The 54,775-nt window shown below is 70.4% G+C and carries 59 protein-coding genes (2 of these 59 cut by a window edge); 23 read left to right on the top strand and 36 right to left on the bottom strand.

All coding sequences use genetic code 11. The annotated features are described in order from the left end of the window. The 3 genes in view from ACFWHU_RS27210 to ACFWHU_RS27200 are tightly spaced (at most 44 nt apart) and all read right to left on the bottom strand, a layout consistent with a single transcriptional unit that may run on beyond the window. Positions 1–106, bottom strand: the 5' end (the start) of a protein-coding gene (locus ACFWHU_RS27210; RefSeq protein ID WP_387227904.1) for a sensor histidine kinase. Its footprint begins 1,145 nt before the window's first position; 106 of the gene's 1,251 nt are visible here — the first part of the coding sequence; its start codon is at positions 104–106; its stop codon lies off the left edge, out of view. Between the two features lie 44 nt (positions 107–150). Continuing rightward, the gene (locus ACFWHU_RS27205; RefSeq protein ID WP_387227903.1) at positions 151–969 is read right to left on the bottom strand and encodes an ABC transporter permease; all 819 of its coding nucleotides are present in this window, start codon (positions 967–969) and stop codon (positions 151–153) included. Beyond that, positions 966–1,925: an ATP-binding cassette domain-containing protein gene (locus ACFWHU_RS27200; protein WP_387227900.1), complete on the bottom strand. Its 960-nt coding sequence runs from the start codon at positions 1,923–1,925 to the stop codon at positions 966–968. The genes ACFWHU_RS27205 and ACFWHU_RS27200 overlap by 4 nt, the downstream gene beginning before the upstream one ends. Positions 1,926–2,054: 129 nt before the next feature. Between ACFWHU_RS27200 and ACFWHU_RS27195 the strand changes: the two genes are divergently transcribed. Next, positions 2,055–2,657 (top strand): GNAT family N-acetyltransferase, encoded by a 603-nt coding sequence (locus ACFWHU_RS27195; protein WP_387227898.1) that lies wholly within the window; start codon positions 2,055–2,057, stop codon positions 2,655–2,657. A gap of 77 nt (positions 2,658–2,734) precedes the next feature. Here ACFWHU_RS27195 and ACFWHU_RS27190 read toward each other — a convergent pair whose 3' ends face one another. From ACFWHU_RS27190 to ACFWHU_RS27165, 6 genes are all read right to left on the bottom strand, one after another. Next, a complete protein-coding gene (locus tag ACFWHU_RS27190; RefSeq protein WP_387227923.1) occupies positions 2,735–4,291 on the bottom strand; it encodes a type VI secretion protein in 1,557 nt (518 codons plus the stop codon). A gap of 5 nt (positions 4,292–4,296) precedes the next feature. Next, entirely contained in the window at positions 4,297–5,745 is a 1,449-nt protein-coding gene (locus ACFWHU_RS27185; RefSeq protein WP_385796228.1) for an ATP-binding protein, read from the bottom strand. A gap of 40 nt (positions 5,746–5,785) precedes the next feature. After that, on the bottom strand, positions 5,786–7,354 hold the full coding sequence (locus tag ACFWHU_RS27180; protein WP_385796231.1) for an SCO6880 family protein: 1,569 nt from the start codon (positions 7,352–7,354) through the stop codon (positions 5,786–5,788). Further along, entirely contained in the window at positions 7,351–8,712 is a 1,362-nt protein-coding gene (locus ACFWHU_RS27175; RefSeq protein WP_387227895.1) for a hypothetical protein, read from the bottom strand. Before ACFWHU_RS27175 ends, ACFWHU_RS27180 begins: the two co-directional genes overlap by 4 nt. Further along, entirely contained in the window at positions 8,702–9,565 is an 864-nt protein-coding gene (locus ACFWHU_RS27170; RefSeq protein ID WP_387227892.1) for a hypothetical protein, read from the bottom strand. The genes ACFWHU_RS27175 and ACFWHU_RS27170 overlap by 11 nt, the downstream gene beginning before the upstream one ends. 217 nt (positions 9,566–9,782) lie before the next feature. Further along, positions 9,783–10,091, bottom strand: a complete 309-nt coding sequence (locus tag ACFWHU_RS27165; RefSeq protein ID WP_078076454.1) for a hypothetical protein — start codon at positions 10,089–10,091, stop codon at positions 9,783–9,785. A 512-nt stretch (positions 10,092–10,603) separates the two neighbouring features. Here ACFWHU_RS27165 and ACFWHU_RS27160 point away from each other — a divergent pair. The 5 genes from ACFWHU_RS27160 to ACFWHU_RS27140 all read left to right on the top strand — a co-directional run bounded on the left by ACFWHU_RS27160 (position 10,604) and on the right by ACFWHU_RS27140 (position 15,685). Further along, the gene (locus ACFWHU_RS27160) at positions 10,604–11,038 is read left to right on the top strand and encodes a hypothetical protein (RefSeq protein WP_387227890.1); all 435 of its coding nucleotides are present in this window, start codon (positions 10,604–10,606) and stop codon (positions 11,036–11,038) included. Then, positions 11,035–12,885, top strand: coding sequence for an alpha/beta hydrolase (locus tag ACFWHU_RS27155; protein WP_387227888.1), 1,851 nt, complete (start codon positions 11,035–11,037; stop codon positions 12,883–12,885). The genes ACFWHU_RS27160 and ACFWHU_RS27155 overlap by 4 nt, the downstream gene beginning before the upstream one ends. Before the next feature lie 254 nt (positions 12,886–13,139). Then, positions 13,140–13,469, top strand: a complete 330-nt coding sequence (locus tag ACFWHU_RS27150; RefSeq protein ID WP_387227886.1) for a hypothetical protein — start codon at positions 13,140–13,142, stop codon at positions 13,467–13,469. Between the two features lie 150 nt (positions 13,470–13,619). Beyond that, positions 13,620–14,633, top strand: a complete 1,014-nt coding sequence (locus ACFWHU_RS27145; RefSeq protein ID WP_385796628.1) for an NlpC/P60 family protein — start codon at positions 13,620–13,622, stop codon at positions 14,631–14,633. Positions 14,634–14,959: 326 nt separating this feature from the next. After that, positions 14,960–15,685 carry a phosphatase PAP2 family protein gene (locus tag ACFWHU_RS27140; protein ID WP_387227884.1) on the top strand — a complete coding sequence of 242 codons (726 nt, stop codon included), beginning with the start codon at positions 14,960–14,962 and terminating at the stop codon, positions 15,683–15,685. A 54-nt stretch (positions 15,686–15,739) separates the two neighbouring features. On the opposite strand, the gene ACFWHU_RS27135 is transcribed toward ACFWHU_RS27140, so the two are convergent. Next, complete coding sequence (locus ACFWHU_RS27135; RefSeq protein ID WP_387227881.1) at positions 15,740–17,341, bottom strand: FAD-binding oxidoreductase; 1,602 nt, start codon at positions 17,339–17,341, stop codon at positions 15,740–15,742. 51 nt (positions 17,342–17,392) lie between these two features. Continuing rightward, positions 17,393–17,614 carry a hypothetical protein gene (locus ACFWHU_RS27130; protein WP_387227879.1) on the bottom strand — a complete coding sequence of 74 codons (222 nt, stop codon included), beginning with the start codon at positions 17,612–17,614 and terminating at the stop codon, positions 17,393–17,395. A gap of 128 nt (positions 17,615–17,742) precedes the next feature. Here ACFWHU_RS27130 and ACFWHU_RS27125 point away from each other — a divergent pair, with 128 nt between their 5' ends. Next, positions 17,743–18,576, top strand: coding sequence for a hypothetical protein (locus tag ACFWHU_RS27125; protein WP_387227877.1), 834 nt, complete (start codon positions 17,743–17,745; stop codon positions 18,574–18,576). 105 nt (positions 18,577–18,681) lie between these two features. Then, the gene (locus ACFWHU_RS27120) at positions 18,682–18,858 is read left to right on the top strand and encodes a hypothetical protein (RefSeq protein WP_385796257.1); all 177 of its coding nucleotides are present in this window, start codon (positions 18,682–18,684) and stop codon (positions 18,856–18,858) included. A 120-nt stretch (positions 18,859–18,978) separates the two neighbouring features. On the opposite strand, the gene ACFWHU_RS27115 is transcribed toward ACFWHU_RS27120, so the two are convergent. Next, the gene (locus ACFWHU_RS27115; RefSeq protein ID WP_385796259.1) at positions 18,979–19,368 is read right to left on the bottom strand and encodes a metal-sensitive transcriptional regulator; all 390 of its coding nucleotides are present in this window, start codon (positions 19,366–19,368) and stop codon (positions 18,979–18,981) included. 211 nt (positions 19,369–19,579) lie between these two features. On the opposite strand from ACFWHU_RS27115, the gene ACFWHU_RS27110 reads away from it, so the two are divergent. Then, on the top strand, positions 19,580–20,200 hold the full coding sequence (locus ACFWHU_RS27110) for a DUF47 domain-containing protein (protein ID WP_052582416.1): 621 nt from the start codon (positions 19,580–19,582) through the stop codon (positions 20,198–20,200). Between the two features lie 5 nt (positions 20,201–20,205). Continuing rightward, entirely contained in the window at positions 20,206–21,204 is a 999-nt protein-coding gene (locus ACFWHU_RS27105) for an inorganic phosphate transporter (RefSeq protein ID WP_147876553.1), read from the top strand. A 202-nt stretch (positions 21,205–21,406) separates the two neighbouring features. Here ACFWHU_RS27105 and pstB read toward each other — a convergent pair whose 3' ends face one another. From pstB to pstS, 4 genes are all read right to left on the bottom strand, one after another. Next, positions 21,407–22,183 (bottom strand): phosphate ABC transporter ATP-binding protein PstB, encoded by a 777-nt coding sequence (gene pstB, locus ACFWHU_RS27100; protein WP_078076465.1) that lies wholly within the window; start codon positions 22,181–22,183, stop codon positions 21,407–21,409. A gap of 54 nt (positions 22,184–22,237) precedes the next feature. Next, positions 22,238–23,311 carry a phosphate ABC transporter permease PstA gene (gene pstA, locus ACFWHU_RS27095; protein ID WP_385796263.1) on the bottom strand — a complete coding sequence of 358 codons (1,074 nt, stop codon included), beginning with the start codon at positions 23,309–23,311 and terminating at the stop codon, positions 22,238–22,240. Continuing rightward, positions 23,308–24,306 (bottom strand): phosphate ABC transporter permease subunit PstC, encoded by a 999-nt coding sequence (gene pstC, locus ACFWHU_RS27090; protein WP_385796265.1) that lies wholly within the window; start codon positions 24,304–24,306, stop codon positions 23,308–23,310. Before pstC ends, pstA begins: the two co-directional genes overlap by 4 nt. Before the next feature lie 99 nt (positions 24,307–24,405). Beyond that, a complete protein-coding gene (gene pstS, locus ACFWHU_RS27085) occupies positions 24,406–25,542 on the bottom strand; it encodes a phosphate ABC transporter substrate-binding protein PstS (RefSeq protein ID WP_385796267.1) in 1,137 nt (378 codons plus the stop codon). A gap of 192 nt (positions 25,543–25,734) precedes the next feature. Here pstS and ACFWHU_RS27080 point away from each other — a divergent pair, with 192 nt between their 5' ends. The 3 genes from ACFWHU_RS27080 to ACFWHU_RS27070 all read left to right on the top strand — a co-directional run bounded on the left by ACFWHU_RS27080 (position 25,735) and on the right by ACFWHU_RS27070 (position 27,854). After that, a complete protein-coding gene (locus ACFWHU_RS27080; RefSeq protein WP_387227873.1) occupies positions 25,735–26,691 on the top strand; it encodes a phosphotransferase family protein in 957 nt (318 codons plus the stop codon). Positions 26,692–26,814: 123 nt separating this feature from the next. After that, positions 26,815–27,261 (top strand): hypothetical protein, encoded by a 447-nt coding sequence (locus ACFWHU_RS27075; RefSeq protein WP_387227871.1) that lies wholly within the window; start codon positions 26,815–26,817, stop codon positions 27,259–27,261. 32 nt (positions 27,262–27,293) lie between these two features. Further along, positions 27,294–27,854 carry a hypothetical protein gene (locus ACFWHU_RS27070; RefSeq protein ID WP_387227869.1) on the top strand — a complete coding sequence of 187 codons (561 nt, stop codon included), beginning with the start codon at positions 27,294–27,296 and terminating at the stop codon, positions 27,852–27,854. A gap of 16 nt (positions 27,855–27,870) precedes the next feature. On the opposite strand, the gene ACFWHU_RS27065 is transcribed toward ACFWHU_RS27070, so the two are convergent. The 7 genes from ACFWHU_RS27065 to mshD all read right to left on the bottom strand — a co-directional run bounded on the left by ACFWHU_RS27065 (position 27,871) and on the right by mshD (position 35,275). Further along, on the bottom strand, positions 27,871–28,335 hold the full coding sequence (locus tag ACFWHU_RS27065) for an NUDIX hydrolase (protein ID WP_387227867.1): 465 nt from the start codon (positions 28,333–28,335) through the stop codon (positions 27,871–27,873). After that, complete coding sequence (locus ACFWHU_RS27060) at positions 28,332–29,456, bottom strand: CHAD domain-containing protein (protein WP_387227864.1); 1,125 nt, start codon at positions 29,454–29,456, stop codon at positions 28,332–28,334. Before ACFWHU_RS27060 ends, ACFWHU_RS27065 begins: the two co-directional genes overlap by 4 nt. Further along, positions 29,422–31,647 carry an RNA degradosome polyphosphate kinase gene (locus tag ACFWHU_RS27055; protein WP_385796281.1) on the bottom strand — a complete coding sequence of 742 codons (2,226 nt, stop codon included), beginning with the start codon at positions 31,645–31,647 and terminating at the stop codon, positions 29,422–29,424. Before ACFWHU_RS27055 ends, ACFWHU_RS27060 begins: the two co-directional genes overlap by 35 nt. A gap of 318 nt (positions 31,648–31,965) precedes the next feature. Further along, positions 31,966–32,922, bottom strand: a complete 957-nt coding sequence (locus ACFWHU_RS27050; protein WP_387227862.1) for an ABC transporter permease — start codon at positions 32,920–32,922, stop codon at positions 31,966–31,968. Beyond that, positions 32,919–33,827: an ABC transporter ATP-binding protein gene (locus ACFWHU_RS27045; RefSeq protein WP_385796285.1), complete on the bottom strand. Its 909-nt coding sequence runs from the start codon at positions 33,825–33,827 to the stop codon at positions 32,919–32,921. The genes ACFWHU_RS27050 and ACFWHU_RS27045 overlap by 4 nt, the downstream gene beginning before the upstream one ends. Then, positions 33,824–34,252: a GntR family transcriptional regulator gene (locus ACFWHU_RS27040; protein WP_385796287.1), complete on the bottom strand. Its 429-nt coding sequence runs from the start codon at positions 34,250–34,252 to the stop codon at positions 33,824–33,826. The genes ACFWHU_RS27045 and ACFWHU_RS27040 overlap by 4 nt, the downstream gene beginning before the upstream one ends. A gap of 102 nt (positions 34,253–34,354) precedes the next feature. Further along, positions 34,355–35,275, bottom strand: a complete 921-nt coding sequence (gene mshD, locus ACFWHU_RS27035) for a mycothiol synthase (RefSeq protein ID WP_385796290.1) — start codon at positions 35,273–35,275, stop codon at positions 34,355–34,357. Between the two features lie 310 nt (positions 35,276–35,585). Here mshD and ACFWHU_RS27030 point away from each other — a divergent pair, with 310 nt between their 5' ends. Further along, positions 35,586–37,400 carry a bifunctional metallophosphatase/5'-nucleotidase gene (locus ACFWHU_RS27030; protein WP_385796293.1) on the top strand — a complete coding sequence of 605 codons (1,815 nt, stop codon included), beginning with the start codon at positions 35,586–35,588 and terminating at the stop codon, positions 37,398–37,400. Positions 37,401–37,627: 227 nt separating this feature from the next. After that, the gene (locus ACFWHU_RS27025) at positions 37,628–38,815 is read left to right on the top strand and encodes a DUF2993 domain-containing protein (protein ID WP_387227859.1); all 1,188 of its coding nucleotides are present in this window, start codon (positions 37,628–37,630) and stop codon (positions 38,813–38,815) included. 35 nt (positions 38,816–38,850) lie between these two features. On the opposite strand, the gene ACFWHU_RS27020 is transcribed toward ACFWHU_RS27025, so the two are convergent. From ACFWHU_RS27020 to ACFWHU_RS27000, 5 genes are all read right to left on the bottom strand, one after another. Continuing rightward, positions 38,851–39,261 (bottom strand): cytidine deaminase family protein, encoded by a 411-nt coding sequence (locus tag ACFWHU_RS27020; RefSeq protein ID WP_387227857.1) that lies wholly within the window; start codon positions 39,259–39,261, stop codon positions 38,851–38,853. Positions 39,262–39,349: 88 nt separating this feature from the next. Beyond that, positions 39,350–39,721, bottom strand: a complete 372-nt coding sequence (locus ACFWHU_RS27015; protein ID WP_387227855.1) for a DUF4180 domain-containing protein — start codon at positions 39,719–39,721, stop codon at positions 39,350–39,352. After that, positions 39,714–40,208, bottom strand: a complete 495-nt coding sequence (locus ACFWHU_RS27010) for a helix-turn-helix domain-containing protein (protein ID WP_387227853.1) — start codon at positions 40,206–40,208, stop codon at positions 39,714–39,716. The genes ACFWHU_RS27015 and ACFWHU_RS27010 overlap by 8 nt, the downstream gene beginning before the upstream one ends. An 82-nt stretch (positions 40,209–40,290) precedes the next feature. Beyond that, entirely contained in the window at positions 40,291–41,154 is an 864-nt protein-coding gene (locus tag ACFWHU_RS27005; protein WP_387227851.1) for a class I SAM-dependent methyltransferase, read from the bottom strand. Positions 41,155–41,249: 95 nt separating this feature from the next. Then, a complete protein-coding gene (locus ACFWHU_RS27000) occupies positions 41,250–41,855 on the bottom strand; it encodes a helix-turn-helix domain-containing protein (RefSeq protein WP_387227849.1) in 606 nt (201 codons plus the stop codon). Positions 41,856–41,948: 93 nt separating this feature from the next. Here ACFWHU_RS27000 and ACFWHU_RS26995 point away from each other — a divergent pair, with 93 nt between their 5' ends. Continuing rightward, entirely contained in the window at positions 41,949–42,992 is a 1,044-nt protein-coding gene (locus ACFWHU_RS26995; protein ID WP_387227846.1) for an NAD(P)/FAD-dependent oxidoreductase, read from the top strand. A gap of 134 nt (positions 42,993–43,126) precedes the next feature. Beyond that, positions 43,127–43,981 (top strand): alpha/beta hydrolase, encoded by an 855-nt coding sequence (locus ACFWHU_RS26990; protein WP_385796631.1) that lies wholly within the window; start codon positions 43,127–43,129, stop codon positions 43,979–43,981. Here ACFWHU_RS26990 and ACFWHU_RS26985 read toward each other — a convergent pair. Next, positions 43,974–44,411, bottom strand: a complete 438-nt coding sequence (locus ACFWHU_RS26985) for a nuclear transport factor 2 family protein (RefSeq protein ID WP_385796314.1) — start codon at positions 44,409–44,411, stop codon at positions 43,974–43,976. The two genes, ACFWHU_RS26990 and ACFWHU_RS26985, sit on opposite strands and share 8 nt — an antisense overlap. A gap of 117 nt (positions 44,412–44,528) precedes the next feature. Between ACFWHU_RS26985 and ACFWHU_RS26980 the strand changes: the two genes are divergently transcribed. The 3 genes from ACFWHU_RS26980 (at position 44,529) to ACFWHU_RS26970 (ending at position 45,649) form a co-directional block, all read left to right on the top strand. Further along, positions 44,529–44,714, top strand: a complete 186-nt coding sequence (locus ACFWHU_RS26980; RefSeq protein WP_387227844.1) for a hypothetical protein — start codon at positions 44,529–44,531, stop codon at positions 44,712–44,714. Between the two features lie 117 nt (positions 44,715–44,831). Next, complete coding sequence (locus tag ACFWHU_RS26975) at positions 44,832–45,416, top strand: DUF2975 domain-containing protein (protein WP_385796318.1); 585 nt, start codon at positions 44,832–44,834, stop codon at positions 45,414–45,416. Beyond that, entirely contained in the window at positions 45,416–45,649 is a 234-nt protein-coding gene (locus tag ACFWHU_RS26970; protein WP_385796320.1) for a helix-turn-helix domain-containing protein, read from the top strand. Before ACFWHU_RS26975 ends, ACFWHU_RS26970 begins: the two co-directional genes overlap by 1 nt. A 51-nt stretch (positions 45,650–45,700) precedes the next feature. Here the strand turns inward: ACFWHU_RS26970 and ACFWHU_RS26965 are convergent, their stop codons facing one another. Both ACFWHU_RS26965 and ACFWHU_RS26960 read right to left on the bottom strand, forming a co-directional pair. Further along, entirely contained in the window at positions 45,701–46,504 is an 804-nt protein-coding gene (locus ACFWHU_RS26965; protein ID WP_387227841.1) for a MerR family transcriptional regulator, read from the bottom strand. Next, the gene (locus tag ACFWHU_RS26960; RefSeq protein ID WP_385796325.1) at positions 46,497–47,033 is read right to left on the bottom strand and encodes a VOC family protein; all 537 of its coding nucleotides are present in this window, start codon (positions 47,031–47,033) and stop codon (positions 46,497–46,499) included. Before ACFWHU_RS26960 ends, ACFWHU_RS26965 begins: the two co-directional genes overlap by 8 nt. Before the next feature lie 119 nt (positions 47,034–47,152). Here ACFWHU_RS26960 and ACFWHU_RS26955 point away from each other — a divergent pair, with 119 nt between their 5' ends. From ACFWHU_RS26955 to ACFWHU_RS26945, 3 genes are all read left to right on the top strand, one after another. Next, positions 47,153–48,085, top strand: coding sequence for a phosphatidylinositol-specific phospholipase C (locus ACFWHU_RS26955; protein ID WP_387227839.1), 933 nt, complete (start codon positions 47,153–47,155; stop codon positions 48,083–48,085). A gap of 42 nt (positions 48,086–48,127) precedes the next feature. Continuing rightward, a complete protein-coding gene (locus tag ACFWHU_RS26950) occupies positions 48,128–48,511 on the top strand; it encodes a VOC family protein (protein ID WP_387227837.1) in 384 nt (127 codons plus the stop codon). Between the two features lie 146 nt (positions 48,512–48,657). After that, entirely contained in the window at positions 48,658–49,614 is a 957-nt protein-coding gene (locus ACFWHU_RS26945; protein WP_387227835.1) for an ankyrin repeat domain-containing protein, read from the top strand. 43 nt (positions 49,615–49,657) lie between these two features. Here the strand turns inward: ACFWHU_RS26945 and ACFWHU_RS26940 are convergent, their stop codons facing one another. The 5 genes from ACFWHU_RS26940 to ACFWHU_RS26920 all read right to left on the bottom strand — a co-directional run. After that, on the bottom strand, positions 49,658–51,091 hold the full coding sequence (locus ACFWHU_RS26940; RefSeq protein ID WP_385796336.1) for a sensor histidine kinase: 1,434 nt from the start codon (positions 51,089–51,091) through the stop codon (positions 49,658–49,660). Beyond that, positions 51,088–51,876 (bottom strand): response regulator transcription factor, encoded by a 789-nt coding sequence (locus ACFWHU_RS26935; RefSeq protein WP_385796338.1) that lies wholly within the window; start codon positions 51,874–51,876, stop codon positions 51,088–51,090. Before ACFWHU_RS26935 ends, ACFWHU_RS26940 begins: the two co-directional genes overlap by 4 nt. A gap of 169 nt (positions 51,877–52,045) precedes the next feature. Next, a complete protein-coding gene (locus ACFWHU_RS26930; RefSeq protein WP_387227833.1) occupies positions 52,046–53,173 on the bottom strand; it encodes a S1C family serine protease in 1,128 nt (375 codons plus the stop codon). 158 nt (positions 53,174–53,331) lie between these two features. Beyond that, positions 53,332–54,354, bottom strand: a complete 1,023-nt coding sequence (locus ACFWHU_RS26925; protein WP_147876589.1) for a LacI family DNA-binding transcriptional regulator — start codon at positions 54,352–54,354, stop codon at positions 53,332–53,334. Positions 54,355–54,378: 24 nt separating this feature from the next. Further along, positions 54,379–54,775, bottom strand: partial view of a response regulator transcription factor gene (locus ACFWHU_RS26920; RefSeq protein ID WP_385796342.1) — the end only. It continues 434 nt past the right edge of the window; the window shows 397 of its 831 coding nt (coding positions 435–831); its start codon lies off the right edge, out of view — the gene reads right to left on this strand; its stop codon occupies positions 54,379–54,381.

The following is a 54,775-nucleotide window of genomic DNA, read 5'->3' as shown; positions in this document are numbered from 1 at the left end:
GGTCCCAGGCGATCGGGTGCGACGCGTCGAAGCGGCTGATCCGCTCGGCGGCGCGGTTGATGAGCTGCGTGAGTGACCTGTTGCCACCGTCGTGCACCCCGCTCACCCTCGCCCCCTCACCCCGGCTCCGAGCCGTCCGTTCCCCCATCGTCATACATCGCGCCGTTTGAGCAACCACCCCGCCGCTCGCAGTGCGGCCGCCGCCCACAGACACAGGGTGAGCAGGGCCGTCCCGTCCGACAGCCCCCCGTCGACCTGCTGGACCGCTCCGAGGGATTCGGAGGCGCGGGCCGGGAAATACGCGACGGCACTCTTCACGGCGTCGGAAGGCATCGCCGACAGCACCTCCGGCAGGATGACCACTCCCGCGAAGAACGCGCCGATGGCTCCCGGCACGGAGCGGAGCAGCGCGCCGAGGCCGAGGCCCAGTACACCGAGAAGCGTGAGGGCGACCGCCGTGCCCACGACGGCGCGGGCGATGCCGGGATCGGTGAGCGAGGCGCCCATGTCCGTGTCCGAGAGGAAGAGTTGGGCGAGCAGGAAGGTCGTGAAGACGGTGACCGTGCCGATGACGAGCGACACGGCGGTGAAGACCGCGGCCTTGGCCCACAGCACGGGCAGCCGTTTCGGGACGGCGGTGAGCGAGGCGCGGATCATGCCGGTCGAGTACTCGCCCGCGCTGAACAGGACGCCGAGCACCGTGAGGATGATCTGGCCGAACTGGATGCCGATCAGGGTGAGGACGACCGGATCGCCGACCCCTCCCGAGCCCCCGCCGTCCGGTTCGTGGCTGACGGCCATGACCAGGCCGGTGGCGAGGATGAGCACCGATGTCGCGGAGAGCGTGACCCAGGTGGAGCGCAGGGTCCAGAACTTGTGCCACTCCGAGCGCAGGACGCGGGCCGGTGTGACACCCACGCGGGTGGGCCTGACGCCCGTGGGGGCCGTGGTGATTCGCGCGGTGCTCATGCCGCCGCTCCTGTCAGTGCGTCGTGGGTGGTGCCGCCGGCCTGGTATTCGACCTCGTCGCGTGTCAGGTCCATGAATGCCTGCTCCAGCGAGGCGGTGCGCGGCGTCAGCTCGTACACGGGGACGGCATGGGCGGCGGCGATACGGCCGATGTGTTCGCCGTCGACGCCCCGTACGTCCAGCTCGTCCGGGCCGGAGCCGGGTGTGATCTCGACGCCGGGGCCCGCGAGCAGCGCGGCGAGCGTGGCGGCGGCGGGGGAGACGACCTTCATGGCCGCGATGCCGGAGTCCCGTACGAAGTCGGCCACCGTCGTCTCGGCGAGGAGCCGGCCGCGGCCGATGATGATGAGCCGTTCGGCGGTCAGAGCCATCTCGCTCATCAGGTGGGAGGAGACGAAGACCGTACGGCCTTCGGCGGCGAGGGACTTGAGGAGGTTACGGATCCACAGGACGCCCTCCGGGTCGAGGCCGTTGACCGGCTCGTCGAGGATGACCGTGGCCGGGTCCCCGAGCAGGGCGGCGGCGATCCCGAGGCGCTGGCCCATGCCGAGGGAGAAGCCCTTCACGCGGTCTCCCGCGACATCTGTGAGGCCGGTCAGGTCCAGGACGTGCCCGACGCGGGAGCCGGGGATGCCGTGGGTGTGGGCGAGTGCCGTCAGATGGTGGTGGGCGGTGCGGCCCGGGTGGACGGCGCGGGCCTCCAGAAGGGCGCCGACCTCGTGGAGCGGGGCGGGGTGCGCGGCGTAGGCGCGGTCGCCGACGGTGACGCTTCCGGCGGTGGGGGCGTCGAGGCCCAGGATCATGCGCATGGTCGTGGATTTGCCGGCGCCGTTGGGGCCGAGGAAACCGGTGACGGCGCCCGGCTCGACGGTGAACGTGAGTTCGTCGACGACGGTCTTGCCGCTCTTGCCGGTCCTGCCGCCGTATCGCTTGGTGAGTCCGTTGGCCTTGATCATGACTTCGACGGTAGGCAGCGGGCGGCTCCGGAACGTCGGACCGGGGGCGGGCATCGCGTACGGGGCGTCGTACCCCGGTACGACGAAACCCGTTTGTGCGCGGCGGCGGTGGGCGCGGAGGATCGCGGGATGGACCAGACGAATCGCGCGGAGCGCGCCGTACCTCTTGTAAAGGCCGAACGCGCCGTTCGTGCCGTACGCACGGACGAATGGGCTCGCGCCAAGGACTTTCGGCTGGACGCCCTGCGGGATCCGGTGGCGCCGATCGCCTTCCTGGAAACGTACGAGGACGCCGTTCAGCGCCCCGATTCCTTTTGGCGCGAGCGGACGGAGCGAGCGGCGCGGAGTGCGTCCGTGCGGCAGTTCGTGGCCGAGCTCGCGGACGGTGAGTGGGCCGGTTCGGTGGTGGCTCTTGTCGAGCGAGCGGGCACGACCGATGCCCTCGGTGGCCTGAGCGCGTACGACCAGGCGCACCTCGTCGCCGTGTACGTACGGCCGGAGCACCGGGGCGCCGGGGTGCTGAAGGAGCTGTTCGACGCCGCCACCGCGTGGGCGTGGTCGCTGGAGGAGCCTCGTGCCGAGCGGGTGCGGCTGTACGTGGACGAGCGGAACGGGCGGGCGCGCGCCGCGTACCGCAAGCTCGGATTCGAGCCCACCGGCCGGACCGTCCAGGTCGAGAACGATCCCTCCGCGCGGGAGTTCGAGCTCGCGGTGTCGCGACCGGGGGTCTGAGGAGCCGGCTTGAGGAGCCGACCCGATGAGCCGGCCTGCGGAGCGCTTGAGCGGACCCGGTCGGTGAAACGGTCGGCTCAGGCGGGCAGTTCCTGATGCGGCCAGCGGTCCCGGCCCTGTTCACGCGAGCGCAGCAGGACGAGGGCGGGCATTCCCTGCTCGTCACCGTCGGCCAGCAGCTCGGGCAGCGCCGGCAGTGGCGCCACCGCCGCCACGTCGTCGAGCACCAGAGTCATTGGTGGGTCGAGCCGACCGGCGGATGACCGTGCGGCCATGCGGCGGCCGTGCTCGACCACGTTCGAGGCGAGAGCGGTGAGCAGCGGCATCGCTCCCGGGCGAGTTCGCGGATCTTCGATCGGCTCACCCACCACGTAGAGCGTTCCCCCCTCGGCACGAAAAGAATCCAGTGCGAGCGAGTCGGCGCGATTGGGTGTGCACGCCTCACGGATGTGGACGGACGACAGGGAGGCCAGCGCGCGGGTGGTCAACTGCTGGGCGATGTCCCGGCGTTCGGGGTGCGCGGTGAGCGCGGACTCCAGCAGGCCCGCGAGCCCGGATGCGGCCTTGGGGTGGGTACGCAGCAGCCGTACGGCCTCGTGGGCGCTGCCGCCCTGCGCCCAGCGGTGCACCTGCTTGAACGGCCGCGAGTCCACGGCCGCGGCATGCAGCCAGCAGCGCAGCAGGGTCTGTGCCGTGTCGGCCATGGCGGCGTCGAGGCGGGCGAGGGGCCGGACGGGCGCGAGCAGCGCGACGGAACGCGCGGCGGCGGTGTCGGCGTCCTCGCAGCCGCTGGTGGGGGACCAGTGGAGACGGGCCGGGGTGTCGCAGAGATGGCCGGGGTCGTAGACGAGGACGGGGCCGAGTTTGGCGCGGGCGTCCTTGGTCTCGGCCCAGACGGTGGGGTCGGACGTGACGACGAGCGCGGGGCCCTCGGCGTCCTGGATGGCCTGTACGGCGGCGGGGCGGCGGGCGCGGGGGTCGCCGTAGCGGACATGGGCGTAGGGGGCCGTACGGGGCGAGGGGACGGGTGCTGGCGCGGGTACGGGGGCGGGAGCTGCGACGGGTGCTTGTTCGACCGTCTGGTCGACCGCCTGCTCGACCGGGGCCACGGCCGGGGCCCGGGGCGCGACTTGGGCAGGCGCGGGGACCGGCTCCGGTGTGCGGGCCGGCGCCTCCCGTACGTGCTCCGCGTCGGCGTCCCCGTCGACGCGTCTCCGCGCCCGCTCCTGCGCCTGTTCCCGCGCACGCGCGAGTTCCCGGAGCCGTACCGTACGCAGCGCCCGCCAGCGGACCACCACGCCCAGCACGAACACCGTCAGCACGGCCGCCACCATCAGCTCCCCGATGAGCAGGCCCCAGAACAGGCCGTACCCGGAGAGCTCGCCCGGCGGGGTGTCCGGCCAGGCGGCGGGCAGGTCGTGCGGCGCCGAGACCAACTGCCGTATCGCCGACGGCGTACGCATGAAGGTCACCGAGCCCGGCCACGATCCGTGCGCGAAGAGCGCGGCGAGGCCGGTCGCCGTCCATACGAACAGGGTGATCCCGAGCAGGAAGCCCAGCACGCCGAGGATCAGACCGTCCGGGATCCCGCGCTGCGCGCCGGGTCCGGGCCCGGCGCCGCCTCCCGCCGCCATGCCGCTCACGCCACCGTGGACTCGGAGGACGCGTTCAGCCGCTGCTGTTCCATGAGGATCGCGCGCTGTTCGGCCTCCCACTCGGCGGCCCGTACGTCGTCGGGCAGCCCGCCGGTCATGGCGTCTGCGGCGTCCGAGGCGTCGGACGCCTGGCTGTTCTCCGTCATGGCGCGGTCGGTGAAGACCAGGGGGCGTTCCGCCTCGGTGACCAGGTGTTTGACCACCTGGACATTGCCGTTGACGTCCCACACCGCGATACCGGGCGTGAGGCTCGGGATGATCTCGACCGCCCAGCGCGGCAGCCCGAGCACCTGGCCGGTGGACCGTGCCTCGTCCGCCTTCTGTGCGTAGATCGTCCGGGTCGACGCCATCTTGAGGATGGCGGCGGCCTCCTTCGCGGCGGCGCCGTCGACCACGTCGGAGAGATGGTGGACGACTGCCACGAACGAGAGTCCCAGCCGGCGGCCGAACTTGAGGAGCCGCTGGAAGAGCTGTGCCACGAACGGGGAGTTGATGATGTGCCAGGCCTCCTCGACCAGGAAGATGCGCTTCTTCCGGTCGGGGCGGATCCAGGTGTGCTCCAGCCACACGCCGACGATCGCCATCAGGATCGGCATCGCGATCGAGTTGCGGTCGATGTGCGAGAGGTCGAAGACGATGAGCGGCGAGTCGAGGTCGATGCCGACCGTCGTCGGGCCGTCGAACATGCCGCGCAGGTCACCGTCGACGAGCCGGTCCAGGACGAGGGCGACGTCCAGGCCCCAGGCCCGTACGTCGTCTATGTCCACGTTCATCGCCTCGGCCGACTCCGGCTCCGGGTGGCGCAGTTGCTCCACGATGTCCATCAGGACGGGCTGGCGCTCGACGATCGTGCCGTGGACATAGGCGTGCGCGACCTTGAGTGCGAAGCCGGAGCGTTCGTCCAGGCCGTGCCCCATGGCGACCTCGATGATCGTGCGCAGCAGGGCGAGCTGTCCGGTCGTGGTGATCGCCGGGTCGAGCGGGTTGAGCTTGATGCCGCCGTCCAGGGCCGCCATCGGGTCGAGCCGGATGGGGGTTATACCCAGCTCCTGCGCGATGAGGTTCCACTCGCCCGCGCCGTCCTCGCCCTGGGCGTCGAGGACGACGACCTGGCGGTCGCGGAAGCGCAACTGCCGCAGGACGTAGGTCTTCTCCAGCGCCGACTTGCCGTTGCCGGACTCGCCGAGGACCAGCCAGTGGGGGGCGGGGAGCTGCTGCCCGTACAGCTGGAAGGGGTCGTAGATGTAGCCCTTGCCGCTGTAGACCTCGCGGCCGATGATGACGCCCGAGTCGCCGAGGCCGGGGGCCGCGGTCGGCAGATAGACGGCCTGTGCCTGGCCGGTGGACGTACGGACCGGCAGCCGGGTGGTCTCCACCTTCCCGAAGAGGAAGGTGGTGAAGGCGTCCGTGAAGGCGGACATGGGATCTCGCATCACAGGCCCCTATCAGCGGCGGTCGGCTTCTGGATGACGGTCATCGGCGGATGCCGGTCGCGAACGGCAGGGTGTTCACGAACGCCCGGTGGTGCTCGCGGTCGCACCACTCCAGCTTCAGATACGACTTGCCGGCCGACGCCCGGATCGTCCGCTTGTCCCTGGCCAGGGCTTCCGGCGAGCGGGACGACACCGTGATGTACCCGACGATGTTGACGCCCGCCGCACCGCTGGCGAGATCTTCACCCCGCTGGTCGAGCCTGCCGTGCGCCGCGATGTCGCGCGGGTCGACGGTGCGGTTCATCTTGGCGGCGCGGCTCGCGTCGGCCTCGTCGTTCGTCTTCTCCGTGAGCATTCGCTCGATGGCGACCTCGGTGGGCTCCAGGTCCATGCAGACCGCGACCGTACGGATCACGTCGGGCGTGTGGACGAGCAGCGGGGCGAGGAAGTTGACGCCGACCGGGGTCATCGGCCACTCCTTCACCCAGGCCGTGGAGTGGCACCAGGGGGCGCGGGTGGACGACTCGCGGGTCTTGGCCTGGAGGTAGGTGGGCTCCATGGCGTCCAGCTCGGCCGGCCAGGCGTTTCGTTTCGTCATGGCCTGGATGTGGTCTATGGGGTGGTCCGGGTCGTACATCGAGTGCACGAGGGAGGCCAGCCGCGCCTGCCCGAGCGGCTGCCGGACACGGATGTCGGCCTCGGCGAGCCGGGCACAGATGTCGGTGAGTTCACGGGCCATGACGACGGCGAGCCCGGCGTCCTTGTCGAGCCTGCGGCGCCGGGCGCCCTTGCCGCCTGCGGCCTGGCGGGCGGCGCGGGCCATCGCCTGGCCCTCGGAGGCCAGTTCGCGGGTGTAGTGCATACAGGCCACGAGGTAGGCGCGGTGCTGCTCGCTGGAGGTCGAGACCATGGACTGGAGCTGTTCGTACGACTCCTGGAGCCAGCCCGGTGAGGCGGAGTCGCCGCGCTGGGTGACGTCCTTGGCGTGCGCGTCGGGGTCGGCGGGGAGCGTACGGGCGAGCATCTGGAGGCGGGTGACGAAGCCGTCCCCGTTGGCGACGTGCTTGAGCAGAGTGCCGAAGCGGTCGACGAGGGCCTCCTGGTCCTCGCTGTCGCGCAGGCCGACGCCGGGGCCCTCGATCTCGATGGCGGCGGTGACGGTGCGGCGGTCGGCGTGGAGCAGTACGGCGATCTCGTCCGGACCGAAGGGCGCGGCCAGCCAGTTGATCCGCCCGATACCGGGCGGCGGGCCGATCTCCACCTCGCGGCCGTCGGCGGCGGTGCCGGACTCCATGGCGGCGGAGCGGTAGGTGGTGCCGTTGCGCAGGGTCCGCTTGTAACTGCGGTTGATCTCGAACCACTTGTAGAAGGTGCGGTGCTTGTACGGCACGTACACCACGGCCAGCGCGAGGAGCGGGAACCCGAGCAGCGTCACGATCCGCAGGGACAGGACGGGGACGATGAGCCCGCTCATCATGCCGAGGAACGCGCCGAAAATGATCAGCGCGATCTCGCCGGTCTCACGGTTCTTGCCGACGATCGCGTTCGGCCGCGCGCGGCCGATGAGATACGTACGGCGGGGCGCGATCGGATGGGACTGAGTCGTCAACGCCCTCCACCTCCTGTGCTGTTGTTACCGGTTCCGCGATTGCCGTGGCTGCTGCGGCTGCTGTGGGGGGTGCCGCTGGTGGGGCTGCTGGAGCGGGGGGCGGGCGAGGGGACGCTGCCGCCGCCTCCTCCGCCTCCGCCGCCGCCCCCCGAGGAGGGGCGGCTGCTGTGGGCGGCGACGCCGCCGGAGACGGGGTTGGACGGCCGGGCACCGCCGCCGCCGCTCTCGCCGCCACCGCCACGGCCGCTGTGGGTCTTGATGCCCTGCGAGACGACACCGGCGGGCGAACTGATCACGGCGGCGGCCCGGCCGCCGTCGGTGGACAGCTTGGCGTTGCTGCGGGCACTCGCGATCTCGTCGCCGAAGCCGGGGACGAAGCGGTAGATCATGGCCGACGCGAAGATGGCGAGGAGGATGATGGCGAGCCCGGAGACGACGGCCGAGAACGAGTCGGGCCCGTCGTCGGACGACGTGAGCGCGCCGGCGAGGCCGAGGACGATGACGATGACGGGCTTCACCATGATGACCGCGATCATGAGCCCGGCCCAGCGGCGTACGTGCCCCCACATGTTCTTGTCGACGAGCCCGGCGTAGACGACGACGCCGAGGAGGGCGCCGACGTAGAGCAGGATCGCCCGGATGAACAGCTCCAGATAGAGGATGCCGGCGGCGAGGATCGTCACGAGGGACACGACGATCAGCATGATCGGCCCGCCGCCGATCTCGGTGTCCTTCTTCAGCGCCTCGGAGAACGTCCCGAAGAACACATCGGTCTGCCCACTGGTCCCACCGGCGATGACCTCGGTGACGGCGTCGGTCGCGGAGACGAGTGTGTAGAGGATGAGCGGCGTGAACGCGGAGGCGAGGACGGTCAGCCAGAGGAACCCGATGGCCTCGCCGATGGCGGTGGTCAGCGGGACGCCGCGGATGGCGCGTTTGGCGACGGCGAGGAGCCAGAGGATGAGGGTGAGGATGGTGGCGGCGGCGAAGACAACGGCGTACTGGGAGAGGAAGGCGGTGTTGGTGAAGTCGACCGTGGCGGTCTCCTTCACGGCCTTGGAGAGGGTGTCCACGGTCCAAGCGGCGGCATCGGCACAACCACGCGCGAGGGAGGTGAGGGGGTCGAGGGCGCTGGTGGGGTCGTTGGGGGTGTTGCGGCTGCTGCTGCCGGGTTCGCCGTTGTCGCAGAAGTCGCGGGCGGGGCCGACGATGAGGTCGCAGTTGTCGTCGTTGGACGGTGAGGGCGATGGCGAGGGCGTCGGCGCTGCCACGGCCCGGGTCGCCAGAAGTACCGCCGAGGTCTGCACCACGGCGAGAACACCGGCGATCTTGAGCGAGAGACGACGGCTACCGGGCATAGGTGAAGCCTCCGTACTCCTCGACAGCCTTCGCGATCTCATCGGCGTTGGAGGCCGTACGGTCGGCATTGACCGGTGCCGGACCGTCCTTCTGGGCGAAGCTCTCGACTTTCCAGTCGTCGCCCAGCCACTGAAGCTTGAGGGTCATCGTGAACCAGTCGTTGGTCACCGGATTCGTGGAGCTGACGCCGGCGGTGCCGAACACGCCTGTGCACCAGACCTCCACGGTGGCCGAGTTGTCCGTGAACTGCGTGACCTTGGTCCCGACCGGAGCCGTGCGTGAGACGTAGGTCAGTCCCTCGGCGGCGTTGCCGTTCTCGTCGAGACCGATCTTGTCCAGGAACGCCTTGTCGTAGGCCGCGTCGAACTTGGCCTCAAGGTCCGCGGCCCTGTCGGGCACGAAGAGCTGACGCATGATCTGCTCGCGGGCCGCGGGCCTCAGGATGTCGGCGGACACCAGAGCCACCGCGTAATTCGCCGCCGCACTCTCCGCCCCCTGCTCATCCTTCGCGAACCCCGAAGGAATCCCCCCGTTCTTCCCCGTCACCGGTTTCACCCCCGACGCCGACGTCGGTTCCGAGCCCGCCGTTCTGTCGCCGCCGCCCGATCCCGACGCGTCGTTGTCGCCGCCGCCCCCGCGGTTCGCGAACGCGATGGCCGCGATCAGCAGCACCACCACACCCACCACCGCCACGAGCGAGCGCGAGCTTCGCTGGGGCCGGCGGCCGCCGCCGTACCCGTCGCCGCCCCCGCCGTCCGGCAGACGCGTTCGCGTCTGGCCCATCCCGCCGAAGCCGCCGTCCGTCGTGCGGCCCGGGTCGTTCCCGTGGCCGTGCTCATCGCCGAAGCTCATGCCGCGTCCGCCCCCTCGACCGGTTCAACCGTGTGCAGTTCCGCTTGCGGTACCGCTTGCAGTGCCGCGTAACACGACGGTAGCCGTGCTGGTTCCCGCGCGGGCGCGGTGTGGTGACTCGACATCAGGGAGACGCAACCTCGGCGGATGGGCGCGACGGACGGATGGTGTTGGGGGTGGGCCGGGCGTACCCGGTGCGGACCGGACCGGTGTGACGCTAAACAGCCATCCCGTACACAATCGTGAAGACCGTGCCGAGCGACCCGATGATGAAGACGCCGGTCAGTCCGGCGACGATCAGACCCTTGCCCTGCTCCGCGCTGAAGGTGTCCCGCAGCGCGGTCGCGCCGATACGCTGCTTGGCGGCACCCCAGATCGCGATGGCGAGACAGAGCAGGATGGCGACGGCCATCACCACCTGGACAATCACGCGAGCCTCGGTGCCGAGGTTCCCGAAGGGCCCCCAGCTCGGAGCGATACCACCGATGATGGTGTTGATGTCGCCCTTCTCGGCGTCCACGTCCATGCAACTCACCGCCCCTGTTGGGTCGTTAGGTGCCCGCGCCCGGCGGGCACGGATCGCCTTCTATCTTCGCTGATGGAACCGCCCTCGTATGCCGACTTGGCGGGTCTCTTTACCCGATCCCCGCACGTTTGACCGATCCGACTGCCCTGACCTGCGTCATGAACCGGAGTATGCGAGTACGCGTATGGTCACTCTGTGTATCACGGAGGGTGACTCCGGGCAATGATTGGCGTTGTGCACTCTTGAGCCCGCCGCGGTTCTGCGTCCGTGCGCCATCCGTGCGCCATCCGTGCGCCGCCCGCGGGCCGGAGGCGGGCCCACCGTACGGGTGAACCTGCGCGGGCCGCCGCGCTGTTGCCGATCGCGGCCGATGCCAACGGGGGACGGGCCTCCCGCCCTTCCGTGGCCCCGCGGCCGGTTCCTTCCCCTCCCCGCCGCGCGGCATCTCCCCCGTCCCGGATTGGGACAGTGCCACGCGACATCCCGGACAACAGAGGACAGGGGCGGGTGGCATGGCGGGCTATTTCGGCGGTTTGCGGGCGCTGGTCGACGAGGCGGGAGCCGGGCCGGGCACTTCGGGCGCCGCGTCGGGGGAGCGGCTGAGGCACAGCGACGGACCGTGGACCCGGGCGGCGGGCGGGGCCGAGGTGATGCGTACGCAGATGGCGTACGTGAAGGCGGAGTTCGCAACGGCGCACGAGGGCGTGGCCGGCTGCGGGGAGGGACTGAGCGTCCTCGCGGCCCTGGGCACCGTGCGTACGTCGTGGGAACGGCGCATCGAGGCAGCCCGCGACGAGTGCGGGAGCCTGGCGGGCCGGCTGCGCGCGGTGGCCCGGACGCAGGGTGAGCACGACACCGCGGTCAGGTCGACCCTGGCGGGGGTCGACGCGGGAGCGGTCGTGGGAACGGGAACGGGAACGAGTGCGGGCGCCGGGGCAAGGCGGTGAGGGCCGGCGGACTCACCTGGGCGCAGTTACGGGACGTCAGATGCGCCGAGCTGGAAGGCGCGGCGGACGGCTGGGGCAAGGCGAGCAACCGCGCGGACGTGGCCCGCGACCGGATCGACAAGCAGCTCCTCACGGGCCTGACCGAGGCTCAGGAGGGCGAGGCGGCGCGGGCGGCGGTAGGGAGGCTGCGGGCGCTGGGGCGGAACCTGTCGTACATCTACACGGAGTGCGGGCTGGTCCGTACGACGCTGAACAGCCTCGCCCAGGACCTGCGCGGCGCGCAGCGGCAGCTTCGGGACGCGCTGGAGGAGGCGGCGGGCCTGAGGCTCACAGTGGGGCCCGACGGGTCGGTCAGCTACCCCGACGCCGGTCAGGACCCGCACACGAAGGAGAAGCTGCGGGGCGGTACGGCCTCGGGCCACGCGTACCCGCTCACCGCCCCGTCCACGGGGTTCACGAGCCCGAACCCCCTCGCGGCGAAGGCGCAGGACATCGCGGACCGGATCGCCCGCGCGCTGAGCGACGCGGCGGAGATCGACGCGCGGTACACGGGGACCCTGCGGAAGCTGATCGCGCAGGACGGTCTCACGGTCACGGACGCGATGTGGACGGACGCGAACGCCGACGCGACGGCGGTACGCGCGCTCACGGCGGAGTACCTCAGGGCGGCGATCCCCCTCGACGCGACGGCCGCGGAACGCCTGGCGTGGTGGCGGGGCCTGACCGAGGAGCGGAGGGAGGAGTACCTGGCCGTCCACCCGGACACGATCGGCAACCTGGACGGCATCCCCGCCGCCGTACGCGACGCGGCGAACCGCGACAACTTGGCCCTGTTGATGGGCGAGTTGACGGGCGCTGAGGACGACGGGTCGCGGACGATGCTGGCGGGGCTGAGATCCATCGACGAGCAATTACGGGCCGGCGGGCATCCACCGATGTTCCTGCTGGGTATCGGGGACGAGGGGAACGGGCGGGCCATCGTGTCGTACGGGAATCCGGACACGGCGAGGAATGTGTCGGCGTATGTGCCGGGGCTGGGGACGGGACTTGACGAGGATTTCGCGGAGAACGATTTGAAGCGGGCGCGGGACACGTTGGTGGGTGCGGCCGAATACGACTCGTCGACGGCGTCGATCGTATGGCTGGGCTATGACGCGCCGCAGCTCTCGGTGGACGACATCACGGGGAATACGGACGTCATGTTCACGGACAACGCGGAGGCGGGTGCGTCCGCGTACGGCGAATTCATGTCGGGAATCGCGGCCACGAACCACCACGAGAACCCCCACCTGACGGCCGTCGGCCACTCCTACGGCTCCCTCACGGTGGGCCAGGCCGCGCAGCGGGACGGGGGAATTCCGGGAGTGGACGACATCGTCCTGGTGGGCAGCCCCGGGACGGGCGCGGATTCGGCGGCTGATCTGGGAGTGGGGAGAGGGCACGTGTACGTGGGCGCGGCGGAGAACGACCCGGTGACGCGAATGCCCGCGAAGGGCGAGGCCCAGGGCATGGGGATGGGCGCGCTGGGAGGGGCGTCGGCGGGAGCGGTACTGGGCGGCCCGGTGGGCGCGGCGGTCGTCGGGGCGGGCGGGGCGGCGGTGGCGTTCTTCGCGCAGGACGCTCAGACGGCGAAGAGCGAGATCTGGTTCGGGACGGATCCGGCGCACGAGGATTTCGGAGCGAGGAGGTTCCGGGTGGAGGACGGGCCGCGGCCGGTTTTTGATATGGGCGGGGTGAAGGCGCACACCAACTATTTCGATCCGGACAAGGACGAAGAGTCCGCCGACAACATCGCACTGATCGTTGCGGGAAGTGGCCGCCTGGTCACTGGTCAGGAGCACCGGTGAGGAATCTTCGATCTGCGGGCATCCTGCTTCTGATTTGGTTGGCGGCCGGATGTGCAATGCCTGTCGGCGGTGGAAGCGAAGAAAGGAAGGCATTGGGCGTGGATATGCAAGAGGCCGCCGTCCAGGCTGACTCCATCATGCTGAATACTCTCAATGGGGTCAGGCCGGAGTTGCGGTGGAACCACGGGCCTTCGATCGACAGTCGTTGCAGCGATGCGCCCGGTACCGGTTCCGTGAAGCGTCGGATCGCGGTCATGACCGTCGTCTCGAAGGAGCGACGCGGGAGCCTGCTCGGCGTTGTGGAGCGCAACTGGAAGGGCCGCGGCTACCAGGTCACCAGTGTGCGAGCCAGTGAAGAGTTGCCCGCCATGTACGCGTCGACGCCCGAGGGCTTTCGTATGAGGGTCGCGGTCGCCGGCGAAGGCCAGTTCTTCTTCTCCATCACCACCCCCTGCTTCGCCGAGTCGGACGTCGCCGACCCCAAGACCCCGCCGAACACTCCGCACCGCGAGGGTGGGTACCCCCAGCGCCCCGACATCCACGACGACTTCTGGTCCGCCCCCACACCCCCACCCCGCACCTGAGTCGCCGTCAGCTCCGCATGTCCCGTCGGTCGTCCCTGTGGCACAGTCGTTGAGTGGCTGTCGTGTCCGAATAGCACCGACACGACAGGCGGGAAAATGGCGGTGAACGTGTCCCGGATGAGGGAGGGTTGAGGGGTGCGTAAATTCTGGGTGGGCGGCGCGATCGGGCTCGGGCTGAGCCTGGGTTTCATCGCGCTGCTCGTCGTGGGTACGTACTCCGCCGCCGCCGGGCTCGCCGGCGGTGCGGGTGGTGGTGGGGCGGTCGCGCTGGCCAAGGGTGCGGTGCCGGCGAAGTACCAGCGGCTGGTGCAGGAGTGGGGCAATCTCTGCCCCGCGATCAATCCCGCGCTGCTCGCCGCGCAGTTGTACCAGGAGAGCGGCTGGGACCCCGGTGTCGTGAGCCCGGCGAAGGCGCAGGGCATCGCGCAGTTCATCCCGGGGACCTGGGCGGCGCACGGTGTCGACGGGGACAAGGACGGCGACCGCGACGTCTGGGACCCGGAGGACGCGATCCCTTCGGCCGCCTCGTACGACTGCAAACTCGCGGGCTACGTCGACGATGTGCCGGGCGATCAGACGAAGAACATGCTCGCGGCGTACAACGCGGGCGCCTACGCGGTCATCAAGTACGGAGGCGTCCCCCCGTACCCCGAGACGCAGAACTATGTGAAGGTCATCACGACCCTCCAGCAGAGCTTCGCCCGTCCCGTAGGCCGCGTCGAGCCTTCCCGGCAGGCCGCCAGTGCCATCTACTACGCGCAGCAGAAGCTCGGTACGAAGTACCTGTGGGGCGGCAACGGGACCCCCGAGCAGCAGGGGCGGTTCGACTGTTCCGGGCTGACGCAGGCCGCCTACCGGTCCGTGGGGATCGAGTTGCCGCGGGTCGCCAATGATCAGTACAACGCAGGCGAGCATCCGTCGCGTGACGAGTTGATGCCCGGCGACCTGGTGTTCTTCTCCGACGACCTCACCAATTCGCGGGCCATCCGGCACGTCGGGCTCTATGTCGGTGGCGGGTACATGATCAACGCTCCGTACACCGGGGCCGTGATCCGGTTCGACAAAATCGATACGCCCGACTACTTCGGGGCGACCCGGGTCACCGAAGACGGCGCGAAATCGCTGCCGACCGATCTGCCCACCGAGCGGAACTCCGGCGGGTAAAGAGGCTGACGGGGCGTCGGTCCGACGGAGTGTGAGGGTGGCGAAGGGTTGACGTCCGGAAGGGTGGACTCCGGTCCCCGCGAGGGCGCGCGTGGCCGGAATTCTCCGTTCGTTCACCCCTCTGAGCTGGGACGATGTGTCACTCTTCGATAACGTCCTGGAGATCGTCCGGTGAAGACTGGAACCTGGAGGGGTATCAGGCCGTTCCCTGGACTGGGGCTGTGGCGTTGATCGCGCAGCACTGACCGCATGCACCACGGGGGTTGGTGGAAGCGACACGCCCGGAGGCGTGTCGTGGTGGGCGACAAGGCAAGGGGCCGCAGCACATGGCTGGACTCGCGATCGATGGGTCGAACCCCGACGTCAGCCTGCTCTACGACATCAACGGTCTGACGAAGTCGTCACCCGGCTGGTTCGACCGCGGCATGGAGTTCGTCGGCGAGTACGGGATCATGCTCGCCCTCGTCCTCGTCGCGCTCTGCTGCTGGTGGAGCGTGCGGCGGCGCGGGTCCGCCGAGGATTCGGTGGCCGCCGTCGCCGGGCTGCTCTGGGCACCGCTCGCCGCCGGTGTCGCGCTGCTCATCAACATCCCCATCCGCGAGTTCGTCGGCCGCGAGCGTCCCTTCGTCGACCACCGGGGGCTCGACGTCCTGTTGGCCGGCAAGACCGACTTCTCCTTCGTCAGCGACCACGCGACGATGGCGATGGCCCTGGGCGCGGGCATCTTCGTCGCACACCGCGGGTTCGGCCTCGCCGCGATCGGGCTCGCGCTGGTCGAGGGCTTCTCCCGCGTCTATCTGGGCGTGCACTACCCGACCGATGTGATCGGCGGCTTCGCCCTCGGTACGGCGGTGGTGCTGCTCCTCGCGCCGCTCGCCATGGCGCTGCTCACCCCCCTGGTGTCGGCGGTCTGCCGTTCGGGGCGGGTGGGGCTGCTCGTACGGTCGCGGGCCGCGCGGGAGGCGGACCGGGCCGAGGCCGCCGAGGCGCCCGGGACCCGGCCGCTCGGCATCCCCGAACAGCGGCCCGACGACAACAACCTCGCGGCGTAGACGGGCAGACGGGCAGGCGGGCAGGCGGGCAGGCGGGCAGTTCCCCCCCCCGCACTACAGCGCCTGCGGGAAGTCGAACATCCGCTCCGGGTCGTACCGCGCCTTCAAGGCCTTCAGCCGTCCCGCCGCCGGGCCGTAGTACGCCGTGCGCCAGTCGGACAGCGCGGGGTCGGTGTAGTTCTGGTACGCAGCCCCGGAGGCGTGCCTTCGTAGCCCGCCCTGGCTGTTTTTCAGCCATGCCCGCTGCTCGCTGCCGGGCGTGCCGGGGCGCCAGGACGCCACGTACTGCGCGAGCATCCGGGAGCCGCGGTGCACGAAGGCCGTCGTGAGCGGGTCCACGCGGTTGATCGCGCCGCCGAGCGCGGTCAGCGCGATCGTGCCCGATCCCGCGCCGTCGGCCACCGTGATCCGGCTGAAGGCCTCCACGGCGGACAGCAGGGTGCCGATGCCCGCCGACGGCAGCGACCGGTCGAAGAAGTCCGAGGTCGCGGCGTACGTCTCGCGTTGCAGCGCGCCGTTCTTCCCGCGCCCCGGTGTCGTGCCGGGCAGCCTGCACCGGTCGTCGCTCAGTCCGGCGCAGCCGGCGTACGCGAGCATCGCCTCCTGGTAGCCGCCCGGCCGCAGCGAGACGAAGCTCGCCGAGGCGCCCACGCGGTCGGCGAGCCGGTCGACGGCGTTCCTGAGGTCGCCCTCGGTGCCGAGGGTGAACGCGGAGACCGAGACCGTCGGGTCGGCGCCGCCGCCCGCGCCGACCGCGGCGTGGAACGAGGACCAGATCTCGTCCGGCTGGCCGGGGCCCCACTCCTGCCAGGCCGCGAGCAGGGAGCGGGCCTTGGACCACGGCCAGTTGAGGTTCGCCGCGACGCCCGTGGAGGCGGGGTGGGTACGGAAGCGGAGTTCGGTGACGACTCCGAAGTTGCCGTTGCCCGCGCCCCGCAGGGCCCAGAAGAGGTCCTTGTTCCGCTCGGCGTCCGCCGTCAGCAGCTTGCCGTCGGCCGTGACGATCGTCGCCGAGGTGAGGCTGTCGCAGGTCAGACCGTACGCGCGGGAGACGACCCCGTGACCGCCGCCGAGGGTGAGTCCGGAGATACCGACGGTGGCACAGGAGCCGCCGGGGATCGTACGGCCCTTCGGGGAGAGAGCGCCGTAGACGTCGACGAGCTTGGCGCCCGCGCCGATCACACCGTCGGACGCGGCGTCGCGGACGTCGTCGAGCGAGGAGATGTCGATGACGAGCCGGCCGTTGCCGCTGGACCAGCCCGCGTAGGAATGGCCGCCGTTGCGGATCGAGACCGGTGTGCCGTGTCTCCTGGCGAAGGCCAGGCACTCCCTGATGTCGTCCTCGCCGGCGACGTACGCGACGGCCGCCGGTTTCAGACCGTCGAAGCGCGTGTTGTAGAGCTGGCGGGCGATCGCGTACTCGCTGTCCCCGGGCCGTATGAGCCGACCCTCCAGCCCCGAGGCGAGCGCGCCCCAGTTCGCCGGCCCGGACGCAGCGGCGGAGGGGGAGGCGGACGGGGTACGTGTGGGAGGGGGTTTGCTCGCGGGCGAGCCCGCGGACCCGTTCCCGCTGCCACCGCCGTCGCTCGTGCACGCGCTCACCGCGCCCGCCGTGGTCACGGCCAGCGCGCCGGCCAGCAGTGTGCGCCGTTCCATCGGACCCCCCGCCCTCTTCCGCGTCCGTGACGTCGGCGACATCGGTGAACGTCAGTCTGCCGCCTGATGGGACGCGGCGTCCGTCCTCGCCCGGTCGCGGGACCGTCTGGCGGGCCCCGACCAGCCGCAGGTGCAGCGTGCCAGCGAGAACGAGCCACGCTCGACGGTCGACGCGAGGTGGGAAACGGGAGAAACGGCAGGAACAGGGGGAGCGTGGGAGTCGCGGGTGTCGTGGGGGGCGGTGGGCGGGTCCGAGGTCTCTTGGTCGCGCACCTTCCCACCGTACTCGCGCGTTCGTTCCCCGGCTGGGGGTGGTGCGTGACGACGCGCGCGGGACGTCGTTATGGGGGCAGGGCGGGCTCTCGGACAAGCAACGGTAGGGCGTTGGGGGTTGGCAGGCGATGGTGGTGCGGCAACACAGACGCAGGGGCGTGGCGATGGTCGCCGCCGCCGTGACGGCGGCGGGAGTCGTGGCCACGAGCACCGGCTGCTCCGGGAGCGAGGGAGCCGTGGCCGACGACCGACCCCTCGGTGATCCGGCGGCGGTCCGTGGGGCCGCGGACGTACTGGCCGAGGCGGGCAGCTCCAAGACCCGGACCTCGCTGGTGATGGCGACCGGCGGGACGCGCGTGACCATCAGGGGTGAGGGCGGGTACGACTTCCGTAAGCGGATTGGGCGGCTCTCGGTCGTACTGCCGAAGGACCCGGCCGGCGCGGACGAGCACCGGCCGATCGCGGAGCTGCTGGCGCCCTCGACCCTTTACATGAAGAACCGGGGCGCCGGGGTGCCCGAGGGCAAGTGGGTCATGCTCGACTCGACCACTCTCGCGGACGGCAATCTGGTCACCGGCGGCGCGACCGATCCGCTGACCGCCGCCGAACTGCTGCGCGCGGCGAAGGACGTGGTCTTCGTCGGAGAGCAGGAGCTGGCCGGCGTCCGCGTCTCGCACTACCGGGGTGTCACCGACATCGGGAGGGCCGCGAAGCAGGCGGCGCCGTACGCGCGCGAGGCGCTGGCCGCGGCGGCGAGGGGGTTCGCCGAGGACGTCGTGCCGTTCGATGCCTATCTGGACGAGGCGGGGCGGCTGCGCAAGGTCAGGCACCAGTTCAGCTACCCGAACCAAGGGCGTACGGTCGCCGTCGCCTCGACCACGCTGCTGTACGAGTTCGGGGTCGCCGTCGGGGTGCGGCTCCCCCCGAAGGACCAGATCTTCACCGGGAAGATCAAGGTGTAAATGGTCCGGACGTGCCATGCGCGCCACGTCTCACCCTCCTTACCCTAGGAAGCCGGCAGTCGACACCGCCAGGAAGACGACACCGGCAGGAAGAGGTGAACGCACGTGGGTCTGTTGCGCACGCCGACCGTCCAGGACCACGTGGCCCTCGCCGAGATCGAACTCTGCGGAGAGCTGATGATCGCGGCGTCGGCCGCGGACGGTGAACGGCTCAGCCCGGACCGCATCGACGAAGTGCTGAAGGTGGGCGTGGAGCGCGGCGAGAGATCGTCGTGCCGTTGAGAGCCCGAGTCCGAGTCCCGTCCTGATCCCGAGTCCGAACTTGGGCGCGGTGTGGCGGTGGCGCGGTCACGGTCCGTGGGCCCGGCTGTCGGCCGGCGCCGTCCGCACCCCGTCCGTCCGTCAGGTACGCAGCAGGCGCGCGATCGCCTTCGTCGCTTCCTGCACCTTGTCGTCGATCTCGTCGCCGCCCTTGACCGCCGCGTCCGCGACGCAGTGCCGCAGATGCTCCTCCAGCAGTTGGAGCGCGAACGACTGGAGCGCCTTCGTGGAGGCCGAGACCTGCGTGAGTATGTCGATGCAGTAGACGTCCTCGTCGACGAGCCGCTGGAGTCCGCGGATCTGGCCCTCGATCCGGCGCAGCCGCTTGAGGTGCTCGTCCTTCTGCTTGTGGTAGCCGTGCACACCGCGGTCGTGATCGGTGACGATCTCGTCGCCGACGGTGGTGGCCGTCGTGGCCGGGCCGGAGGTCGCGTCGCCGGTCGCCGCGCCGGCCGCCTCGGTGGTCGTCATGGCGTCCTCCTGGTGGGGTGTTCGTGATGGATGTCCGAAAGGGGAGTAAATACCCCAGGTAGGTATATGATACTCAGTCGCTCGCGTAGGGGCAGGGGCACGTCATGATCGTCGTGTCTCATGCAGCACACTGATGGACGCCGGTTAGCCGTGGCCGGATGATGCGCTTAGCATCAGCCTGACCGAACCCGATGTAAACCGAGGATCCCCCGTGCGCTTTCGTCTGACCCCCAGGGAGACGAGCTTCTACGACATGTTCGCCGCGTCAGCGGACAACATCGTCACGGGCTCCAAGCTCCTCATGGAACTGCTCGGAGCGGATTCCTCCGCCAGAGCCGAGATCGCGGAACGGATGCGCGCGGCGGAGCACGCGGGGGACGATGCCACGCACGCGATCTTCCATCAGCTGAACTCCTCCTTCATCACGCCGTTCGACCGCGAGGACATCTACAACCTCGCCTCGTCCCTCGACGACATCATGGACTTCATGGAGGAGGCCGTCGACCTGGTCGTTCTCTACCAGGTCGAGGAGCTGCCCAAGGGTGTCGAGCAGCAGATCGAGGTGCTGGCGCGGGCGGCGGAGCTGACCGCCGAGGCGATGCCGCACCTGCGCACGATGGACAACCTCACCGAGTACTGGATCGAGGTCAACCGCCTGGAGAACCAGGCCGACCAGATCCACCGCAAGCTGCTCGCCCAGCTCTTCAACGGTAAGTACGACGCCATGGAAGTCCTGAAGCTCAAGCAGATCGTGGATGTGCTCGAGGAGGCCGCCGACGCGTTCGAGCACGTCGCGAACACGGTGGAGACGATCGCGGTCAAGGAGTCCTGAACCACGTGGACACCTTTGCCCTGATCGTGACCATCGGAGTCGCGCTCGGCTTCACGTACACCAACGGCTTCCACGACTCCGCGAACGCCATCGCGACATCGGTGTCAACGCGTGCGCTGACACCACGCGCCGCCCTGGCGATGGCCGCGGTGATGAACCTCGCGGGGGCGTTTCTCGGCCAAGGGGTCGCCAAGACCGTCAGCGAAGGGCTGATCGCCACGCCGCACGGGCAGCGAGGGATGGGGATCCTCTTCGCCGCGCTCGTCGGGGCGATCGTCTGGAACCTGGTCACCTGGTACTACGGCCTGCCGTCCTCCTCGTCGCACGCGCTCTTCGGCGGCATGGTGGGCGCGGCGCTCGCCGGCGGGACCGAGGTGATCTGGACCGGGGTGCTGGAGAAGATCGTCATCCCGATGTTCCTGTCGCCGATCGTCGGCCTGGTCATCGGCTATCTGGTGATGGTCGGCATCATGTGGATGTTCCGGCACTCCAACCCGCACAAGGCCAAGCGCGGATTCCGCATAGCCCAGACCGTCTCGGCGGCCGGAATGGCGCTCGGGCACGGACTCCAGGACGCGCAGAAGACGATGGGCATCGTGGTGATGGCGCTGGTCATCGCCGATGTCGAAGGTCAGGGCGACGAGATCCCGATCTGGGTGAAGATCGCCTGTGCGGTGATGCTCTCGCTCGGTACGTACGCGGGCGGCTGGCGCATCATGCGGACACTGGGCCGCAAGATCATCGAACTGGATCCGCCGCAGGGGTTCGCGGCGGAGACGACGGGCGCCTCGATCATGTTCGGCTCGGCGTTCATCTTCCACGCGCCGATCTCGACCACTCACGTCATCACCTCGGCGATCATGGGCGTCGGCGCGACGAAGCGGGTGAACGCGGTGCGGTGGGGTGTGGCGAAGAACATCATCCTGGGCTGGTTCATCACGATGCCGGCGGCGGCGCTGGTGGCGGCGGTCAGCTTCTGGATCGTGAACCTGGCGTTCGGCTGAGGCCGAGGCTGCCTTTCGGCCGGGGGTCCGGGGGTTGTCCCCCGGGAAAGCACAGTTGGATTGTGAACCTGGCCTTCGGCTGAGCCCGACCCCCGACCACCGGACACAAGAGTGGGCCCGCCCCCTGGGAGAGGGGGCGGGCCCTTCGCCTTGCGGTGGCACCGCCATGCAGCACCGCAGGACGGGCTTGGGGCGCCGGGGCCTATCCGAAGCGGCCCGAGATGTAGTCCTCGGTGGCCTGTACGGACGGGTTGGCGAAGATCCGCTCCGTCTCGTCTATCTCGATGAGCTTGCCGGGCTGGCCCACGGCCGACAGGTTGAAGAAGGCCGTACGGTCCGAGACCCGCGCCGCCTGCTGCATGTTGTGCGTCACGATGACGATCGTGAAGCGCTCCTTGAGCTGGCCGATCAGGTCCTCGATCGCGAGCGTGGAGATCGGGTCGAGCGCCGAGCACGGCTCGTCCATCAGCAGGACGTCCGGCTGGACCGCGATCGCGCGGGCGATGCACAGACGCTGCTGCTGGCCGCCGGAGAGGCCGGAACCGGGCTTGTTCAGGCGGTCCTTGACCTCGTTCCAGAGGTTGGCGCCCTTGAGGGACTTCTCGACGACGTCCGCCAGCTCGTTCTTGCGGTACTTGCCGTTGAGCCGCAGACCGGCCGCGACGTTGTCGAAGATCGACATGGTCGGGAACGGGTTGGGCCGCTGGAAGACCATGCCGACCGTGCGGCGCACCGCGACCGGGTCGACGTTGGCGCCGTACAGGTTCTCGTCGTCCAGCAGGACCTTGCCCTCGACGCGGCCACCGGGCGTGACCTCGTGCATACGGTTGAGGGTGCGGAGGAACGTGGACTTGCCGCAGCCGGACGGGCCGATGAAGGCCGTCACGGAGCGGGGCTCGACGGTCATGGAGATGTCGTCGATCGCCCGGTGGTTGCCGTAGTACGCGGTCAGGCCGCTGACGTCGATTCGCTTGGCCATCTTCAATCACTGCTTTCTGCGTGACCCCGCTCGGCGGAGCCGGATATCGGGGCCTCAGCGGCCGGTCTTGGGAGCCTTCCAGCGGGCGATGCCGCGGGCCACCAGGTTGAGGAGCATGACGAAGGCGATCAGGACGAGTGCCGCGCCCCAGGCGCGCTCGACCGAGGCGCTGGTGCCGACCGCGTACTGCTCGTACACGTACAGCGGCAGCGACGACTGGGCGCCTTCGAACGGGTTCGGGTTGATGAGCTTCGTACCGAAGACGAGCAGCAGCACGGGCGCGGTCTCACCGGTGATGCGCGCGATCGCGAGCATCACGCCGGTGGTGATGCCACCGATCGCGGTCGGCAGGACCACCTTGAGGATCGTGCGCCACTGGGGCACGCCCAGCGCCAGCGAGGCCTCGCGGAGCTCGTTCGGGACGAGCTTCAGCATCTCCTCGGTGGAGCGGACGATCACCGGCATCATCAGGATCGACAGCGCCAGGGCGCCGGCGAATCCGGAGGGGCCGAAGCCGAGCATCAGGTTCCACGTCGCCAGGATGAACAGACCGGCGACGATCGACGGGATGCCGGTCATCACGTCCACGAAGAACGTGACGGCGCGGGCGAGCTTGCCGCGTCCGTACTCCACGAGGTAGACGGCGGTCAGCAGACCGATCGGCGTGGCGATCACCGCGGCGATGGCGACCTGCTCGATGGTGCCGAGCAGCGCGTGGTAGATGCCGCCGCCCTCGTCCGTGTCGAGGAGTCCGCTCATCGAGTGGGTGAGGAAGTACCCGTCGACGACCGAGGCGCCCTTGCTGACGGTGGTCCAGGCCAGCGAGAGCAGCGGGATGACGGCCAGGATGAAGCAGACCCAGACGAGGCTGGTCGCGACCTGGTTCTTGCCCTGGCGGCTGCCTTCGACCTTGGCGGTGATCAGATACGTACCGCCGACGAAGAGCAGCGCGGCGAGCAGGACCCACTGGACCTCGCTCTCCAGCCCCGCCGTCTCACCGATCAGCCAGCCCAGCGCCAGGGACCCGGCGCCGATGGCCGCGGGGGCCCAGCGCGGCATGCGCGCGTGCGAGAGCGAGCCCTGGGGCTCGGCGACCGCGGGCCGCTTGTCCTGCAGCGTGTGGCTCATGCGTTGGCCCCCGAGTACTCCTTGCGGCGGGCGATGATCGCGCGGGCCGCGCCGTTGACCAGCAGTGTGATGACGAAGAGGACCAGACCGGAGGCGATCAGCGCGTCCCGGCCGAAGCCGTCGGCCTCGTTGAACTTCGCGGCGATGTTCTGCGCGAAGGTGCCGCCGCCCGCGTCGAGCAGATGGCCCGAGAAGAGGAAGCTCGGCGACAGGACGACGGCGACGGCCATCGTCTCGCCCAGCGCGCGCCCGAGGCCGAGCATCGAGGCGCTGATGATGCCGGAGCGGCCGAACGGCAGGACCGACATCCGGATGACTTCCCAGCGCGTGGCACCGAGGGCCAGTGCGGCTTCCTCGTGCATCTTCGGCGACTGGAGGAAGACCTCACGGATGACGTTGGTGATGATCGGAAGGATCATGATCGCCAGCAGGATGCCCACGGTGAACAGGTTGCGGGCGATTCCCTCGTTCGTCTTCTCGAAGATGTACGTCCAGGCGAAGTATTCGTTCAGCCACTTGTTGAGGCCGTCGAGATACGGGACGAGGAAGACGGCGCCCCACAGGCCGTAGATGATGCTCGGTACGGCTGCCAGCAGGTCGACCAGGTAGGCGATCGGGGCGGCGAGCCTGCGGGGCGCGAAGTGTGAGATGAAGAGCGCGATGCCTATGGCGATCGGGACGGCGATCACCATGGCGATGATCGAGCTGACCACGGTGCCGAAGGCGAGTACGGCGATACCGAAGACCGGCGGATCGGCCTGCGGATTCCACTCGAAGGTCGTGAGGAAGTTCGCCTCGTCCTTCGAGATCGCGAGGAGGGCGCGGTAGGTGAGGAACGCGGCGATCGCGGCCATGATGACCAGCAATGTGATGCCGGAACCCCGGGACAGGCCCAGGAAGATCCGGTCGCCGGGCTGCTTCTTCCCCTTGGGCGTGCCCTGGTCCTCGAGGGGTGGCGGTGGTGGGGGGCTGGTGGTTGCGGCTGCTGTATCCATCGGTCTTCTCCGGTCTGCGGAGCCGGGTCGCGGCTCCTGGCGGCGGTGCACCGGAAGACGTGGCCGGTCCCGCTCGGCGGGACCGGCCACGTCCGGAGGTCAGGACAGGGTGGGGACGATCTCGCGGACCTTGGCCGCGATCTCGGTCGGGAGCGGCGCGTAGTCGGCGTCGGCCAGAACCTTCTGGCCCTCTTCACTGACGGCGTAGTTGAGGAACGCCTTGACGGCGGGCAGGGTCTCGGCCTTGTTGCCCTTGTCGCAGGCGATCTCGTACGTCACCAGGATGATCGGGTAGGCACCCTCGGCCTTGGTGGCGTAGTCGAGCTCCAGCGCCATGTCGTTGCCGGTGCCCTTGACCTTGGCGGCGGCGATGGCCTTGGAGGCGTTCTCCGTGGTGGCCTCGACCGGGGCGCCGGCGCCCGTGTCCACCTTGACGGTGGTCATGTCGCTGGCGGTCGCGTAGGAGAGCTCGAAGTAGCCGATGGCGCCTTCGGTGTCCTTGACGCCGGACGCGACGCCGGAGGAGCCGCTGGCGGCCTGGCCGCCCTTGGCCTCCCACGACTTCGAGCTGTCGTCGTAGTTCCACTGGGCCGGGGCCGCGGCCTTGAGGTACTTGTTCAGGTTCTGCGTCGTGCCCGACTCGTCCGAGCGGTGGAACGCCTGGATCGCGGTGCTCGGGAGCTTGGCGTCGGGGTTGAGGTCCGCGATCGCCTTGTCGTCCCACTTCTTGATCTTCGAGTCGAAGATCTTGGCGAGGGTCGGGGCGTCCAGGACGAGGCTGTCGACGCCCGGCACGTTGAAGCCGATGGCGACGGGGCCGCCGACCATCGGGAGGTTGATGCCCTTGCCGCCCTTGCAGATCTCCTCGGAGGCGGTGACTTCCTCGGGCTTCAGGGCGGAGTCGGAGCCCGCGAAGGCGACCTGGCCCTGCGTGAACTTGGTGATGCCACCGCCGGAACCGATCGGCTGGTAGTTGATCTCCACGCCCGAACAGGCCTGCTGGAAGTTCTTGACCCAGAGGTCCATCGCGTTCTTCTGGGCGCTCGATCCGGCGGCAAGGACCTGGCCCTTGGCGTCGTCACACTTGATGTCCGAGGCGGCGGCGGCGGTCTTGTCGCCGGAGCCGGTGCTCTCCGTGTTGTCGTCCGAGCCGCACGCCGTGAGAACCAGGGCGCCGGAGACGGCGAGAGCACCGAGCGCGGTGGCGCGCAGCCGGTTCTTGCGCTGAAGCTTCACTTCGGGTGTTCCTTCCAGAAGCCGCCTGTGTGCGGGTATACGCACTTCTACGGCGGCGTGCGTCGAGGTGGTGGATCCGGCGGTGTGCCGGTCACCGTGTAAGGCCGAAATTAGGCAGATCAGGTGAAGCCGCTGACGGATGGGAGTGAACGGGAGGTGAACCGTGACGGACAGCCTGGTGCGGCTCCGGCCGTGATCGGCGCCCGACACGGCGTGCCCGCCGAGAAAGTGCGCCCGACGGCGTCAGGGGTGGCGAACCGGGCGTATCTCCTCGGTCCGGACCTGGTGCTGCGTATTCCGCGTACGGAGGCGTTCGTCGCCGACCTGGTGAAGGAGGCGGCGGTCATCCCGGTCGCGCGGGCCGCCGGGGTGCGTACGCCGGCGCTCGTCACTTTCGACGACAGCCGTACGGACGCGGACGTGCCGTACATGGTCCTGGAGCGGGTGCCGGGGGTGGACCTCGCGGCGCTGGACGGGGCTGCGGGCGCGGAGGACGTCTTCCGGGAGGTGGGGCGGGAGCTGGCGCGGCTGCACCGGGTGACGCCCGCGGGGGTGGGGGAGCTGACCGGTGTTCCGGTGGAGTACGACCCCGACGCCGCCGCCCCGCACCGGCTGGTCGACGTCCTGCTGAGGGACGGGATGCTCGACGCGGAGGCCGCGCGCTGGCTGCGTGGCTGGTTCGACCGCCTCGCGGAACGGATCCCCGCCTCCTCCCCCCGCGTCCTGGTGCACGGCGACATCGCGCCCCAGAACCTGCTCGTGCGGCCGGGAGCAGGGACGGGGCCGGGGGAGGGTGCGGGTGCGGCGCCGGGGAGGCTCGCCCTCACGGGGATCGTCGACTGGGGTGACGCGATGTGGGCGGACCCGGCGGTCGAATTCGCCAAGACGCCGCTGTGGGGCATCCCGGCGATGCTCGACGGCTACCGGGAGGGCGCGGGCGGGGGCGCGGGCGAGGGCGCGCACGACCGCTCGTACGCCTGGGAGGCCCGCGTCCTGCGCTACCACCTCACCTGGGCCCTCGCCCGCCTGCGCCACCCCACCCCGGTGCCGGGCGAACGCCACTGGACGGCGCCCCCGGCCTCGCGGCTGCTCGGCATCCTCCGGTTCTTCGCCTCCTCGCCGCCGGAGCCCTGGCCTGCGCTCGCGTAGCCGTGCCCGACGGCGTCCGGAATTACATCCAGCTTCCAACTCCTCACCATGGGCAACCGGTTGGGCGAAACCCACACTCGAAGGACTGACGACGGACGTCGGTCCACCGAGAGAGGGAATGCGATGGGGGTTACGGGAGAGGAAGTACGGCTCCGCACGCGGATCGTCGGCTGGATCATCGGTGTGGCGTTTCTGAGTGTGATCGCCACGTTCGTGTTCGGGGGCGCCGGCTGGATCACCGCGCCGTTCCGGGGCGCGGCCGAGGAGCGGGAGAACACGGTCGGGTCGGGCGCGTTCCGGCAGTCGACCTACCAGGAGTTCTTCGATCTGTGCGAGGCCGCGCAGAACGCCGAGGGGACGATCGAGGCGCTCAAGGAGGAGCGGGGATCAGCCTCGGCGGCCAGGAAGACCCAGATCGACCAGTCCGTCATGGCGCTGACGGCGTCGCGGACCGAGTCGATCAACGACTACAACTCGAAGGCCGCCCAGGAACACCGCGCCCCCTTCCGCGACCGGGATCTGCCGTACCGCCTGGACGCCGATGACGACGACACCGTCTGCGCCGAATAACCACCACCCTCCCGGAAAGGGGGCAGCACAGCATGAAGACGATCACTCGTACCGCCGTGGCGGCCATGGCGGCGCTCACCCTGGGGCTGGGTCTGACCGCCTGCGACGACGACTCCAGCCAGAGCAGGGAGACCAAGGCCAAGCAGAGGAACTACGACCAGCTCGTGGCGAACCAGCCCGCCGGGAAGATGGAGTACTCGCCGACCCGCGAGGCCATCAACCAGTGGGTGAAGACCTGGGGCAAGCGGGGCAAGCTGAGTTACGTCTACATCCAGAACGCCAGGGGCGAGTACGGGTACTTCGTCATGAAGGGCCTGCCCGTCGCGCGCTGCGAGATGCTCACACCGACGGAGAAGGTGGACTCCTCGTCCACCGGCAAGGTGGTCGTGGCGCTGCCGGGCATGGACGGCGTGTACTCGGCGGGCTCGATGTGCAACGCCTACTACGGCTTCGACGCCACGACCGGCGCGTACATCGAGTTCACGGTCGGGACGAACCAGTCGTTCTTCCTGTTCGACAAGCCCATGACGATGCCGGAGTACGCCAGCGCCGAGCAACTGGGTCCGACCTCCGTGGAGGAGGTCAAGAACTGACCGTGGGGAGTGTCCGTCATGCCTCCGGCGCGCTCCTCGCGGGCAGTGAGTCCAGCAGCGCGTCGATCAGGAGGCGGTCGCGGGGCTGGGTCAGGCGGGTGCGGGCCGTGGGCGGGGGAAGCCAGAGGACACGGTCCACCTCGTCGTTCGGCGCGAAGGTGCCGTCCGTCGCTTCCGCCGCCCAGTAGACGACCTCCTTGGGGCGGCCGTTGGCCAGGTAGCTGACCGTGCCGAGCCGCGCGCCGGGGGAGCAGTGGTGACCCGTCTCCTCAAGCACCTCGCGCAGCGCCCCCGTGAGGGCGTCCTCCGCGTGCTTCAACTTGCCTTTCGGGTGGGACCAGTCGTCGTACTTCGGCCGGTGGACCAGGCAGATCTCCGTGCCGTCGGCCGAGTAGGGCGACTTGCGCCAGAGCACGCAGCCCGCCGCGAGGACCGTGCCCGTCCTGGCCGTACGGGTACGGCCGGGGTCGCTCCCGGTCATGGTGCGGTCACCGCCGTCCGTTGCCAGATCCGCTGGAACTCGTAGCGCGCCGCCTCCACTTCGAGGCGCTGGTCCGCGTGCAGCACGCCGAGCGCGTACGCCGTTGCCGGGGCGATCCGTGGTGTGCGGGCCGCGTTCGCCGAGGCTGCCGCCGCCTCCGCCGCGTCGCGGTGGTGGTCCAGGGCGCGGCCGGCTTCGGCGAGCACCGGGTCGGGGGAGCCGCCGCCCTGCCGGACCTCCTGGGCGTACCGGTGCAGTCTGAGCAGCAGCCGCACCTGGTGCCACGGGGCGTCCTGGGCCTCGCCGTCGGAGGGGGTGGCCAGCCCGTGGATCAGGGCCTCCGCGTTGTACGGGTGCGCGGCGCGCGCCAGTGGCAGCGCGGACACCGCGTCGAGCAGCCTGCGTTCGGCCGCGCTCCGGGGCGCCGCCAGGATCTCGGCGGCGGGCGCGCCCGCGACCGGCGCCAGCGGTACCTCGGAGGCCAGGACGGCGACGGCGTCGGCCACCGCGTGGAAGCGGGACGAGCCGAGGGCCTGGAGCGCCGCGGAGTGCGAACGCGTGCGCGCGAGCGTCAACTGCCGCTCCAGCAGCGCCCCGGCGCGCGAGGCCCCGACGGTCAGCGCGCCCGCGGCGGCCGACGCCGCCGATGATCCCTCGCCGTTACGGGCGGTCGGCACCGGCCCGGACCCCGGCACCGGCCCCGCCCCCGACAGCCGCGCCAGCGCCGACACCAGCCGGTGCAGCCGCGCCGTGCACGCGTACTCCTGCGCGAGTGTGCCGGACAGCCAGCCCAGTTCCGCACGGAGCTGGTCCGCCCACACCGGGTCCAGCAGCACCCGGAACGTGTGCAGACCGGCCCCGATCCGCCGGGCCGAACAGCGCAGCGCCGACGCGGCCTCCTCCGCCGCCGCGGTGTCCGAGCCGCTCTCCCCGTACAGCCGCAGACTGCGCAGGAAGTCCGCGCAGCGGGCGTTCAGATACCCGGCGAGCACCTGCCCCGCGGTCGCCTCGAAGGCGTCGTCGGGGTGGGCGGGGCGGTCGGCACGGTCGGGATGTGCCGTACCGACCGAGCCGGCGGTGTCTGCTTCATGGTGCTGCACGCCGGCGCCTCCGGGCGTCAATGAGCATTTCCTGTACGTGCCTGAGCGGCTGCCCGTCCGCGTCGACGGAGTGCCGGGTCCAGTTGCCGTCGCCGCCCAGATGCCAGGACGCGGTGGTGTCCGCCATGCCGGTCTCCAGAAGCCTGCTGATGGAGGCGCGGTGTGCCGGGTCGGTGACCCGGACCAGGGCCTCGATACGACGGTCGAGGTTGCGGTGCATCATGTCGGCGCTGCCGAACCACACCTCGGGTTCGCCGCCGTTTCCGAAGGCGAAGATCCGCGAGTGTTCGAGGAAGCGCCCGAGGATGGAGCGCACCCGGATGTTCTCCGACAGGCCGTGCACGCCGGGGCGTACGGCGCAGATGCCCCGCACCCAGATGTCCACCGGCACGCCCGCCTGCGCCGCGCGGTAGCAGGCGTCGATGACCGCTTCGTCGACCATCGAGTTGACCTTGATGCGTACATAGGCCGGGCGGCCCGAACGGTGGTGCGCCGCTTCCTTGTTTATGCGGGTGATCAGCCCGTCGCGCAGTGACTTGGGCGCGACCAGCAGCCGGCGGTACGTCTCGCGCCGCGAGTATCCCGACAGCCGGTTGAAGAGGTCGGAGAGGTCCGCGCCGACGTGCGGGTCGGCCGTGAGCAGGCCCAGGTCCTCGTACAGCCGCGCCGTCTTCGGGTGGTAGTTGCCGGTGCCGACGTGGCTGTAGCGGCGCAGGGTCTCGCCCTCCTGCCGGACCACGAGCGAGAGCTTGCAGTGCGTCTTGAGCCCGACCAGCCCGTACACGACGTGGCAGCCGGCCTCTTCGAGCTTGCGCGCCCACTTGATGTTGGCCTGCTCGTCGAAGCGGGCCTTGATCTCGACGAGGACCAGGACCTGCTTGCCCGACTCGGCGGCGTCGATCAGCGCGTCGACTATCGGGGAGTCGCCGGAGGTCCGGTACAGCGTCTGCTTGATCGCCAGCACGTCCGGGTCGCCCGCCGCCTGCTCCAGGAAGGCCTGGACGGAGGTGGAGAACGAGTCGTACGGGTGGTGCAGCAGTACGTCGCGCTCCCGCAGCGCCGCGAAGATGTCCGGCGCGGACGCCGACTCCACCTCGGCGAGGTCGCGGTGCGTGCCCGCGATGAACTTGGGGAACTTCAGCTCCGGCCGGTCGAGCGCGGCTATCCCGAACAGACCGGTCAGATCCAGCGGCCCCGGCAGCGGGTAGACCTCGGCGTCGGACACCTTCAGCTCACGGACCAGCAGGTCAAGGACGTACGGGTCGATCGACTCCTCGACCTCCAGGCGCACCGGCGGGCCGAAGCGGCGCCGCATGAGCTCCTTCTCCAGCGCCTTGAGGAGGTTCTCCGCGTCGTCCTCCTCCACCTCCAGGTCCTCGTTGCGGGTGACCCGGAACATGTGGTGCGCCAGGACCTCCATCCCGGGGAACAGCTCCTCCAGGTGCGCCGCGATGACGTCCTCCAGGGGCACGTACCGCTGCGGGGACGCCTCCAGGAAGCGCGTCAGCAGCGGGGGCACCTTGACGCGGGCGAAGTGCCGGTGGCCGCTGACGGGGTTGCGGACGACGACCGCGAGGTTGAGGGAGAGCCCCGAGATGTACGGGAAGGGGTGCGCGGGGTCCACGGCCAGCGGCGTCAGGACGGGGAAGATCTGCTGCCTGAACAGGGTGAACAGGCGTGCCTGCTCCTTCTCCGTGAGGTCGCCCCAGCGGATCAGATGGATGCCCTCGTCGGCGAGCGCGGGGGAGACGTCCTGCTGGAAGCAGGCGGCGTGCCGGGCCATGATCTCCCGCGACCGGGTCCAGATCAGGTCGAGCACTTCGCGGGGCTGGAGCCCTGAGGCCGATCGGGTGGCGACGCCGGTCGCTATCCGGCGCTTCAGGCCCGCGACGCGGACCATGAAGAACTCGTCCAGGTTGGACGCGAAGATGGCGAGGAAATTCGCCCGTTCGAGTAGCGGGGTGGCCGGGTCCTCGGCCAGCTCCAGCACGCGTTCGTTGAAGGCGAGCCAGCTGCGCTCACGGTCGAGGAAGCGGCCCTGGGGCAGCTCCCCGCCCTCGTGGTCCTCGTCCTGCTCGTACGAGTCGAGATCGGCGTCGAGGTCGGGCTCCAGATCGGACACGGCGGCGCTGACCGTGTGCGGCCGGTGTGCGGCGATGGACCCGACGGACGGCTGCGGGTGGACCGGGCTCTCGGCAGGCTGCTGGCTCATACCTCCATTGTTCCGCGCTGAAGGCGTGACAGGCGCGTCGGAACCCGCGGGGGCGAGACGGAACCTGCCGTTCGGCGTGGGGGGCACAGCGGGCTGCATTCCGAGAGGGTCGCAACCCCGTCTGAATGCCCGGTAACGGCGACATGACGTGCAGGGAAGCGGGGCGGGGCTCCACGGGGTCGGACGAGGGGCACGGACCGCTGGTGGCGCACGGTTGTACGAGGTGAACGTACAGATGAACGGCCGGGGTCGGTCCGGAGTGGCCGGGGTCCCGTCCGCCCCCTGCGGCGGACGGGACCCCGCGCCTGTGCCCGTGGGTCAGCCGTGCCGGCGCCCCAATACCTTGAACGCGCCGAAGACGCACGCGGCGGCGAGCAGGAGCACGATGCCGGTCTCGACGAGCTGGAGGGGCCAGAAGTGGGAGTCGGGGTGGTACTCGTAGAAGCGTGTGCCGGCCGTGGAGGCGGTGTCCGGGGCGCACGGCGACTTCGAGAAACCCATGTCCAGGCACTGCTTGTAGGTCATCTGGCTGCCGTCGGCGAGGACGACGCCTTCTCGTACGATCCAGGGATCGGGCGACGCGGTGAAGGGGCTCGTCCCCGCGCCCCCCTCTGTCTTGACGACCGGCCACAGGTAGGGCCGCACCCAGGCGAGGGCCAGTGCGACTCCCCCCGTGGCGGCCAGGCCGACGGCCATCGCCAGGAGGGTGCGGCGCAGGAGTACGGCCGCGAGCGCGCCGACGGCGACCGCCAGCAGGACGTAGCCGACAACTGTCACTCCCAGGGCGGGGTAGACCTCGCGACCGCTCCAGGACCGGGCCATGGAGAGGAACGCGTCTTCCTGGCTGTAGGACCTGCTCCAGCGGAGAGTGGCGGCCAGGAGAACGGCGCCCGCCGTGGCGATCGCGGCGGCGCCGGCGAGGCGGACGGCGAGCCAGCGGGCGGGCGACACCGACTGGGTCCATGCCAGTCGGTACATGCCCGATTCCAGTTCACGGGCGATCAGCGGACCCGCGGTGAACGCCACGACGACGAGCGGCAGCAGGACGGCGGCGCCCCCGACGTAGTTCTCCGCCCAGCGGAACCAGCCGCTCGCCGTCGTGCTGATCTCACACCCCTCGCCGCAGCTCACCACGGCCCCGGCCGAGCCGACCCAGACTCGGGCCGCGATCACGCAGCCGATGGTGAGCACCGTGAGGAACAGCGCCGTCCACAGCGCGGGGCGGTGCTGCCGTATGGCGACCCAGGCCGGGCCGCGCGGCGTCAGCGCGTTCATGCCGTCACCGCCGCTTCCCGCTCGTCGCGCCGCGACTCGGCGCTCGGGGTCAGCAGCACGGGCGCGCCCGGGGAGCGCAGATGGGCGAGCAACAGTTCCTCCAGGGAAGGTTCCACGGTCTGCCAGTCGGGGCCGACCGGTCCGTCGGGGCGGATCAGCGCGGTGAGCCCGCGGCCGGTGGTGCGGGTGTCCACGACCGTGTGCGGGGCCAGTTCGCTTACGGGGCCGGTGATCAGCCGGTGCGCGGTCAGTAGGTCCTCGGTCTCGCCGCCGAGGCGGATCCGGCCCTCGTCGAGGAGCAGCAGGTAGTCGCAGGTGCCTTCCAGCTCGGCGAGGATGTGCGACGAGATCACGACGGTGGTGCCGTGCGTGGCGGCCTCGGCCATGAGCGTGCCCATGAGCTGATGGCGGGCGAGCGGGTCGAGGTCGGCCATCGGCTCGTCCAGAAGCATGAGTTCGGGTCGCTTGCCGAGTGCGAGCGCGAGGGCGACGCGGGTGCGCTGGCCGCCGGAGAGCGTACGGACGCGTACGCCGAGGTCGAGCCCTCCCTCGGTGACGATCCGCTCGGCGGCTTCGGCGTCCCAGCGGCCGGGGTTGAGTTCGTACCCCATGCGCAGGGTGTCGCGGATGGTCAACTGCCCGTAGAGGGGCTTGTCCTGCGCGACGTAAGCGATCCGCTCGCGGACGGTCGCCGGGTGCTCGCCGAGGACGCGGACGCCGCCCTCGGTGGCCGGGAGCAGTCCCGACGCCAGGGCGAGCAGGGTGGACTTGCCGGCGCCGTTGGGTCCGACGAGGGCGCAGATACGGCCCTGCGGGATCCGGAAGGAGCAGTCGCGCAGGGCCCAGCGGCCCTTCCTCCGGTAGCGCTTGCCGAGGCCGGTCGCCTCGATCGCCGCGGCTGTCATGAGTGTTCCCCCTGCTTCTGGTTCGTGTTCGGGACATGCGCGTCGAAGCGTTCGTCGACGACGGAGGTGAATAGCGCCGTCAGGTCGTCCTTCTCCAGTCCTCCGGTGCGGGCCCGTTCGGCCCACGCGGCGAGTTCGGCGCGGAGTTCGGCCCGCAGCGGGCTGTCGGCGGCGCCGCCGCCGAGGGTGCCGCGTACGAAGGTGCCGAGCCCGCGGCGTCCTTCTGCCAGGCCCTCGCGTTCCAGTTCGCGGTAGGCCTTGAGGACGGTGTTGGGATTGATGGCCGTGGCTTCCACGACCTCGCGGGCCGTGGGCAGTTTGTCGCCGGGCTCCAGCAGGCCGAGCCGGAGGGCCTGTTTGGTCTGCTGGACGATCTGGAGGTATGTGGCGACACCGCTGCGCCGGTCGATGCGGTATTCGATCACCCGCAAGCACCCTTTCACTAGGTAAGTAGTGAAAGCATGGGGTGAAGAAGGGGCGGTGTCAACTTCACCGCCCCTTGGGGTACTTGGCCGCCGCGAGGAGCGCTACGACTCCGTGCGGTACATGAGGTCCACCTCGTGCGTCGCGAAGCCGAGACGCTCGTAGACCGTCACCGCCGCCGTGTTGTCGGCGTCGACGTAGAGCATCGCGGTCGGCAGGCCCAGCGACGCCAGGTGGCGGAGCCCGATCGCGGTGAGCGCCTTGCCGAGTCCGCCGCCCTGCGCGTCGGGGCTGATGCCGACGACGTACACCTCGCCGAGCTGTTCGGCGGCGTGCACCTTGGTCCAGTGGAAGCCCACGAGCCGGCCGTCCCGCTCGGCCAGGAAGAAGCCCTTCGGGTCGAACCACGGCTCGGCCTCGCGGTCGGCGAGATCGCGCCGCGTGAGTCCGCCCTGCTCGGGGTGGTGGGCGAAGGCGGCGGCGTTGACGGCGAGCCAGGCGGCCTCGTCCTGGCCGGGTACGAAGGTACGGACGGTGACCCCGTCCGGCAGGACCGGCTCGGCGATGTCCAGCGGCTCCAACGGCCGCCGCAACTGCCGCAGTTCACGGAACATGCTCAGCCCCAGCACCTGCGCCAGATGCCGGGCGGCGGACTTGCCGCCGTGCGCCCACACCCGCAGCCGCTTCCCGGACGCGGCGAGCAACGCGGCCCCGAGCGCCCGCCCGTGCCCGCGCCCCCGTTGCGACGGATGCACCACCAGCTCGGCGGCCGGCGCCTCGACGGGATCGGTGTCCTCCAGCTGGGCGTACCCCAGCAACTCCCCGCCGACGGTCAGCAGAAAATGCCGCACCCCGACCCTCGGGCCCCCGCGCAACTGCAACCGCCCCTGCTCGGAAACGGCCTGTACGCCGTCGGAACGGGCCGCGTCGTCGAGCAGCGCGAGTACGGCCCGTGCCTGCTCAGGGGTGATCTCGTCGAGGGTGTCGATCTGCCGGCCCGGGTCGAGGGCTGCCGTATCAGTCATGCGTCGAGGGTACGGCGCGCCCGCGCGTTCGCCCGGATTCCGGATTCCTCATTTACGGGCGGCCGGTGTCCGCCCCGTGGTGGACCACGATGTGGCCCCAGGGGCAACTGTCCAACAGCTTGTTGGCCAATTGGCTCCGCACGGATATGTCCGCCGTAGAGGTGATGCGCCCAGTCCACCCCTTGACGGACATTGGCAACCAGGTCGTAACCAGAACACCCCTGTTGCTCTACGCGCGTGGACTCTAGGCTGCCGCTCGCAGCTGTTCCTCCTCACACGGAACTTACAAGCGGAAGCAACAAGGGGACCGATGTCAGCGACACCGCAGAAAAATCGCGCGGCCCGGCGGGTGCTCGCCGCCGTAGCCGGACTTGCCACACTGGGCGCACTCGCCGCCGCCGCGCCCGCAGCCGCCGGGGCGCAGGGGCATGGTCACGGGCACGGGCACCCCAAGCCCCGCACCGTCGATGTCCAGCTGCTGTCCTTCAACGACCTGCACGGGAACCTGGAGCCGCCGGCCGGGTCCGCGGGCAATGTGAACGAGATCCAGGCCGATGGCACCGTCAAGGCCGTCCCCGCCGGTGGTGTCGAGTACCTCGCCTCCTCGCTGCGCACCGCGCGCAAGGGCAACCCGTACTCCATCACCGCCGCGGCCGGTGACATGGTCGGCGCCAGCCCGCTGCTGTCCGGGCTGTTCCACGACGAGCCCACCATCGAGGCGCTCAACAAGATCGACCTCGACGTCTCGGCCGTGGGCAACCACGAGTTCGACGAGGGCTCCGCCGAGCTGACCCGTCTTCAGAAGGGCGGCTGTCACCCGACGGAGGGCTGCTTCGAGAAGGGCAAGAAGTTCAAGGGCGCCGACTTCCCCTACCTGGCGGCCAACGCCACGTACGAGAAGACCGGCAAGCCGGTCCTCAAGCCGTACACCGTCTGGAAGAAGAACGGCGTCAAGGTCGGCTTCATCGGCGTGACCCTGGAGGGCACCCCGAACATCGTCACCGCCGAGGGCGTCAAGGGCCTGAAGTTCCACGACGAGATCGAGACCGTCAACAAGTACGCCAAGGAGCTGGACCGCCAGGGCGTCAAGTCGATCGTCGCGCTCATCCACGAGGGCGGGGCCCCGGCCTCCGACTCGTACAACTACGACTGCGACAGCCCCGGCCCCGGTGACGGCATCTCGGGTCCGGTCGTCGACATCGCCAAGGGCATCACGCCCAAGGTCGACGCGCTGGTGACGGGCCACACGCACCAGGCGTACGCGTGCACCGTCCCCGACCCGGCGGGCAACGACCGCATGGTGACCTCGGCGTCGTCGTTCGGCAAGGTCTACACGGACACCACGCTCACCTACGACCTGCGGACCAAGGACATCGTCCGTACGAGCGTGAAGTCGGCCAACCACATCGTCAGCCGTAACCAGGCCAAGGCCCAGGACATGACCGACCTGATCGCGCGCTGGAACAAGACCGCCGCGCCGATCGCGGGCGCCCCGCAGGGCTTCATCTCCGCCGACATCAACGGCCGTGGCTCCACCGCGCCGGAGAAGCCGCTCGGCAACGTCATCGCCGACGCGCAGCTCGCGGGTCTGGCGCCGGCCGACAAGGGCGGCGCGCAGGTCGCGTTCATGAACCCGGGCGGTATCCGCTCCGACCTCGTGTACGCCGCGTCCGGCAGTGAGGGCGACGGTGTGGTGACGTACGGCGAGGCGTTCACCGTGCAGCCGTTCACCAACATGATGAACGTCGTCGACCTCACCGGCGCGCAGCTCCTCACCGCGCTCCAGCAGCAGGTCAGCGGCCCCAACGAGGCGTCCCCGAAGATCCTCCAGGTCTCGAAGGGCTTCACCTACACCCTGGACATGACCAAGACGGGCGCCGCCCGGATCGTCACGGACTCGGTGAAGCTGGACGGTGCGGCGCTGGACCCGGCGAAGACGTACCGCGTCGCGATGAACGAGTTCCTCGGCGGCGGCGGCGACGGCTTCCCGGTGCTCGGCCAGGGCGCGAACAAGCTGGTCGGCGCGTCCGACCTGGACCTGTTCAACGCCTACCTGGCGGCGAACTCCACGGCGACGGCGCCGCTGGCGCCGCCGGCGACCGACCGGATCACGGTCATCAAGTAGTCACCGGTTCTCCCTGACGGAGGGCGGTGGGACGGTTCATCCGTCCCGCCGCCCTCCGTTTGTCTGACGTCCGTCTGGCGTCCGTCCGGTGTCTGTCCGGCGTTTGTCTGTGGTCTTTCTCACCGGGTGCGGACCCTCCGCTTCCGGTCCGACAAACGCGCGTAAATAACGTGATGGTGGGGCGGCTGTCCAGGCCACGCCCCGGCCGCCCGTGTTCGTATTGACCGATGCTTCGCCCCAGCCCCTACGACGAACTCGCCCGCCTGGCAACGCCCGATCCGGACCTCGGGCCCCCCGCGTACGACCCCGCCACGTACGACCGCATCCCCCCGGACGACGACGATCCCGGCCGCCCCTCCTGGTCGCCGCCCGACCACCGGCGCCGCCGCCCCCGCCGCTTCGGATTTCTGGTGAGGCTGACCCTCACCGCCGCCGTCTGCGCCGCGTTCTTGCTGCCGGCAGACCGGCTCGCCGCGATGTACGCGCAGGACAGGGCGGCCGACCAGGTCCAGCGGTCGCTCGGTCTGGCCACCCGGCCCGATGTCGACATCCACGGCTTCCCGTTCCTCACCCAGGTTGCCGCCGGGAAGCTGGACCGGGTCGACGTCGCCGTACCGGACGTGGCGGCCGACCGCGTCTCGCTGGCGGAGGTACGGGCCACGGCCGAGGACGTCCGGATCGTCGGTGACCTGCCGACCTCCGTGCGGGGCGCGGTCGTCGGCAGCGTGGACGGGGACGTCCTGCTGTCGTTCGACGACCTCAACCGTGAACTCGGCTCCTCCCAGGTGAAGTTCACCGGCGAGGCCGGCGACTCGGTGCGGGTGGCGGGCGCGTTGCCCGTCGCGGGCCACGAGGTACGCGTACGGGCCGACGCCCACGTACGGCGCGACGGCGCCCGCTCGGTCTCCACCACCGTCGACGGAATGCGCCTGGACGTCGCCGGCATCGCCACCTACCGCCCCGGCAAGGACCGCGCCCACTCGGGCCTGCGCCTGCGTCCTGAAGCGGCGGCGCGCATCGCCGACGAGGCGGCCCGCGCGAAGGCGCTGCTCGCCGTGCCCGCCGTGGTGGACCGGCTCGGCGTTCCGAAGGACCAGGTCGACCGGGCGCTGCGCGGCGACAAGGAGCTGCGGGAGCTGACCGGATCGCCGCGCTTCGTGAAGCAGTTGATGAAGGTCAATCTGGTCGACGTGGTCGTCGAGCACCCGTGGCTGCTGGAGAAGGCCGGAGTCGACCCGGAACTGATCACCGCGCTGCTGAAGCTGCGACCGCCCGAGCTGTCCGAGAAGCTGTCCCTCTCCTTCGAACTGCCCCGGACGCCGGGCGACCTGCGGCTGCGCGACGTCACGGTGGAGCGCGACGGGATCCGGGCGGATCTGGCGGGGTCGGGCATCCGGCTCGGCGGCGAACACTGACGCGCGGATCGGTCCAGCCGGTCAGTCCCAGCGGGTCAGTCCAGCGGGTCGGGCCATTCGTGAACGGGCAGCAGTTCTCGGAGACTTGCCGATCTGCCGCGGCCCAGGACCACTTCGGTGTCGATGTTCGCCCGGTCGATCTGGCGGATGAACTCCCGGCAGCGGCCGCACGGCGGCAGTACGTGCAGGACACCTTCTTCGCTGCGCCAGACGGCCACCACCTTCGCGATCCGGTACTCGCGGGCGGTGACCATGGCGGCGATGGCCGCGTGCTCCGCGCAGAAGCCCGTGCCCGAACCGGTGTCGATGCACACGCCCGAGTACAGATTGCCCGCCTCGGTGACCAAGGTGGCCGCCACGTCGCCGAACAGCCGGTCACCCACGTTCCGCGGATTCAGTACGGCCTGAGCGGTGGCGATGAGTTCGTCGTCGGATGTGGTGGTCATCCGCCGGAAGCTACCAACCCGGCCACCCCGAGGTCACCGCATTTTCGCGACGGACCCCGGGGCGGGTCGGGCCTGGCCCCGGCGCCGCTCACGGGCGGGGGCCGAGCCGGGTGGTGAGTTCGTCCAGGTCGGTCACGAACCAGATGTCCCGGCCCCGGTTCGCCTCCCGTACGAGGTCGCGCAGCGCGGTCCCGGTCCGCAGATGGTGCGAGATGTCGCCGACGACGGCCAGCCGGAGCCGGTAGTTGGCCAGCTTCTGGAGGATCGCGCCTGCGACACCGCTGCTGAGGTCGTAGAAGCGGTCGTCGAACCGTCCGGCCGGGACCGCGACCAGCTCCGCGCCCTGGAAGGCCGCGCCGACGAGGTGGTCGAGCGCGTCCTGCTCGGTGGCGATCGTGGCACCGTCCGCGTCACAGACCAGCACCTGTACGCCGTGGTGCTCCACGAGAAGATCAGGCACGGTCGCTCTCCCATCCTTCGGAAGGCAGCAGGTCGTTGCCCGGCCCGAGCACACTGTCGACCAGGTTCAGCAGGTCGGCGGTCTCGGCGGCGTTGCCGAGGATCACGATCTTCATACGGGCCCGCTCCTGGTCGTAGACGGTCTGGATGCGCAAGGAGTGCGCCTGGCCCCGCGCGGACTGCGCGCTCGCCGTGACGAAGGTGCTCAGCCGGCTCGCGGCGTCCGGGCCGACCGAGTCGATCTGCACGATGCTCGACACCTCCAGATGCCGCCCGCGCGGGACTTCGGCCGCCGCCGAGCCCTCGGTCTCCGGCTCCGAGGGGCCGGTCAGCGCCTCGAAGTCCGCCCGGCTGATCCGGTACTGCTTACCGATCCGTACGGCCTTCAGCCGCCCGTCACGCACATAGTTCCGCACGGTCCGCACATGCAGCCCCAGCCGCTCGGCGACCTCACCGACCGAGTACAGCTCACGCTCTCCGCTCTCCATACGTATGAATGCTACCTCAAACTACCTTCCACGGTTGCTCAAGTGGAAAATGGGGAGTGATGCGTCAGTCCGTATACGGCGCTCAGGCGCGCCGTGCCCGTGCCGCCCATACGGTGCGTTCCGTGCGGACCGTCAGGTCGTCGCGGCGGAGAACGCCGTGCGGGCTGTCGGCGTCGAGCAGCTGGTCGAGGGCGGCCAGGTCTTCGGCCGCCAGCTTTTCGGCGACGCCGCCGCGGATGCGGCGCAGGCCGGCGAGAGCGTAGCGGCCGACCGCCTCGGTGTGGGGCGGGCCGAGGTTCACGGTGATGGTGCGCTCGCCCTCGACGGTGAAGCCCGCGGCGGTCAGCTTGGGCCCCCAGTCGGCGCCGCGGTGCGGCATGTGCTCGGCGTGGTGACGGTCGAGTGCCGCATGGCAGCGCTCCTCGAGGCCGGGCCGCTCCTCCGGGGCGTCGGCGGGCAGGAATCGCGGGAAGCCCGCCAGTTCGACGACCGCGAACAGCCCGCCCGGCGCGAGCGTGTCGTGGACGAGGCGCAGGGTGCGGTCGGGGTCGGACATGTGGTGCATGGATGCCGACGCCCATACGAGATCGGGTGTGCCGAGGTCCGGCCGGTCCGTGTCGAGATCGGCCTGAACGGTTCGCACTTGGCCGGCCACACCCTCGGACTCGGCCTTCTCGCGCAGCCGGTGCAGATGGACGGCGGATGAGTCGACGGCGGTCACCTCGGCGCCGGGGAAGCGCTTGAGCAGTGCGAGCGTGCCGGCTCCGGTCCCGCTGCCCAGGTCCACGATGTGCCGGGGGGCGGCTTCGACGGGCAGCCACGCGATGATGGACGCGGTGTGCCCGGCGAGTACTTCCGCGTCCAGGTCGAGGATCTCCGCCTGGTCGTCGTCGGCGTCGTGCTGGTGCTGGTGCTGGTGCTCGTGCTGGTGGGGTGTGGGTGTCATGACATGCACGCTAAGTGGACCAACGGCGCCCGGCGCCACCGCTTTCCGAATGCGCAAGAACATGGCCCTTCGAGCTGCTGAACAGGCAAGCGGCTCTACGGCGTGCGCTGCGCGTCCGGCGCATCCGACGGCTGTCCGCCCGCACCGCCCTGGTGCCCGCGCCGGGCGTCGCGGTCGAAGATCCCCAGGACCTCGCACGGGCCGCCCTCCGCGCCGATGGCATGCGGAAGCATGGTGGGGAACTCCGCGGCCTGATTGGTCTCCACCCGGAAGCGGCGGTTGCCCAGCAGCAGGACCGCGGTGCCGGAGAGGACGACGAGCCATTCGTGGCCGGGATGGGCGCGCATGCGCGCAGGGTTGTCGGGCGGCGGATCCGTCACCCGCTGACGTACGACCGTCAGGTCCGGCGCCGCCCGCACGGGCCACCGCATCTGCTGGTGGGCGGCGTCGATCGTCGGGCTGGAGATGACATCGTCCGCGGCCGTCTCGACGAGCTGGTCGAGCGAGGTGTCCAGGGCGCGGGCGAGGGTGACCAGCTGGTCCAGGGCGAGGCGGCGCCGACCGGTCTCGATCCTGCTGAGCGTGGACGGACTGAGCCGCGCCCGGGTGGCCAGCTCGTCGAGGGACCAGCCCTGCGCCACCCGTAGAGCGCGGATCCGCTTGCGTACGAGGCTGTCCAGCTCACCGTCTTCTTGCGTCATGAGCAACATCTTATGCCTCATGCGCAAAGCGTGCTTAGTGTGGAACGTGCGGGCCCGCCCAGGGCACGCACACCGCGAGGAGGGGCCATGCGCATGACTGGGACGACTGCTGTGACTGTTACGACTGCTACGACTGCTGACGCCGAGTACGACGCCGTCGTGATCGGCGGCGGCGCCGCCGGACTGAACGGTGCGCTGATGCTCGCCCGCTCCCGCCGCTCGGTCGTCGTGATCGACAGCGGTACGCCCCGCAACGCACCCGCCGAGGGCGTGCACGGCCTGCTCGGTCAGGAGGGCGTACCGCCGGCGGAACTGCTGCGCCGAGGGCGCGAGGAAGTGCGCGGCTACGGGGGACGGATCGTGGCCGGCGAGGTGACGGACGCCGTCCCGGCCGACCCGACCGCCGAAGGCGATCCGCGCTTCGCCGTGACCCTGGCCGACGGCACCGTACTGCGGGCGCGCCGACTGCTGGTCGCCACCGGGTTGCGTGACGTACTGCCCGACGTTCCCGGGCTGGCCCGGCACTGGGGGCACGGCGTGGTGCACTGCCCGTACTGCCACGGCTGGGAGGTGCGCGACGAACCCATCGGGATCCTGGCCGTGGGCCCGGCCTCCGTCCATCACGCGCTGCTGTTCCGGCAGTTGACCGACGACCTGGTCTACTTCACTCGCGGCACCGAGCTGGACGAGGACACCCGCGCGCGCTTCGCCGCCCGAGGCATCCGCGTCGTGGACACCCCCGTGGCATCGGTCGAATCCACCGACGGCGGTGAGGGCGGCGACGGCGGCGGCATCGAGGGCGTGCGGCTGAGCGACGGTCAGACCGTTCCCCGCCGGGTCATCGCGGTCGCGACCACGATGCGGGCACGCACCGACGGCCTCGACGGTCTGAGGCTGCCGACGGAGGATCTGCCGGGCGGTATGGGCCGCCACTTCGCGACCGGCCCGGCGGGCACCACCTCCGTCCGGGGCGTGTGGGTGGCGGGCAACGCCACCGACCCGGCCGCCCAGGTCGGAGCATCGGCCGCGGCCGGCGCCATGGCCGGGGCACACATCAACGCCGACCTGGCGAACGCCGACACGGACGCGGCCCTCGCCGCCGCGCTTGTCCGCGACCGCCGGACGGGCCGCGAGTGAAGTCCCACCCGGCAGCACGCACTCGCGAGCGAGGCCGAACCGCTGGATAGTGTGGGCCGTTGAGCTTCGGACACCTGTCCGCACGCCGACCTCAGGACCCCGCACCCGACCGCGTGAAAGTGAGCAGCCGACAGATGCAGCCGACGTTCGTACTGGTCCACGGAGCCTTCGCGAACTCCTTCTCCTTCGCACCGCTCCAGGCCGAACTCGGCCTCCTCGGGCACCGTTCGGTCGCCGTCGACCTGCCGGGCCACGGTTTCGCGGCGACCTTCACCCGCGCCTATCAGGCCCCGCAGGATCTGGCGGGGCTCGCCACAGCGCCCGGCGCGATCAAGGGCGTCACGCTCGCCGACAACGCGGCGCACCTGATCGGAATTCTTGAACGGGCCAAGCGGAACGGCCCCGTTGTCCTCGTCTCGCACAGCCGCGGCGGCGTCACCGCCACCGCCGCGGCCAACGCGCGGCCCGACCTGATCGACCGCATCGTCTACGTGTCGGCCTGGTGCCCGGTCGCTCTCGACGTCGGCGACTACTACGCCGAGCCGGAGATGGCCACGGTCGACGTCGCCTCCCTGGCCCTGGCGATCGCCGGAAACCCCGCCGAACTCGGCCTGCTCCGCACCAACTTCCGCACCGGGAACCCGGACGCCCTCGCGGCGTTCAAGGCGGCCTTCCTCGCCGACGGCACCGACGACGAGTTCCTGGCCTTCCTCAACACCTTCCAGCCCGACGAGAACCTGGACGTCGGCACTTCGAACGACCGCGCGCAGGCGGCGACTTGGGGCCGTATCCCGAGGACGTACATCCGCCTGGCGGACGACACGAGCCTGCCGCTCGCCCTCCAGGACCGGCTGATCCGCGAGGGTGACGAGCTGACGCCGGACAACCCGTACGACGTCCGCACCCTCCCGGGCAGCCATCTGAAGTGGCTGACCGACCCGGCGCCGGCGGCCCGGGTCCTGGGTGAACTCGCCACGCTCCTCAGCTGAGGTTGTCGCCCCAGCCGCCCTGGATCATCGTCTGGAACGCCCACTCCCCGTTCCTCTTGATCAACACATCGGCGTAGCGCAGCTGTTGGGTCTCGCCAGTGGCCGTCGTCATCGTGGAGTCGGTGAAGACGACGACCATCGCGGAGCTGAGGAAGACGGGCGTACGGACGGAGTCGAACGTGAGGTCCCCGTCCCCGCCCTCGCCCATCACGTGTGTCATCGTCCCGATGAACTGCTCCCTGTCCCACTGGGCCGAGGCCCCCTCGCCGGCCGTGTTGTCGCTGACGAGATTCAGCGGAAAGACGGCGAGGTCCGCCATCCGCGCGATGTCCCGTTTGGCGCTGTGGGCGTCGTACGCGGCGAACCACGCCTCGACGGAGGCGAGTTCGTCCTGGGTGGGGGTGTAACCGGTGTCGGGCAGAAGGGGCATACTCTGTCTCCCGTGCTTCATTGATCAAGCTTGACTAGATCGCTCGCTCGAAGCGTATGCCCACTGTGGGCACTAGTCAAACTTGATTAATCGAGCTCGGCGGATGGCGTCGAGCATGTGCTCGACGCCGACAGCCGCACCCACATCTCGCGCTGCTCGATGCCCAACCCGGCCGAGGCCATCCGCGCCATCCGCGTCGATGTGCGCGCGCTCACCGACGCGTTCCGTTCCGTCACCCGCGGGACACGCCCTCGGTCGCCGCGGCGGACGACGGCGGCAAGCGTGACCGGCAGCCCGCGCTGACAGCGGTACGCCTGGGGTCCGCCGCGCGCCGAGCGCGGCGGGCGGGCCCCGGACTTGTCGAATATCGATATGTGCCGCTACGTTGGCCATATCGAAAATCGATAGGAGGGGGATGCGATGAACACGCGACTCACGGGGATCCTGGCCTCGGTGACCTACGCGCTGGCGGTGCTCTGCGGGCTCGCCTTCCTCGGTACGGGAGCCACGCACATGCTCGACGACGGCGCGGTCTGCGTGCAGACGGACTTCTGGCGCAATGCCAACCTGGCGGACGACCTGCCCTTCGGCGACGGCGTCAACGCGTTCAGCAGTACCGCGACCCTCTGCCAGGACAGCCCCTCCGTGGGACAGCGCGCCGCCGACCTCGGGCACGAACTGCCCTGGCTGCTCTTCGGCTCCCTCGCGCTGCTGCTCTTCTCCCGGCTGCTGAAGACCGTCCTGTCGCAAGGGCCGTTCACCGACGCGGTTGCCCAACGGCTCACCGTTCTCGGCTGGTTCGTCGCCGTGGGTACGCCGCTGGCGGGTCTCGTCGTCGGGTGGTCGCAGTCCTGGCTCGTCGGGAGCATGGCGCCGATCGTGGGATCCGGGCCGACGGTCACCGGGCCACTGGTGCTCGTCCTCGCCGGTCTCGCCGCGGTGATCCTTGGGAAGATAATGGGCGAGGGAGTGCGGATGCGAGAGGACCTCGAAGGGACCATCTGATGCCCGAAGAGGAACTCCACACGATCAGGATCCACCTCGACCGGATCCTCGCCGAGCGCGGCATGACGCTCACCGAGCTGTCCGCGCGAGTGGGCATCACCGTCGTCAACCTGTCCGTGCTCAAGAACGGCCGGGCCAAGGCGATCCGCTTCTCCACCCTGTCGAGGATCTGCGATGTCCTCCAGTGCCAGCCGGGAGACCTGATCACCCACGACCCCGCCGGACCCTCCTAGGGCCTGTCCGGCCGCACTTGGTCGCGGGCCGGTCGGCTCCCGGCCCGCGCTCTACCGCCAGGTCGCGGTGTCCGGGTCGATGCCGTGGGCGCGCGCACTGGCGTCGATGATTCGGCGGAACCACGAGGCAAGGCCGGCGCGGACGCCGTCGTAGTGGGCGGCGAACGCCGGTTCGGTCTCGTATCTGCGGCCGAGACAGACCTGCATCTGCCTGGTCAGGGGGAAGTACGAGGCGAAGACTTCGCGGTGCCGCTCCACGAGTTGATTCGCCTCCGGGCTGCCAGGTGTGACGCCGGCGTCCATCGCATCCCCGAGGTCGTGGTCGAGACCGGCGACGGCGTCGGCGACGGTCCGCCACTCCTGCGGACCGCGAGAGGCCGAGCGTTCGGCGTACTGAAGCCACTGCGTCGTGTCTCCGTAGCGCTCACGGGCTTCGGCGGGCCAGTCCGGATTCCATTTGGGGCCGAAGATCGCGGCCTGCTGCTCGACGGTCAGCAGCAGACCGCGCTCGTGGGCGTCCATCATCCGGTCCAGTCCGGCGCCGAGTTGCCGGAGGCGTTCGATCCGTTCGGCGACTTGTGTGCGCTGCGCGCGCAACGCGCCGGGCACGTCCGCGGTCGAGTCGTCCAGGACGGTCCGAATCCTGTCCAGGCCGAGACCGATCTCGCGGTAGACGACGATGCGGTGCAGGCGTTCCAGATCCCCGGCGGTGTAGAGCCGGTATCCGGCAGCCGTACGCAACGACGGTCGCGCCAGAGCGATCTCGTCCCAGTGGTGCAGCGCGCGGACCGTCACGCCCAGACGCGACGAGACCTGACCGACGGTCAGGCCGTCGGCGTCAGTGGCATCAGGCATGGTCCTCATTGTCGCCGCGACCGACGGCAGGCGGCGTGATCCCGACCGCCGCGAGGTTCCGCGCCTCCTGGCTGTCCGGATCGAAGGGCTTCGCCGCGGTGAAGACGATCCGGGCGTTCTCGGGGGTGATCACCGCCACGTCGCGGGTGTTCCAGGGAGTGTCGCGTGGACCGTCGACCGAGTTCGGGCGCAGCGCACGGCAGCCCTCGACAAGGGAATCGACCTGGCTGAGCACGCACGCGAAACTGAGGCTGATCGCCGGCGCCTGCTCCGGAACGCTCTCCGCCGGGACGAGGAGCACGTCCTGGAAGGCCCACCGGCGCAGATGCACAACCCGGCCGGGGATGCCGAACAGCTCGAAGAACCCGAGCCCACGAATCCAGAAGTCCACCGACGCCGTCAAATCGCTCGTGGGGATCGTCGCGAACGCGGGCATTCCGTAGATGCCGCGGAACGGCTCCGGCGGCACGGCGTCCGGGCCGGGAGCAGGCACGGGACTCGTCTCGAACGCGTTGTAGTAGTCGCTCATGTGCCCCACCCTCCGGCCTCACGCGACGTGAGGGTCAAGAAGCCGCACCCGTGGATGTGAGTTTCGCGGCGTCGCCGGGCCCTGTTCGTGCGTGATGCGTGCACGTCATAATTCGCCCCATGGTCACAGACAGCGGCACAACTCCCCCCACCAGTACTGGACTTGGGCGCAGAGGGATCCTCGCCGGGGCTCTCGCGCTCTCCGCCACCGCGCTCGTCGGTGCGGGCTCCGCGACAGCGGCGGCGGCCGGGCCCACCAGGACGAGGCGCGCGCTCGCCCCCTCCGACTGGCTCGCCGGGATCGGCGACTCCACCCCCGTACAGCGCCTCACCCTTCCCGGCACGCACAACTCCGGTGCGCGCAGCGGCGGTCTGTACGTCGCGTGCCAAGGGACCACCATCGGCCAGCAGTTGAACACCGGGGTGCGGTTCCTCGACGTACGGTGCCGGGCGTTCGAGAACGCCTTCCCGATCCACCACGCCGCGTTCTACCAGAACCTCAACTTCGACGACGTCCTCACCGCGTGCCGCGACTTCCTCCAGGCGCACCCCTCCGAGACCGTGCTGATGCGGGTCAAGCAGGAGTACTCGACGGTGAGCGACGCGGAGTTCCGGCGGATCTTCGACACCTATCTGGACGGCAAGGGCTGGCGTTCCCTCTTCCGGCTCGACAGCGGCCTGCCGACGCTCGGCCAGGCGCGCGGCAAGGTCGTGCTGCTCGCGGACAACGGCGGGCTGCCCGGTGTGCGGTACGGGGACGGCGGGCTGTTCGACATCCAGGACGACTACCAGGCCGAGCCGGGCGCCAAGTACCCCAAGATCGAGGCCCACTTCCGCAAGGCGGCGCAGCAGCCGGGCAAGCAGTTCATCAACTTCGTCAGCACGGCCGCGCTGCTGCCGCCCCGCTGGAACTCCGACCGGCTGAACCCGCAGGTGCACTCGCTGCTCGACGGGTCGGAGGGTGCGGGCTGGCGCGGGCTGGGCATCGTGCCGCTGGACTTCCCTGAGACACGGGCGGGGCTGGTGGACTCGCTGATCCGGCACAACGGCTAGGCATTCGGGGCCTGGGGCCGTCGCCGATTTACACTCGCGGGCATGGCATGCCGCATCAGTGAACTGGTCATCGACGTCGCCGACCCCGAGCGGCTCGCCGCGTTCTGGAGCGAGGTCCTCGGCTACGTCGAACTCGGCCGGGAGGCGGACGGAAGCATCGAGATCGGGCCGCCGGACGTGGGATTCGGCGGCCCGCAGCCCACCCTCGTTCTCAGCCCGAGCAGCGATCCGCGGACCGGGAAGCTCCCGCTGCACATCGACGTCAACGCCACCGACCGCGACCAGGACGCCGAGCTGGAGCGGCTGCTCGCACTCGGCGCGAGGCCGGTCGACGTCGGCCAGGACGGCACCGAGAACTGGCACGTCCTGGCCGACCCGGAAGGCAACGAGTTCTGCCTCCTGCACCGCCGGCTCCAGCCCCTCTGACTCCTCTGACCCCACCGTGACGTTTCGGGTGAACGCGTACTCGTCGCGATCCGCGACGGCTACGGCGGCACGTTGTCGGACCCGTCTGCGATGGTGTTCGTACGGGTGGGGGGACAGCCGCCCGGATCGGCGCCGGAGGGGGCATCGTGACAGGTCGGAGCGGCGACTGGGACAGCGTGGGCTGGGCGGGCTGGGAGAACCACGCCGACGTCAAGCGGTGCCTCGATGAGGGGGCTGATCCGGAGAACTGGCGTGGCGGGCGGCCCCTGCACCGGGCCGCGGCCTTCGGCTCACCGGAGGTCGTCGCTGAGCTGGTTCGGCGCGTCGCGGACGTGGACGCGAGCCAGGGGGGAGGGACCGCGCTGTGGGAAGCCGTCCTGTGCGACCGGCCGGACAACGCGCGCGTCCTCGCCGCCGCCGGAGCCGACCCCTGGCGGACCGTCGCCGGTGGCTGGTCGCCGGGGCGGCTCAGCCTGGCCGGACCGACACCCGACCTGTTCGTGGTGCCCGAAGGTGAGCGCGGGCTGAGCGAGGCGGAGCGCGCGACGGCACAGGAGGCAAGACGGCTCGTCACCGCGCTGGGCCGCGAGCACTTCGACGGAATGGGGCTGGCGTGCGTGGCCGGCATCGACGCCGAAGAGGCGATACGACGCCTGGAGGCGACGCCGGTCGCGGGCGAGGAACTGGCCGAACTGGTCGAGAGTCCGTACGCGTACGACCTCGACGAGGAGATGCTCGTCGTCGGCGTGACGACCGTACCGGGCGGCTGCGTCGTCACCCAGCCGTGGGGATACGGGCCGTCACAGCCGGGTGTCCTGGAGCGGCTGTCCGCCGGCACCGTCTGCTACGGCCTGTACGCCAACCCCAAGAGCGGCAATCAGGGCAGCATCACCCGTGACGGGGTCACCGAGGCATGGGACCTCCACCCGGGCGGCGGACCGAATCCGGACGACACCCCGGAGCAGGTTCTCGCCTCCTACCTCTACCACTACAACGCGGTGGCGTACGCGTGCGCCTTCGTGGGACTGCGCCCGACGGACTCGCGCTCCGTCGACGGGCGCGCGGACGTATGGGTCGAGCTGCCGGACCGGGACTACTGGTAGCACCGACGCCGGCGTCTCGGGCTCGGTGACCGTGGCGAACCGGTCAGGCCCTCGTCGCGCCCGCCGGGCCCGACGGTGGTGGGGTCGATGCGCCCGGGATGCGGATCGCGGCCACCGTGCCGCCGCCCGCCGCCGGGCGGAGCGCGATCTCGCCGCCCGTCTGCTGCACCGTGCGCGCCACGATCGACAGGCCGAGGCCCGAACCCGGCAGCGCGCGGGCCGACGGGGAGCGCCAGAACCGTTCGAAGACGTGCGGCAGTTCCTCCGCCGGGATGCCGGGGCCGCGGTCCCGTACCGTCAGCTCGCCCCGCTCGCTCAGCGCGACTTCCACGACCGCGCCCGGCGGGCTGAACTTCACCGCGTTGTCGAGGACGTTGACCAACGCCCTCTCCAGCGCGGCCGGTTCGGCCCGTACGTACCAGGGGCGCAGCGTCACCTCTATCGTCAGGTCCGGCCCGCGCAGCCGGGCGCGTTCCAGGGCGCTCTCGACGATCGTGTGGAGCGCGACGACCTGGAGCGGGCCGGGGTCGGGGGCGTCCGGCCGGGACAGTTCCTGGAGGTCGCCGATCAGCGAGGCCAGCTCCGTCATCTGCGCCTTCACCGACGCCATCAGCGCCGTACGGTCCTCCGGCGGGAGCGCGCGACCGGTCTCCTCGCTGCGGGCGAGCAGTTCGACGTTCGTACGCAGCGAGGTCAGCGGCGTACGGAGTTCGTGCCCCGCGTCGGCGATGAGCTGCGCCTGGCGGTCGCGCGACGAGGCGAGCGCCGCCGTCATGGAGTTGAAGGAGCGCGAGAGGCGGGCGATCTCGTCCTCGCCCTCGGCCGGGATGCGCAGGCTCAGATCCTCGGTGCGCGCGACGTGCTCGACCGCGCGGGTCAGCCCGTCGACCGGGCGCAGACCGGTCCTGGCCACCCAGAGTCCGGCGGCGCCCGCCCCGATGACGCCGGCGCCGGCGACGGCGGTCAGCAGCAGGGCGAGCCGGTTCAGCGAGGCGTCGATCTCGTCGAGGGGACGGGAGACGGAGACGGTGACCTGCGCGCCACCCGGACCGAACTGGATCCGCTGGGTGTGGACGCGCACCGGGGCGCCCTTCTCGGTCGTGGAGTTGTGCAGCGTGTCGCGCTCCGTACCGCGAGCCACGGCGACGTCGGCGGACTGGACCTTCACCGGCTGCGAGGAGGCGTCCACGCACCGGCTGCCGTCGCGGGCGACGACCTGGACGTACGCGAAACCCAGGTTGGACGGCTCGGGAGGGGTCTGGCCCAAGGCGCACCGGTTCAGCGCGTCCTGCACCAGGTTGTTGGGGGCGGAGGTGTTGCGGAGCGAGTTGTCCAGCTCCGCCTCCAACTGGGCGCGGGTCAGCAGCCAGCAGGCGACGGCCGCCGCCGCGACGGCCACGGCGACCGCGGTGGCGACGAGCATCGCGAGGCGGGAGCGGAGCGGCAGCGTACGCAACCGCCGGGCGAGAGAGGTCACTCGGCGCCGCCGTGCCCGCCGGGGGCGGAGCCGGGACCGGCACCGGGACCGTGCCCGCCGGGCCCGCCGTCGGTGCGCAGCGCGTAACCGACCCCGCGCACCGTGTGGACCAGCCTCGGCTCGCCGCCGCTCTCCGTCTTGCGCCGCAGGTACATCACGTACACGTCCAGGGAGTTGGAGCTGGGCTCGAAGTCGAAGCCCCAGACGGCCTTCAGGATCTGCTCCCGCGTCAGCACCTGACGGGGGTGGGCCAGGAACATCTCAAGGAGGGTGAATTCGGTACGGGTCAGCTCCACCCGGCGCGTGCCCCGCGTGACCTCGCGCGTCGCCAGGTCCATCCGCAGATCGGCGAAGGACAGGACGTCGTCCTGCGGCATCTCACCGCCCGCCGACCCCGCGTACGAACTGCGGCGCAGCAGCGCGCGGATCCGGGCGAACAGCTCGTCCAGCTCGAAGGGCTTGACCAGATAGTCGTCGGCGCCCGCGTCGAGCCCGGTGACCCGGTCGCCGACGGTGTCGCGCGCCGTGAGCATCAGGATCGGCACGGTCGATCCGCCGGCGCGCAGCCGGCGGGCCGCCGTCAGCCCGTCCATGCGCGGCATCTGGATGTCGAGCACGATCAGATCGGGCTGGTAGACGGCGGCCTTGGTGAGGGCGTCGACACCGTCGACGGCGACCTCGGTGCCGTACCCGTCGAAGGCGAGAGAGCGCTGGAGCGCCTCACGGACGGCGGGCTCGTCGTCGACGATCAGGACGCGTTGCGGATCGCCTTCGGCGGGGCTCATGTCGTCGCTCTTTCTCTGAACGGCTTCGGAAACCGGGACGGGGACCAGGACCGGGACGGGGACCAGGACAGGACCGGTACCGGGACGGGGGCGGGGATCAGGACCGGACCTCGGAGCAGGACCGGGACTCGGGTCTCCGGCACTTTCAGCCTCGCACGTCGGACGGGTCCTAGTCGCTGTTCCCGGCGCGCAGCTCGCTCAGGTCGGCCTTGACCGTGTTGACGGGGATCGAGAAGCCGAGCCCGACACTGCCGGCCGACGAGCTGTCGCCGCCGCTCGAACCGCTCGCCGAGAACATGGCCGAGTTGATGCCGATGATCTCGCCGTTCATGTTGATCAGCGCGCCACCGGAGTTGCCCGGGTTGAGCGACGCGTCGGTCTGGATCGCCTTGTACGTGGTGGTGGAGGAGCCCGTGTCGCCGTTGAACTGCTGACCGCCGAACTCGAACGGCCACCGTTCGCCGCCACCGCCCTGCTGTTGCTGCTGCCCCTGGCCCTCGTCCTTCGACACGGTGACGTCCCGGTCGAGCGCCGAGACGATACCGCTGGTCACGGTGCCGGTCAGACCCTCGGGTGAGCCGATCGCCACGACCTCGTCGCCGACCTTCACGCTGGCGGAGTCGCCGAGCGCCGCCGTCTTGAGGCCGCTCGCGCCCTGGAGCTTGATGAGGGCGAGGTCCTTGTCCGGGCTGGTGCCCACGACGTTCGCCGTATACGTCTTGCCGGTGCTGAGCTGCACCTTCACCGTCTGCGCGCCCGCGACGACGTGGTTGTTGGTGATGATCTCGCCGTCGCCGGTGATGACCACACCGGAGCCGGTGGACTGCCCGGCGCCGGACTGTGCCTGGATCTCCACTATGGCGGGGGAGACGGCCGCCGCCACACCCGCGACCGTGCCCTTGCTGCTCTGCGAGACGGTCGTACCCGCGACGGTGCTCGCGGCGGTGCCGGCGGAGTCGTTCGTCAGGGTCGAGGTCAGCGCGGCCGTACCACCGCCGACCACGGCCGCGACGAACGCGGCGGCGGCCAGCAGCGCGACGGGTCGCTTGGCGCGGCGGGCGTGGCCGGGGGAGTGCGCGGGTGCGGCGGCTCCCCAGCCCCAGGCCGCGTGGCCGGGCTGAGCGTGGTGGGCGTACGGCGCCTCGGGCGCGCCGTACGCGTGCTGCGTGTACGACCCCTCCGGCGCGTGCTGCCCGGCGGGCTCGTACGGAGGCGGCGGCGGGTACGCCTGGCCGCTGCCGAGGTCCTGCTGCTGGTTCGGTTCTTCGTCGCTGCCGCGGCGTTGGTTGTCGGTCATGTCATCGACAATCCGCCCCCTGCATGAGAGCTGTCTGAAGACGTTCTGAGAAGCCCGACAGAACCGTGTATGTCCCTTGTAAAGGCGGCCCTCGCAGGACGCCCTCACACGCTCGGGACCGCCTTCAGAACGGCCTTCGGAGCACGCTCACCACAGGATCAGAAGCAGCCGCACGAGCGCCGCACGATCAGCGCCGACGGGAACTGCTTCACCCGTTCCCTGCGCGAACCCGCCACCCGCAGCCCGTCGTCCAGCACCAGGTCCACCGCGGCACGCGCCATCGCCGGCCGGTCCGAGGAGACCGTCGTCAGCGGCGGGTCCGTGAGCCCGGCCTCCTTGACGTCGTCGAAGCCGGCCACCGCCAGCTCGCCCGGCACGTCGATCCGCAGCTCGCGCGCCGCCCGCAGCACACCGATCGCCTGGTCGTCGGTGGAGCAGAAGATCGCCGGCGGCCGGTCGGGCCCGGCCAGCAGCTTGAGCGCGACGTTGTAGGCGTCGTACCGGTTGTAGAGCGCCTTGAACAGCCGCCCCTCCGTCGACAGACCGGCCTCCCGCATCGCCCGCCGCCAGCCCTCGACGTGGTCGGTCACCGGGTCGCCGACGACCGGCGTCGACTCCACGCCGCCGAGGCACGCCACGTACGGATGACCGTGCTCCAGCAGATGCCGGGTGGCGAGCTGCGCGCCGCCGATGTCGTCGGTGACGACGGCGACGTCGTCGATGCCCTCGGGCCGCTCGTGCAGCAGTACGACGCGGGCGTCCCATGCCTCTATCTCCGCCGCGGCGCGCTCGCTCGGGCCCTGGCTGACCAGGATCAGCCCGGACACCCGCATACCGAGGAAGGCCCGCAGATAGTGGACCTCGCGCTCGTTGCGGTAGTCGGAGTTGCCGACGAGCACCATCTTTCCGCGCTCGGCGGCGGCCTGTTCGACCGCGTGCGCCATCTCCGCGAAGAACGGCTGCCGCGCGTCGGGCACGACAACCCCTATGAGGTCGGTCCGCCGCGACGCCATCGCCTGCGCGACCCGGTCGGGCCGGTACCCCAGCTCCTTGATCGCGGCGAGTACACGCTCGCGCGTGGCCGGGGCGACCGGCCTCGGTCCGTTGTTGATGACATAGCTGACGACCGCGGTCGAAGTCCCCGCCAGTCGTGCCACGTCGTCCCGCGTCACCTTGGCCACGCGCGGCAGTCTACGCGTGGTGACCTACCTCCCGGCAGGCCGCACGGCGCCTTCCCGTACCTCGGACGTGTCGGCCGTGTGTGTGGTGTCGTCGGCCGCACCCTCAGCGGGCCCCGCGGCCTTCGCCTTCGCGGCCGCCTCGGCGATGGCTTTCGCCTTCGCCTCCTCCGCCGCGCGCTCGACCTTCTCCGGCGTGACGAAGCGGTATCCGACGTTGCGGACCGTTCCGATCAGCGACTCGTGCTCGGGGCCGAGCTTCGCGCGCAGCCGCCGTACGTGTACGTCGACCGTCCGCGTACCGCCGAAGTAGTCGTAGCCCCACACCTCCTGGAGGAGCTGCGCCCGGGTGAAGACCCGGCCGGGGTGCTGTGCCAGATACTTGATCAGCTCGAACTCCTTGAAGGTCAGGTCCAGGACCCGT

Origin of the sequence: Streptomyces sp. NPDC060366, from assembly GCF_042725135.1 — a bacterium.
Lineage (GTDB): Bacteria > Actinomycetota > Actinomycetes > Streptomycetales > Streptomycetaceae > Streptomyces.
Note: the sequence above shows the minus strand (reverse complement) of the source record. Positions and strands in the feature narration are given on the sequence as shown.

Bases quoted from the DNA above. Each gene is read 5' to 3' on its own strand.
- ACFWHU_RS27205 (WP_387227903.1), bottom strand. From the start codon at position 969: ATGAGCACCGCGCGAATCACCACGGCCCCCACGGGCGTCAGGCCCACC.
- ACFWHU_RS27200 (WP_387227900.1), bottom strand. From the start codon at position 1,925: ATGATCAAGGCCAACGGACTCACCAAGCGATACGGCGGCAGGACCGGC.
- ACFWHU_RS27195 (WP_387227898.1), top strand. From the start codon at position 2,055: ATGGACCAGACGAATCGCGCGGAGCGCGCCGTACCTCTTGTAAAGGCC.
- ACFWHU_RS27190 (WP_387227923.1), bottom strand. From the start codon at position 4,291: ATGGCGGCGGGAGGCGGCGCCGGGCCCGGACCCGGCGCGCAGCGCGGG.
- ACFWHU_RS27185 (WP_385796228.1), bottom strand. From the start codon at position 5,745: ATGCGAGATCCCATGTCCGCCTTCACGGACGCCTTCACCACCTTCCTC.
- ACFWHU_RS27175 (WP_387227895.1), bottom strand. From the start codon at position 8,712: ATGCCCGGTAGCCGTCGTCTCTCGCTCAAGATCGCCGGTGTTCTCGCC.
- ACFWHU_RS27170 (WP_387227892.1), bottom strand. From the start codon at position 9,565: ATGAGCTTCGGCGATGAGCACGGCCACGGGAACGACCCGGGCCGCACG.
- ACFWHU_RS27165 (WP_078076454.1), bottom strand. From the start codon at position 10,091: ATGGACGTGGACGCCGAGAAGGGCGACATCAACACCATCATCGGTGGT.
- ACFWHU_RS27160 (WP_387227890.1), top strand. From the start codon at position 10,604: ATGGCGGGCTATTTCGGCGGTTTGCGGGCGCTGGTCGACGAGGCGGGA.
- ACFWHU_RS27150 (WP_387227886.1), top strand. From the start codon at position 13,140: ATGACCGTCGTCTCGAAGGAGCGACGCGGGAGCCTGCTCGGCGTTGTG.
- ACFWHU_RS27140 (WP_387227884.1), top strand. From the start codon at position 14,960: ATGGCTGGACTCGCGATCGATGGGTCGAACCCCGACGTCAGCCTGCTC.
- ACFWHU_RS27135 (WP_387227881.1), bottom strand. From the start codon at position 17,341: ATGGAACGGCGCACACTGCTGGCCGGCGCGCTGGCCGTGACCACGGCG.
- ACFWHU_RS27125 (WP_387227877.1), top strand. From the start codon at position 17,743: ATGGTGGTGCGGCAACACAGACGCAGGGGCGTGGCGATGGTCGCCGCC.
- ACFWHU_RS27115 (WP_385796259.1), bottom strand. From the start codon at position 19,368: ATGACGACCACCGAGGCGGCCGGCGCGGCGACCGGCGACGCGACCTCC.
- pstB (WP_078076465.1), bottom strand. From the start codon at position 22,183: ATGGCCAAGCGAATCGACGTCAGCGGCCTGACCGCGTACTACGGCAAC.
- pstA (WP_385796263.1), bottom strand. From the start codon at position 23,311: ATGAGCCACACGCTGCAGGACAAGCGGCCCGCGGTCGCCGAGCCCCAG.
- pstC (WP_385796265.1), bottom strand. From the start codon at position 24,306: ATGGATACAGCAGCCGCAACCACCAGCCCCCCACCACCGCCACCCCTC.
- ACFWHU_RS27075 (WP_387227871.1), top strand. From the start codon at position 26,815: ATGGGGGTTACGGGAGAGGAAGTACGGCTCCGCACGCGGATCGTCGGC.
- ACFWHU_RS27070 (WP_387227869.1), top strand. From the start codon at position 27,294: ATGAAGACGATCACTCGTACCGCCGTGGCGGCCATGGCGGCGCTCACC.
- ACFWHU_RS27065 (WP_387227867.1), bottom strand. From the start codon at position 28,335: ATGACCGGGAGCGACCCCGGCCGTACCCGTACGGCCAGGACGGGCACG.
- ACFWHU_RS27055 (WP_385796281.1), bottom strand. From the start codon at position 31,647: ATGAGCCAGCAGCCTGCCGAGAGCCCGGTCCACCCGCAGCCGTCCGTC.
- ACFWHU_RS27050 (WP_387227862.1), bottom strand. From the start codon at position 32,922: ATGAACGCGCTGACGCCGCGCGGCCCGGCCTGGGTCGCCATACGGCAG.
- ACFWHU_RS27045 (WP_385796285.1), bottom strand. From the start codon at position 33,827: ATGACAGCCGCGGCGATCGAGGCGACCGGCCTCGGCAAGCGCTACCGG.
- mshD (WP_385796290.1), bottom strand. From the start codon at position 35,275: ATGACTGATACGGCAGCCCTCGACCCGGGCCGGCAGATCGACACCCTC.
- ACFWHU_RS27030 (WP_385796293.1), top strand. From the start codon at position 35,586: ATGTCAGCGACACCGCAGAAAAATCGCGCGGCCCGGCGGGTGCTCGCC.
- ACFWHU_RS27025 (WP_387227859.1), top strand. From the start codon at position 37,628: ATGCTTCGCCCCAGCCCCTACGACGAACTCGCCCGCCTGGCAACGCCC.
- ACFWHU_RS27020 (WP_387227857.1), bottom strand. From the start codon at position 39,261: ATGACCACCACATCCGACGACGAACTCATCGCCACCGCTCAGGCCGTA.
- ACFWHU_RS27010 (WP_387227853.1), bottom strand. From the start codon at position 40,208: ATGGAGAGCGGAGAGCGTGAGCTGTACTCGGTCGGTGAGGTCGCCGAG.
- ACFWHU_RS27005 (WP_387227851.1), bottom strand. From the start codon at position 41,154: ATGACACCCACACCCCACCAGCACGAGCACCAGCACCAGCACCAGCAC.
- ACFWHU_RS27000 (WP_387227849.1), bottom strand. From the start codon at position 41,855: ATGACGCAAGAAGACGGTGAGCTGGACAGCCTCGTACGCAAGCGGATC.
- ACFWHU_RS26995 (WP_387227846.1), top strand. From the start codon at position 41,949: ATGACTGGGACGACTGCTGTGACTGTTACGACTGCTACGACTGCTGAC.
- ACFWHU_RS26990 (WP_385796631.1), top strand. From the start codon at position 43,127: ATGCAGCCGACGTTCGTACTGGTCCACGGAGCCTTCGCGAACTCCTTC.
- ACFWHU_RS26985 (WP_385796314.1), bottom strand. From the start codon at position 44,411: ATGCCCCTTCTGCCCGACACCGGTTACACCCCCACCCAGGACGAACTC.
- ACFWHU_RS26975 (WP_385796318.1), top strand. From the start codon at position 44,832: ATGAACACGCGACTCACGGGGATCCTGGCCTCGGTGACCTACGCGCTG.
- ACFWHU_RS26970 (WP_385796320.1), top strand. From the start codon at position 45,416: ATGCCCGAAGAGGAACTCCACACGATCAGGATCCACCTCGACCGGATC.
- ACFWHU_RS26965 (WP_387227841.1), bottom strand. From the start codon at position 46,504: ATGCCTGATGCCACTGACGCCGACGGCCTGACCGTCGGTCAGGTCTCG.
- ACFWHU_RS26960 (WP_385796325.1), bottom strand. From the start codon at position 47,033: ATGAGCGACTACTACAACGCGTTCGAGACGAGTCCCGTGCCTGCTCCC.
- ACFWHU_RS26955 (WP_387227839.1), top strand. From the start codon at position 47,153: ATGGTCACAGACAGCGGCACAACTCCCCCCACCAGTACTGGACTTGGG.
- ACFWHU_RS26950 (WP_387227837.1), top strand. From the start codon at position 48,128: ATGGCATGCCGCATCAGTGAACTGGTCATCGACGTCGCCGACCCCGAG.
- ACFWHU_RS26935 (WP_385796338.1), bottom strand. From the start codon at position 51,876: ATGAGCCCCGCCGAAGGCGATCCGCAACGCGTCCTGATCGTCGACGAC.
- ACFWHU_RS26930 (WP_387227833.1), bottom strand. From the start codon at position 53,173: ATGACCGACAACCAACGCCGCGGCAGCGACGAAGAACCGAACCAGCAG.